Here is a 57,671-nt window from a genome sequence, read left to right on the forward strand (position 1 = left end):
TCACCCTTGGCAACACATGGGGCAAATCGGATATCTCCCTGGTCCTCCAGGGGTCCACATCGCAACAACTGGCAACAATTGGAGAAGCTATGAAGGCCGATCTTGAGGCTCAAGGCAACGGCCTCGTGGACATCACCACGGACCTGCGAATGAACAAGCCCCGGATCAACCTGGAGATCAACCGTAACCTGGCCGACGATCTGGGTATCAGCACCCGTGAGTTGGCAACGGAGATCAAATCGTATTTCGGCGGAGTCAACGCCGGAAGCTTCAAAGAGGGCGGATATCGATACGACATCCGGCTTCGGGCAGATCAGGCCGACCGGGACACCCCCGAGAAGGTTTCGGACATCTCCGTCCGTGGCGGCGATGGAAAGCTGATCCGACTTCCAGGGCTGATCACCCCTCAGATAGACCTGGCACCCAACGTGATAAAACGATACAATCGCCAGCGCTCCCTGACTATCGGAGCCAACACGTTGGGTATCGCACCAGGGGACGGGATCCATCGGATGGAGAATATTTTCAAAAAGCACGCTCCAGCTGACGGATCGGTCACGGTCTCCCCTGCAGGGGACTCGGAGATGATGCGGGAGAGTTTCGCATCCCTCTCGGAAGCGCTGATCTTTGCCATCCTCCTTGTCTACATGGTCATGGCTATCCAGTTTGAGTCGTTCCTTCACCCTTTGATTATCATGTTCTCCCTGCCCCTCATGACTGCCGGGGCTTTCGGACTGCATCTCCTTGCTGGGCTTCGGTTCAGCGTCATGAGCTTTATGGGTATCATTCTCCTGGTTGGAATCGTGGTGAATAACGCTATCCTTCTGGTGGATTTTATCAACCAACGGCGAGACCAAGGGTTGGACAAAATTTCTGCTGTCCTGGAGGCCGGCCCGCTCCGACTTCGGCCGATTCTTATGACGACCTGCTCCACGATGATCGGCATGCTGCCCATCGCCCTGGGCTTCAGCGAGGGGGGCGAGATCCGTCAGCCCATGTCGGTGGCCGTTATCGGAGGTCTGTTCACGTCTACCCTTCTCACCCTGGTCGTGATCCCCGTGGTCTATCTGATTCTGGACGACCTGGCTGACAAGGTGAAGAAGCTCTTCTCCCGAGTCACCATCATCAGACGAGGTCGTCGGATAACGACAGCAAAGAAGAAAACCGCCCGAATCGAGGCGGCATCATAGGAAAGGAGGGCTCTCTCACCATGACCTGTATCCGTTTCGCCAAGACGTCCATCGTAGCGATGGCCTTTTTAGGGGCAACGGCAGCCCTGGCAGCTCCTATCTCCCTGAAGGACGCCGTTCAAATCGCCGTTCAGCAGGATATTGACGTCCTCAAGAGCCTGGAGGATCGGCACAAGAGCGACGCCGGAGCCATGATTGCCCGTTCGGCCCTGTTTCCCTCTCTCAACCTGAGAGCCCACTACACGGTTCGGGACGAGCGCCATGCCCTGGCGGGCGACGGAACGGCCGGAGGTATCTCGCTGGTGGCGGTCCAGCCTCTGTACACCGGCGGTCGGGCGACAGCTCTTCTCCGTCAGTCCGAGGCGTACGACCGATCCACTCAGGCGGCAGTGACGAACTCCAGGGAGCAGGTCGCGCTCGTCGTCGTGAGTCAATTCTCCCGGGTTCTTCAACTCAGGGAGAACGTGGCGGCCGGGCTGGACTCAGTCACCTTTGCAAAGAGCCATTTAAAAGAAACCATCAAAAAAGAGGCTCTGGGCGTAGCCAACCACTTTGAGGTCACCCGAGCCAGACAACAGCTCAGCGTCTACGAAACTCAACTCATCACCGCAAAAAACGATCTGGAGGCGGCGGCTATCGCCCTCAGAACAACTCTGCGTCTTCCTCCCAACGAGCCCACGGAGATCCAGGGCGACCTGGAGTTTCGTCCGTATACAGGAGACAAGGACGGCTCTTTGGAGAGGGCTCTGACTTCTCGGGGAGACCTGACCTCGGCGACTGCGAGGGTGGAGATGCAAAAAGAACAGATCCAGATAGTAGCTTCGGGGCTTCGTCCGCAGGTGAATCTCAAAGGCGTCTATTCCTGGGATGACCCTAAGGATGGAGACGGCAGTGCCGACGATGATTGGCAAGTGATCCTGAACGCCGAGGTACCCATCTTCGACCGCAACATCACCAAAGGAGAGGTCCAGGCCGAGCAGGCGACACTCCGCCAGCAAGAACTGGAGCTTGCCCGCCTCGTTGAACGCATTAAAAGCGATGTCTCCCAGGCCTGGCTCGATCTGGAAACGGCCAGACAGACAGTGGAGGCTACGTCAACCGATCTGGGGCTTTCCTCGGAGGCCCTTCGCCTGGCCCAGGTGGGCTACCGGGAAGGAGTAAGTCCTCAGATAGACGTTCTGGACGCTCAGGCATCCTACGCCCGATCCCGTAAGGACCGTGCTGCCGCTGTACGCTCCTATATGGTTCAGGTTGCTACCATCCAACGCATGGAGGGCCACCTGGTGGCCCATATCCTGAACGACGAGGGGGGATCTTTATGAATCGTTTCCGACCGATACTGCTGGCTCTCCTGATGTTTCTGACGTCCTCCGCATGGGGACAAAACGCCCGGGTGGAGGTGATAACAGTCTCCATCGACCCGGTCGTCTATCGGGGATTCTCCGAAAACAGCACCCTGGAAGCGGTGGATGAGGTGACACTCAACTCGGTAGTCACCGCTCGATTGACGGCCATGTTGGTGAAGCAGGGTGACCAGGTCACCCTAGGCACTCCCGTGGCTGAGCTGGACCACCGACAGGTGGACGCCAGAATCGCCCAAGCTCAGGCCCAAATCGCTGTGGCTCAGGCCCAACTAGCTCAGACCACGGCTCAGCTGGACAATGCCAAGCTGGAACGAGACCGATACCGACGACTCGTGCAGGAGGGCTTCTCCACCCAACAGCAGCTCGACGCCAAAGAGACGGCCTACCGAACAGCCGCTGCCGCAGTCGAACTGAATCGAGCTCAGGTGCGCCAAAGCAGGGCCAACCTTCAGGCCCTCCAGGTGGACCTCTCAGAGTACACCATCAAAGCGTCCATCCCCGGGACGGTGGTCAACGACTACTCCCGGACCCCGGGTGAGATGATCACCGCTCAAACCCCTCTGGTCCAGATCGCCGATACCACCAGGCTCAAAGCGGTGATCCAGGCTCCAGAAAGTCAGACGAGCACCATCGCCATGGGGATGGCAGCTTTCGTCATCGTGGGAGACCGAAAACTGACCGGTCACGTGTATCGGATCCGCCCGTTCGTGGATCCGGCTACCAGGACCACCCAGGTGGAGGTGACCGTGGACGACCCAGACCCCCTCAAACCAGGGATGTTCGCCCGGGTGTTCATCGTCCAGGAAGCCCTTGAGAACGCCGTGATGATCCCAACCGCCTCGGTTCGCCGGGAGGAGGGCGCTGACTTCGTCATGGTGGCCCGTGACGGCAAGGCGAACAGGCGTTCCGTTCAACTTGGCGCCACAGTGGGCGACCGTGTCCAGATTCTGGAGGGGTTGGCCCCTGGCGAGACCCTCATCGTTTCGGGTGGCCGTACCCTGACCGACGGAGAGGCCGTAGACATTAAAGAGGAAACAGTATGACCGCCCCTCTTGAGGAGACCTCACTACGCCAGTCTCAGAGGACCGTCAGACGACGAGAGTGGGCTTTTTTGCTTAGGGAGCTCCGATACTGGCAGGAAAATCGGTTGATGGACGATACCCAGGCTCAGGCTATTCAGCAGCTATACCGACCGAAACCCTTTCGGCTTTTTCACATCTTGACGGGATTGGGAGGATGCCTGATCGGTTTGGGAATCCTGAGCGCCATCGCAGCCAACTGGTTTGAGACACCCCGGTGGGTACGGCTTCTCATGGTTCTGGGAACCTACACCGGGAGCGTCTTAGCTGCATGGCGCTTTGAGGAGTCCCGTCCCATCCTGTCTCGGCTGTGTCTGCTTCTGGGAAGCTTCATCTACGGTGGCGGCATTTTCCTCGTGGGACAGATGTATCATCACGGAGGCCATTGGACCTCGGCCATGGCCTGGTGGATCGTCGGGCTTCTGCCGACGATCGCCCTGCTCAGGGATCAATGGCAGATGCTTCTCGTTCAGGTTCTGACGTTGGTGTTCATCAGTGGGGCCTTCTTCGATTCCCCGTCGTTCCCACAGTCTCCAGGGCTGATGGCTTTTCTCCTTCCTCCCTGGCCGTGGCTCTTTCTGGGTGCCACGTGGTGGCTCGGGCGAACCTACTGGCGAGAGACCCCCAGTGTACATTCCCTCACGGCCATCACTGCCGTTATCACCCTGGGGATACGCTTTTTTCAGGCTACGGAGGACCCTGCGATAACCTTGCTCCTCCTGGGTGCCATAGGCCTGATCACGGCCCTGTATCGGCCTCAGAAGGCCCTCCATCTTCATGGGGGAATTCTCCTCTTCGGCCTCTGTGGACTTGCCCTGAGCGTCCCGGATGTCTGGAGCACCCCCTTCTTCCTGGATGCCGACACGATGTACAGGATTCGAGATGGTCTGGCCCTGGTATCAGGTATAGGTACCGCCGTGGTCGGTCTGGGCTTCCTCATCCGGGGACACAGGATCGGCACCACTATTTTTGCCGTCATGGTGCTTCGATACTATTTCGGCAGCGTGTATAGTTTTCTCTCAAAAGCCGCCTTCTTTACCACCGGGGGAATCATCCTGGTGCTCATGGGATGGTTTCTGGAACGGCTCCGCCGACGGGCCCTCGAAAAGGACAGGGAGGAGGGCCTATCATGACCCGACGAGTCCGATATCTGCTGACCATAGTCCTGCCTTTTGCTATTCTCCTGGTGGCTCCGACCATCCCCGGGATGGTACTTCTGTTGGGGCAGGAAATCAGGATGAGGACAGAACCGGTCGATCCTCGGGATCCTTTTCGGGGCGAGTATCTCACGCTCCGGTTCGCTGCCGAGACCCTGCCTCTCTCCCTCCTGAAGGACAAGAGCCTTTCCGGGAGTGCCACCGACCAGGAAAGAAAGGACCTGCTCATGAATCGTGACAAGTGGTTCGTGTCCCTTCAGGAAACGGATGGTTTTTGGGGACCTGTAGCATTGGAGAGCGAACCTCCAGAAAAAGGTGTCTATCTTCGGGTGCATCGGGTAGGCTACAATCAGTTAAAAAACGTTGTATTTCTCTCCTACGGCCCGGCTATGGAGCGATTTTATCTGAAGGAGAGGACCGGCCGAGCCCTGGAAAAGGCGGCCCGTCAGGGCAAGCTGGAGGCGATCGTCAAGGTTTGGAGAGGACGGCCTGTCCTGGTCTCCCTGGACCTGATCCCGTGAAAACAAGGAGAGCACCCGGTTCTTTCGGGTGCTCTCCTGTGCTATGCTCGCTTCCTCAACGCCTCCATCAGGGCATCTCGCAGCTCATCCCAGGATGGAATTCCCCGAAAACATCGCCGGCCATCGATAACCCACGTGGGCTCACCACCTCGAACGGAAAACCGCATCACGTCCCAGAACCACAGAGGACATCGAGGATCGTATACGTCAATCCGAACCCGGGAATCGAAAGTTTCCCGAACCTCACGCAAAAGCGTCCCGGCGAGCATCCTGCCCCGGGCAGCCGAGAAGGAATCAAGTTCCTCCGGGCCAAAGGGAACGGCGCATCACCCCATGCCGCTCACGGGACGCTCCAAAAAGAGTTTGAGACGAACCGACGAGACTTTCACAGAACGCTACCCCTGGAGGTCATCATCCACAGGCACCAACCCTTCGGCTTCTTTAGGGGCGTCTTTTTCCACCTTAAAAACCCGAACAAAGCCCACCAGGTCCTCAGCTTGGGTTGACATAGTCTGAGCCTCACTCGCAACACCTCCCGCTGCCCGAACAGTATCGTCAGTGGCCCCCCGAACGGTATCCATGTTCAGCGAAACGTCGATGACACTCTCCAAAGCCATGGAGACATCCTCTTGTTCCACAAGGACGCGCTCCTGATAAAAAGATTCTAGCTTTTCATAAACAGATATCGCCTGATCAGCCTTGAGTATCGCCTTGGCAAACAAACTTCTCAACCGTGAGCGAGGGGACAAGCCAGCACGAAGAAGCTTCTCCTTCTCGTCGAGCAGCTTCTTGATGCCTGCGCCTCCCTTCAGGAGTCTAAGATGCTGACGGTTAATCTGAACAAAAAGATCGGAGACCGTCGGATTCTCGGCCTGAAAGTTCTTTAAAAGTTGACCTGCATCGCTTTGAGAAGCGATCGGTGATACCACTGAACTTGAAGCAGGTTACGATGGCCTCGCTGAGCTTGACGCCCCAGCTCGTCCAGGCTCCGACAGGGTTCCAGCAACTCGTTCACCGAGGCCTTCCAGGTCGTCCACGTTTCAAGAAAGTTCTGCCATACCTCGTCTAAGCCGATGACCGAGGAATCAGCGAGAAATCAGCTATCTCCTGATCCACCCGAGAAAACTTTGCCTGAATGTATGACCTCAAGCTAACTAACTATCATTTTATCTTGGCGTTCACAGCTTTCAACAGCGAATCGAAGGCCTCCTGGAAGGCCGCGACACCCGCTGACCTCAAGCGATTTCCTATGTCATCCAGATTGATGCCCAGATCGGCCAGCGACTTTCGGCGCGTCACAGCCCCATCCAGGTCATGTTCGATTCGATTCGCAACCCTTCCATGCTCCAGAAAAGCCTTCAAAGTTCCTGGGGGAACGGTGTTTACCGTCTCAGGACCTATAAGTTCCTCCACGTACAGAGTATCCCGGTAGGCGGGATTTTTGGTTCCGGTACTGGCCCAGAGCATCCGCTGAGGGCTCGCTCCTGCTGCAGACAGTTTATCCCACTCAGGACCTGAGAAGATCTCCCGCCAGCAGCGATAGCTCAGTCGAGCGTTGTCCACACCAGCAGTTCCCAAAAGATCGGGGACTCGGCCCTCCACGAGAGGATCCACCGCACCATCCAGACGACTCACAAACAAAGACGCTACGGATCGCACACCGTTCAGGCTGTGACCATCTTTGATCCGCCGCTCCAGCCCCCGTATATAGGCCCGATTCACCGCTTCGCTATGGGCAAGGGAGAAGATTAATGTTGCGTTGACGCAGATACCTTCGGCCGTGGCATCTTCTATGGCGGTTATCCCAACCTCTGTAGCGGGTATCTTGATCATACAATTGGGGCGGTCCAAAAGCGTCCACAAACGTCGAGCTTCCCGCAGAGTTTCCTGACCATCATCAGCTAACCGAGGGTCGAGCTCTAAACTCACGAATCCGTCGTCTCCCCCTGAACAATCATACAGTTCTCGAAATTCATCGGCAGCTGCTCGGATGTCCTCCAAGACGAGGCGTTCGTAGATATCCAGGTCCGAGACACCGTCTCGTGCCAGTTCGGCAATGGGAGTATCGTACTCCCCTTCCGATGATATGGCTTTGTTGAAGATCGCCGGGTTGGAAGTGACGCCTCTGATTCCCTGTTGAATTAACCTCCTCAAACCTCCCGAGCTCAAAAGTCCTCGGCTGATATAATCGTTCCATACGCTCTGGCCCAGCTTGGCCGCTTCATGTACAGTTGTCATACGTTTTCTCCCTCACATAGATACTCTACCAGGACATTGCATAAAAAACGGAAGCCCCTCAAAGAAAAGGGGCTTCCCACAAAGACAAGCAATTACTCCTGATGAAAAAGCGCACACTCCTAATGCTGTCGTTCACTCTTTGAAGACTTCTGGTACGCTGAATACCTGCAAACATCCCACATGCGTTCTTAATACTATCACGGGTCATGAACAGAAGGAACTCCTTTCCAGCCCATCTGCATCGCCATCCCATCCCGACAGATTTGACTCGGCAAAGGGCATGTAATTTGACTCTCAAGTACATAATTTTTGACGACATGTAGTCTAAAAAAACAACGCTCAAATGTCAATCGCACTAGATCATCACAAGCGATGTTTCAGAAAGCACTTTGACGAACAAAACGCTTCTAAACTCCGAATGGGGATTCGTACACGTTCTTCCCGCAGACGACGAACGTTTCGTCAATAATTGCTCTTGACGTCCTGCCCGTTCTCCAGCATATCCTTCAAAAAAGGCGGCAAGGCAAAAGACGCCCGGTGAATCTCCGACGTGTAGTACTTTAGCCCCTCGGGGGCCTCTCGCAAAGGCGTTCTGGGATCGTGGTACTTGGACGCTGCGGCGTAAACCCACATTCCCGAGGGATAGGTAGGCATGAAGCCCAGGTATGGATAGACCGCAGGGAAGACCTCTTTCATAGCTCGATATGCCGGGATCATGATAGCAGCATCCGTAAAGGGCGATTCGATGTGAGCCACCATGAACCCCTCATCGCTGAGGGCATCGAAGACATCCCTGTAGAAAGGCGACTTAAAAAGCCCTGCGGCCATGTCCACCGGGTCCGTAGCGTCTACGATGATCACGTCGAATTCCCTTTGATGTTCTTTCATGTACACAAGGGCGTCCATGGGGCGAAGTTCCGCCTTAGGATCGTCCATCGCACAGCTCAAAGTGGGAAAGAATTCTCGGGACGCCGCCATGACCTCCTCGTCGATATCCACCAGGACGGCTTTCTCCACTGATGAATGGCGCACTGCCTCCCTCAGGGAACCGCCATCACCGCCACCGACGATGAGCACTCGCTTGGGATCGGGATGGGCACACAGAGCCACATGGGCCATCATCTCGTGATAACAAAACTCATCCTTCTCGGTCACCTGAATAGCCCCGTCGAGAACCAACATACGACCATACTCGGCAGTCTCAAGTGCCAGCAGGGACTGATAGGGGGTCTCCTTTCGAGTCAGTTCACGAGTAATCCTTAAAGACAGCCTCAGGTGTTTAGTAGATTCCTCGGTAAACCAAGTCTCATTATGTCGCTTCTCTCTGGACGTCATAGCCGTTCCCCTTTCGCAAAAGACAAGACGTGGCCAGCGACCACTGTACAATCAAGCAGTACAACACGCACAGGACAAAAACTGAAGTAAACGAGAGTCAGCGCCTCTCTCGGAACATCGCAACCTGATCCTCGTAATATTGACGGATCTTGGCACGATAGGCCGGAACCGATTTTCCCCGATACCTATCCAACGCCCGATCCACATCGCCGAAGGAACGTCTCATTGCATCCCGGAGAATGTGGCAACCGACCATGATGTTGGGCTTTGAGTGAAGCAGCTTGGCCGGTGAGCTGATCGACGGATAGACCTTGCGAATCCATTTTCTGTTCGCTTTCCAGTTGACCTGCATAAGACCATAAGCCCGACGGCTTTTTGCCTTGACCCGAACGGTGGATTCCTTCACGATGATGGACGAAACGAGGAAGGGGTCCAGGTCGTATCGCCGGCCGATTCGGTCCACGAGCTTTGCGTATTTTCGAGCCGACTTGGCACTCAGCTTGGGATTTTTCGTCTGAAAATATCGCGAGATGACGGCCATCCGAGCCTTGGCGTATTTCTTCGACCGATGACGGACCATGTAGGTCCAAGCCTTGCTGTGGACGAAGCGCCTCGACGAAGCTAGGCTCGGCCCCGGTATCGACGTATCCCAGACACACAAAAAAGACAGACACAGCAGAAGACGGCACAGAGATCGCCCGAGAACACCCCGAAAAAAACTCACAATCACCGTTCCTCCCTCTTTTTCTGGTAAGGACTAGGGACGTTCCTCCGCAAGTTCCATCAGTCGCTTCAGGGGAATGGCAACCTCCAAAACGTACGAGCCGTCTTTGCAGTACTCGGTAACGGAGGTTTCCCGAAAAAACCCCCTAGGAATCGCCTCATTTCCAGGAGAAGAACACCCTGTGAGCTCGCAGAATAGGCCGCTCACCCTTTCCCAGAGGGAGATTCGAGCCGCCCGCTTAGCTCGAAGATGGTCGGCCGGGAGTGTGGAGTTGGGAACAGGACAACTTCCAGAGACGAGAGCGACCTCCTCTGCCCAGTCCACCACTCCCTGTTCGAATTTTTGGCGCCCAACCACGTCACCGTGACGAAGATGGAGAGCTTCAGCTGAGAGCCCCCCAGCCCAGACGACGCTCCCCATAAGGCTCACGATACAGAGAGCCGTTCCCATGATTTTCATGGCTTCAGCCTTGCGCCAACTGTGGCAGCAGAGAGGTCGAGTACCTCGAAGCCTTGGCCGTCCAGAAAGACAGCCACATCCTCGGCACTTCCCTCCGTTGAGACATCCAGCTCAAGACGACCGTTTCGAAACGATCGGCGATAGACACCGACGACACCCTGAGCTCCCTGGAGGCCCTGCTCCAACGCTCTCATGCTTCCAAAGTCCAGCCCATCCACCGTCACCCGAACCGATCTCCCAGGGACACCAGACCCACCGCCAGTCAGCGCATACGCCACCTCGTTGACTAAGGAGACCGACGCGTGAGATGCTGCCTTTTTAAGCCCTTTGACCGCACCATCCTGCTCGCTCATTCCCTTGGTCTTGATTTCGGGAACCTCGATCCCCAGACTTTGACCAGTCTGTGCGATAACAGCCTTCAGGCTCATAAGTGTTCGAACCCCGTAGATGGTCTGACCAGAAACCTTCTGTCTCGCAAAGGCGGAGGAGAGTCCCTTACCGTACAGGATCACGTCGGCATTCACCTCTCGAGCCAGATCGGTCAGGGCCGCCTCATCTCCAGAAAGCCTGGCAGCCTCCATTTTTTTTGCCGCCAAGGCGTCCAACTGCCCTTTGTCCATCATGAGGAAGCCAGCTTTGTGGAATGCGGCCTCGACCATACCCTCGGCCGACGACAGGAAAGGACGTTTTTTCCCGATCATCTCGTCAACGACAACCACGACGCGAGGGTTTCCCAGAGCATCGATCACGGCCGGACCGAGCACCCCGTCCAACGCTTCCTGCTCAACGCGACAGCGACCACTCAGACGCAGGATGCCCTCGCTCTCCGATTCCTTGATAATCTCCAGATCTTGCACCAAACCCCGGGCCTTGGAAAAGACCTTGTCCCGAACGACCTGAAAATCCTTCATCTCCGTGATGCCCTCAACACGAGCTCCGATAGCTTGCTCAATCGCATTCCGATAGAGTTGTTTTTTCGCCATCTCTCGCGCAGAGGGAATGTTGCCATCGATAATAGCAGCCTCCCCCTCGACCATAACGACCTCACCCCACACGGGATACACTCCACCAAGGCACAGCAGAGCAATCGACAGAAAGAGGAAAACGGCTTTCATGTCCTTCTTTTTCAACAACGTACATACCCCCTGTCGTAGTTTGAACGTTCAAAATAAAACTTTCCGCTTATAGCTTATATACTACGGTCTCCCATCTTCCCCGTCAACGAGAAGCCTCCCCAGCGGCTGGAGCACGACCACATCCGATCGCATCGTTTCTTTCACCAGCCCCTGTTCGTGAGGTTCTTCCCTTGGTTTATTGCAGAGCCTATCGCTAGTTTATCAAATGCCGTGAACCACTGCCTATTCAGGCCATAAACTGTATTTTTCTCTATCAGCTCTCCCAGAGATGTCAAGTGCGTCTCTCACCCCATAGACGGCAGTGAGGCATCTTGTCTGTCTTTGATCCCAACGTACCCTCTGGACTATTTTTCTGGGACACTATACCTAGCACACATTATTCAGAAAAAGTTTTTGACATTGAGGTCAAAAAAGACGGGATTTTATGCTATCATTTTCTTTACAGGTTACGCTCGCAAAAAGGGGCACAAATCTTTGGCGTTTATCTGCCGGACAGCAAAAGGAGATGGGATAATGTACGAAGACGATAAGACCATGAAAAACCAGGCAGCGGAGAACGACGAGATGAACATCGAGAACGAGAGCGTCATTGAGGACGAGTTTGACGAGGACTTTGACGACGATTGCTGTTGTTCCGATTACGAGTCCGGCGGAGGTGAGAGCAAGCTCAAGAAATATGGCCTTTTGATCTTCGTCGTCGTTGTTTTCCTCGGGTTGTTCTCCGGAATCATGCTTCGCCTCGACCGGTTGGAGAACCAGATGGCCGATGCTCGAAAGGACGCTGTCGCCACGGAAACCTCCGTTATGGAGGCCACCAAGGCTATCGACGCTCAGATCGCCGAGATCAAGTCCTCCTTTCAAGCCATGGGAGAGCGCCTTGACATCATAGCAAAGGCCAACACCGGTGCTGTAGAAGCCGTCGAAGAGATGAAAAAGCTCTACGCTGACACGGACAAGGTCCTGAGAGAAACTTTGGTGGCTCGCGATCAGCTAATTCGGGAGATCATCAATAATCTTCGGCTTCCCTAAAAACGCATGTCTTTCTTCGCCTCCGATTTTTCCTGCAGGGAGTCGGTTAGACTGAAGAGTTTGCAAAAAAGAGACGGCGCAGAGCCTTAAGAAGGCTTTGCGCCGTCTCTTTTTTACGATATGCCTACGTTGCTTACCTGTTCTCGAAGGCTTTCTAAAACGATCCGATTCAAAAGGTCAGAAAAGGCGATCCCCTCCGCTTGCGCTGCCTTGGGCACCAAGCTGCAATCGGTCATCCCAGGAGCGGTGTTAACCTCCAGGATCCATGGCCTGCTCTCTTCATCCAATCGCATATCCACCCGGGAGTACACCCCGCACCCCGCGGCCCTGTGAGCCTCCTCGGCACTTCTGGCCACCCATTGGGCCACCGGAGTCGCCAGCTCGGCCGGAGCGCGGTATCGGCTCTTTCCGTCGTACTTGGCGCTATAGTCGTACAGCCCACCTGGGGGAAGAATTTCCACGGCGGGCAAGGCCCGAGGAATCCCTGACTCCTCCAAAATAGCTACTGATATCTCTCGACCGGGAATATAGCTCTCAACCAGAGCGCACGGTTCGTGACGCCACGCAAGGTTCAGCGCCAAGGCAAGCTCATCCCGACGAGATACTACTGTAACTCCAACCGAACTTCCCCCGCAACAGGGTTTGACAATCACGGAGCCCCAGCGCTCCACCTGATCCCCCACGTCATCGATCTCATCACCGGCTCGAAGCCGAAGCCCCCAAGGGACCTCTAGCCCCGCAGCGGCAAAAATCTTTTTGGAGAGCCATTTATCCATCGCCACAGCACATCCCGCCGGCCTTGACCCCGTGTAGGGGACACCGGACATATCCAGGACCGATTGAAGACGGCCATCCTCCCCCCATTCTCCATGGAGAGCGACAAAGTACAGATCCGGCTTGGGCTCTGACAAGACCCCAAAGATGTCCGAACTCGTCTCAAGATCCCGAACCGAGACGTGATGTCCGGCCTCAGTCAGTCCTCGTCCAACCGAAGCTCCACTGGCCAGGGAGACCTCCCGCTCAGGAGAATCGCCCCCGCACAGGACATGAATGCGAAGGCTCATCGAGCCCCCCGAATCTGACCACTCCCCAGAATACGGTATTTGACCGTCGTCAGTTGTTCGATGCCCATAGGACCTCGAGCGTGAAGTTTTTGAGTGCTGATACCCATCTCGGCCCCAAAGCCGAAGACCCCGCCATCGGTGAAGCGAGTCGATGCGTTGACGTATACCGCTGCAGCGTCCACCATATCGAGAAACCGTTGGGCCATGAAGTAATCTGAGGTAACGATGGCCTCACTGTGTCCCGAACCGTGACGATGGATGTGCTCCACAGCCTCATCCAGGGAGTCCACCATCTTGACGGACAGGGTCAAAGCCAGGTATTCGGTATCCCAGTCCGCATCGGTAGCAGGAGCCATGGGGGCCAAAGAACGCATCCGTCCGTCGCCCCGAAGCTCTACTCCAGCCTCGGTCATCGCTTGAGCCATAATCGGAACGAAGTCCGGTGCCACTGCACAATGAACCAAAAGGGTCTCCACGCTGTTACACACCGACGGTCTCTGGGCCTTAGCGTTAACGACAATCTTAACCGCCATGTCAATGTCGGCCGAAGCGTCCACGTACAGGTGGCACAATCCCATACCTGTCATGATGACCGGCACTGTCGCGTGACGACGAACAGCTTCTTTCAGCCCCTTCCCACCTCGAGGAATGAGCACATCCAAGGCATCAAGCCCCATGAGAGCATGAGTTACCTCCCGTCCGGGCTCATCCAGAAGCTGGACGGCATCTTTGGGGAAGTCAATCGACGAGAGCCCCTCCCTCAGAGATCGCGCGATGGCCCGGTTGGATTCGACAGCCTCCCGTCCCCCCCGAAGGATGACGGCATTCCCCGACTTGAGGCATAAACCGGCGCCGTCGGCGGTCACGTTGGGGCGGGATTCGTAGACCATAGCCACCACCCCCAGGGGAACCCGGACTCGGGATATCTCCAGCCCGTCCTCGTTGATCCAACTTCCCAGACCAGTTCCCACCGGATCGGGAAGCACCGCCACCTCCTCAAGGCCCCGAGCCATCGCCTCGACTCGATCATCATTCAGAGTGAGGCGCTCCAAAAGAGGCTCGGAGAGCCCCGCATCACGCCCTACCCTCAGATCGACGGCGTTGGCCTGAACGATCTGGTCAGATCGTTTTCTCAAAAAATTCGCCATGGCCTCAAGAGCCCGGTCCTTCTCAGATCGGGATGCCAGAGCCAGAAACCGGGCAGCCGATTTAGCCGCCTCACCCATGGCATTCAGATGTTCGTTCATCGCACAGACCTCCTCAAAGCACGGCCAGATTGTCCCTATGGACCACCTCGTCGAAGTCCCGCTCCCCCAGTATGGGCTCGATTTCATGACTGTGACGGCCCATAATTTTCTTAACCTCGGAACTATTGTAATTCACAAATCCTCGTGCCACCTCGGTTCCGTGGCTATCCTGAATCGAGACGATCTGTCCCCTGGGAAAGTCGCCTCGCACCGCCGTGATGCCCGATGGAAGGAGGCTCCCGCCTCCCTTGAGGAGAGCCTTGACGGCTCCATTGTCCACAACGATCACCCCTTGAGGCTGAGTCCCGGCAGCGATCCACTGCTTTCTGGCGTGCCGACCGTTTTTGGCAGGAAGGAACAAAGTTCCCACTTCCTCACCATCAAGGATTCGCCGGACAACATCCGCCTCGGCTCCGTTGCCGATGAGCATAGGAATCCCCGCCGGAATGACGATGTCCCCAGCGGCCAGCTTAGTGAACATTCCTCCACTGGCGAAGGTTGAACCCCGGCCGGTGGAGTTGCGACGTATCTCATCGGATATTCGCTCAACCGTTGAGAGCCTAACAGCATCGGGAAACTCCGCCGGATTTTTATCGTAGAGACCATCGATGTCCGAAAGGATCACGAGGACATCCGCTTGGATTGCCACGGCAACGAGAGCCGACAGGGTATCGTTATCACCGAACTTTATTTCTTCTACAGCTACCGTGTCGTTCTCGTTAATGATCGGTATAACACCGAGCCTAAGCAGCCCACACAGGGTGTTTCGGATGTTCAAGTAGCGATATCGATCGCTGAATCCGTCCCGGGTCACCAGGACCTGGCCGACAGTCAGACCATACTCGCCAAAGAATTTCTCATACATCTGCATCAGGGACGCCTGTCCCACCGCCGCGACGGCCTGTTTCATGGGGAGGGTCGTAGGGCGCTCCATGAGCCCAAGCCGACCGACGCCAGCACCCACCGAGCCCGAGCTGATGAGCACCACGTCACGTCCCTGGTTGTGAAGATCGGCCAATTCGCGAACCAGCCGCTCCAGTCTCATCAGGTTCAACATGCCCGTCGGGTGGGTCACCGTGCTGGTACCCACTTTGACCACGACCCGTCGACAGTCCTTTAATTTAGTTCGATCCATATCAACTCACCTCAAGAAAGGGACATCAGCAACAGGACCCCCAAGACGATGGAAAACTCGCGCTTAGTTGTTCTGATCTCCCAAAATACCTTGAAGAATTTTGCCCGCTTCCTCCTGGACAGCGTCCTTGATCTTTTCCTTGGCCTGTTCCTTAATCTGCTCCTTGACCTGCTGCGGCGTTCCGGTGGAGATCACACCAGGGATGGCCGGTTTAGCCTCCGGAACCTCCTGGCTCTCAGGAAGCTTGGAGGGACCGATCTTGAGGTCTTTCACAGAGGGAGATTCGGTTGTCCCCACCACCCTCAGAGAGATATCACGAAAATCATCTTTGGAGAAGCCCTGCTGGGCACCTCCCAAAGCGCCGCCCACCACCGCCGCCAGAGTTCCTACTCCGCCACCAAGGACGCCGCCAACACCTGCCCCCACGAGAGCCTGAAGGAGCTTCATATTGACCTCGCCGGTACAGGCCAGGTTGAGTTTTTTCTCGGGACCGATGGAGCCCGTGGCCGTCATTTGATGGTAGATGGGATCCCCGTCGTGGGCCGTGACGAGCGTGCCCTTATCCAAAATCAGGGCCGAGTCGATCACCCGAAAAGCGGAATGAGCCGAACGATACCGAATGCCCTGAGCACCGTACAGCGAGGCGGCCACGTCAGCGAGGGGGAACCCAATCATTTGACCACCACCAAGGTCCGCTGTGCCGACTCCCTTGAAAGCAAAGGGAGCCAGGGTTCCACTCCCTGAGAACTGGGCCTTTGCCGTACCTGAGATCGACCCCTTGATGCCAGCAAAATCCCGAATAAGAGGGGCCACATCGGTTCCTGAGACAGAGACGGTCTTGGAAAATTTATTGGCAGAGAAATCAACCCATCCCGAGCCTTTGAGCGCACCACCGTACAGCTGAGCGGAAGCCGCCGGACACTTGAGGACCGATCCCTTAAGCTCTAAGGGATACGATACGTCTTTCAACAGGACGTTCATCACCCTCAGAGACGGCGACGAGATGGACCCCGTTCCCGTTCCTTTACCTCCCTCAAAAGTCCCGGAGAAAACCAGAGAGACCACTCCGCCCACGCCGTACTCCTGAGCGTTCATGATACCCTTGGTGGCCTTGGAGAGATCCAAGCCATCGCCCGACAGGGAGAAACTCCCCTTGGGTCTCCCAGCGACATCCACAGTTCCCTTGAGCGACAGCGGACTTCCACCTATGGACCCTTTGGCCTCCTTGAGGAAGAAAGTCGTTCCCTCGCCACTCATGGCTGCCGAGATATCGTCCACCTCAAGCCCCCAGGCGACCACCTTGGGACTCGAGATCGCCCCCTCCAGGTCAGGAGCCGAGGCAGACCCCTTGACGGTAAGGGTACCTGACAGCAGACCGGTTACAGGCACAGGGACCAGAGTTCCGGCCTGAACTTTTGCCGCTGAGACGGCGAGGTCCAAAACGGGAGCTCTCTCCAGCCCCACGGTACCAGACGCACTCAGGCGACCGCCGCCCAAGAGAGCCGAGCCCCTGGTGACGGTGAAGTTCTTGGGGGTACCCTCGACTGCCAAATCGATCTGGGTGACGGGAATTCCCGAGAAAATCAGCTTGGGGGACGACGCCGCAAAGACAATGGCAGGATTGGTCATGACTCCCTGAAATCGTGCGGAGATATCTACGGCCCCGGTTACGATTCCCGAGGGGGCACCGAAACCAGAGGCAACGACTGCTGTATTCAACCCTTTCATGTCGGCTGTAAAAGAACCCGTCACCGGCTCTTTACCAAAAGCCACATGGCCCGAAACCGACAAAGGCGCTCCAAACCACTGGGCCTGAGCCGAAGGGATCTCCACGGCAGATTTTTTCAGGACAAAACGGACCGAGGCCTTCTCCAGCTTTTGACCGAACCCAGCCAGAGACGGAGCGCTGACGGTCCCAGCAACGGCCGGATCGTTCAGACTCCCTTTTACCGTCACGTCCAAGTCCAGATCCCCTTTGAGGGGAATTTCCTGCTGCGCCAGGGCGGAGACTAAGGCAATGGGTACCTGACGAGCCTTGAGCAGCAAATCTGCCTCGGGCGTTTTTCCGGTAAGAGCAACGGATCCTCCCAGATAGGCGGGCTGCTTACGCACTAAGGTCTTGGCCGAGATCTTCGCTACACCCTTGGGCGACAAGCTCACCGACAGCCAATTCTTGGTCAGAGGCTGCCCCCATACGGACAGAGACTGAGCCCGTGCCTTGACGGTCCCCTTGAGGGCATCGACCGGCCCCTCCAAGACCAGGGCAACGGACTCGACCACCCCAGAGATCTCCTTCGGAATCTGGGGATAGGTCGTTCGAAGTTTTCCAAGATCGGCGTTGGCAGCATTCATTTTCAGATCAATCCGAGGCTTGTCTCGACCGAACTGAGCGTTTAATCTCCCACTCAGGGGAACACCGGTCACAACAGCCTTGAGGGAGGGCACGTCCATAGCCATATTTTCATATTGCCATTGTCCCTCCAGACCGACGACCGACATTCCCGCCAGGGCTCCGTCGAAAGCCGTCGTCCCGGAGAGGACGGGAGTCGTGAGAGTCCCTCCAGCAGAGACTGTCCCAGACGCCAGGCCACTCACTCCGACGGAGGCTATCTGTGGCCAGAGGGCCGCCAACTCAGCCAGGTCGAGTTTGGAGAGGTCCACCTCGGCTGAGAGATCAGGCAGCAGATCTCCGTGAGCGGTAACCCGCCCCGATCCTACCGATAAATCCAACCTATCGACCTTGGCAACGGAGTTACCGTATGCTCCCACAAGCTGCCCAATCACGGTAAGTCCCCGATACCGTACATCCAGATCCAAATCGACTTCCAACATATCCTTCTGGGAGAGCCCCGCCGAGATATGGGCAATCTGAAGAGTCCCTTCAGGAAGTTTCAGAGCCGACCGACGAACCTCCACGGTCTTCACGGGCAAAGAGGGCCTCTCCCCCCCTTCGGAAAGCGGCAGATTGTCGATCAGGGCTTGAATCTGATCGACAGTCGTTGAGACCCCCAGCAGGGTAATCCGATCCACGACAGCCCCCTTGCCCAACAAACCTAAAAGGTTGGGCTTAACCTGGATGAGAGGGACCGCCAGGGAATAGGCTCCATCCTTGATCAATTGCAGATCCTTGACGTTGTATCCCTTAATCGGATTTCCCGAAACATCACCCAGGGACACTCGAGCGTCCATCGCTTTAGAGAGAGCTTTTATAGCTTGGGATCGAACCAGCCCCGTCCCCAGATCCGTGACGGCCAGCACTCCTACGAGCACCGCCACGAACACGAAAAGACCGATACCGACAGTGGTTTTCTTCATGGAGTATCCCTCCTTGTTATGTGTTGTATTTCATTGCAAAGTATAGCACGAGAGTAGCTGAGATGAAGAAAACCGTTGACCCAGGGCACAGGCTGGTATAGGATTAAGTTGATACGAAGGGAGTGGACATCATGGCTGAGATAACCGAAAAAAAAGAACCGAAGAAAAAAGATGGAGATCCGAACTTTCAGAATGTCGCCGGAGCCACACGCTACTCTCCCGTAAGCTTCCAAGCTGACATCCGAGAAGCCAAGGAAAATGATCTCGTCCGAGAAGCTGAGGAAAAACTCTTCCTTCACAACATAGATATAGCGGACAAACACCACCGCCTGGCTCTGGACCTTTCTCTGGATGATTTCTTATCCCCTAAATCCTCGGAGGAGGAAAAATAAACAAGAGGAGAGCGACGCCTGGAGACTGGTTCTCCAGGCGTCGCTCTCCTCCGTTTTTTCAGGCCTCGGCCTCTATACTCCCTTTGGCGATCACCGCAGTCTCGCCGCCCAGGAGTACCCGTCCTGATCTATCCACCTCCACACGATTAATACCACCGGCGTTGTGAACGATTACCGGACTCGTCATCTCACAAAAACGCTCCAGTGCTGACAGAGCCGCCGCCACCGACCCGGTACCACAGGAATCGGTGAGGTCTTCCACCCCACGCTCGTAGGTGACGACCCTCAAGGAGCTATCCTCAATCCTCCAGGAAAAATTGACGTTCGCCCCTTGGGGACCGAAGCGCTCATCGTACCGCAGAGTTCGCCCCCAGCGCCTCATATCATCCCGATTCAGATTGTCGGGGTCACCTGCATAGATCACCACGTGAGGCACTCCGATCACCCGAAGATCAGCGGGGACTGTCCGTTCCGATACATCCACGCTCCCAGACCAAATGGGCCCCTCGCCGAATATCCCCATGTCGAGCCAGACAAAGGGACCTTCAACCCAGGCTGACACCACACCAGCACCAGTCTCAAAGGTCATCCGAGCATCGGCAAACCCCATTTCGGAGGCAAATCGAGCCATGCACCGAGCACCGTTGCCACACATCTCCGCCTCGGACCCATCCGCGTTGAAGATCCTCATTCTGAAATCGTGACGATGAGAGAAGGAGGCCACCAAAAGCCCATCGGCTCCAATGGAGCGACGACGACGACAAACTCTCTTGGCCATAATTGACAGATATTCGTCACTCAGCCCTTCCATGTCATGAATCACGACAAAATCGTTCCCGTTCCCGTTCATCTTCCAGAAATCCACGGACCTTTCCTCCCTTGCCATAACACAACATTCACTCTGACGAGGTTGGAGCAGAGGCCCCGACGGAGACCTCATCCAGGCAGTAGTCCTCCACTGGGCTGGACAACAGGCGGAATGCCACCAGGGTTACCGCCGAAGCCAGTAACAAACAGACCGGTGCCCCAAGGCCCATAACGACGCCCCCGTACCCCACACCGGCTCCAAGAGCCGCCAACATGGCGTAGGGAACCTGGGTGTTCACGTGATCGATGTGGTCCGAACCGCTAAACATAGAGGACATAATCGTGGTGTCCGAGATGGGGCTGCAGTGGTCTCCCCACACCGATCCGGCAAAAACAGCTCCGATGGTGGGGATCATATGTGTCATGGGATCAATCCCTGTCCGAGTTGCCGCAGCTGCCACTAGAGGCACCATGATAGGCATGAGAATCCCCATGGTACCATAAGAGGTTCCGGTACAAAAGGAGATCACGGCTCCGGCAAAGAAGGTGATCAGGGGCAGCCACTGAGGACTAAGAAAATCCCCGGTCACCGACACGATGAATCCAGCAGTTCCGACCGACTTGATGGCAGAGCCAATCCCCCAGGCAAAAACCAGGATGAGGGACCCTACGAAAATGGCCTGAGCGCCCTTCATGAAGCCCCTGAACATGCGCCCCAGAGGGGCTACCTGCTGAACCGAGTAGAGCAGGATAGTCAAAAAGGTACTTCCAAAAGCACCGTAAACCAGGGCCTTAGAGCTGCTCCCCTCCCCAATAGCCTGGGCCAGACTGACCTCGGGCCAGCCCCCCGTGACGATCAACATAGAGAAGATCGTCCCCACCAAAAAGACAAGGGGCAAGAAAAAGTTTATTATCCGCCGGGGTGTCTCCTCGCCGGGGAACAAGTCGGGATCGTTGTCCGTAGAGCTCAGAGGCTGAGCCCCCTCTCGAAGGAGTTTTCCAGTTTCCCGGGCCCTACGCTCCGCCACCAACATGGGGCCAAAGTCCCGTCTCGATAGTACCACATAGGTCAGCAGCACCAAGGCCACGATGTTGTAGATCACAAAGGGGATAGACCGAAGGTACGTGAGATACGGCGACACCTGAATCCCAAGCTCGTTAAACTGCATGCCGATCTGCCCGACCATGTACGCCACCCATGACGAGATCCCGGCAATACAGGCGATCGGTGCCGCAGTGCTATCCACAATGTAGGACAGTTTTTCCTTCGAGATGTGATAGCGATCCGTCACGGGAGCCATCGTGGTTCCGACCACTGCGGTATTCACGTAATCCTCGAAAAAGATGACGAACCCGGCCAGCTCCGTGAAGAACATGGCTCGCCGACTGCTGTTTATTCGTCGAGAGATCCATCGTATAGCGGCATCCACACCACCGCCCACCTGCATGACCCCGACGAGTCCCCCCATGGTGAGACAGGTCAGGACAATCCGGGCCCCCCAGGGATCACCCAGGGAATTCCACAGAGATTCGACGGCGTTCCCAAAACCCAAAACCGGGTTCCATCCAGCTAACATGGTTCCAGCTACCCATGTCCCGACGAATAAGGACGGAATGACCTCCTTGGTGGCGATGCACAGCCCGATGGCGATAACTGGGGGCAACAGGGACAAAACGCCAAAGTCAGGCGTCACTTCCTGAGCCGCCGAAGCCACGTTTGCCCAGGCCATAACGGCGCTAACGCTCGTACAGAACACAACCACGGATCTCCTCATCTGTACAGACCTCCCTCTTGTTCACTCGTATTTTTGTCGTTCCACAGCTCCTCAGGCGAAACCTCACCCCGAAGAATATCGTCCAGACTCTGACGTGCTACCATAAGACGAGGCTCACCTTCTCTGGTTACAACCACCGCTGGTCTAGGCAGCCGATTATAGGCACTGGCCATAGAAAAATTGTATGCCCCGGTATTCAAAACAGCCAGCAGATCACCCCGCTTCAGGGGTGGAAGTTCGGCTCCTTCAACCAAAATATCGCCGGACTCACAACACCGCCCGGCCACCGTTACCGTCTGGTCGGCCGGATCCTCCATCCGATCGGCCGCCACACATTGATACCGGGCGCCATACAGAGAGGGGCGCGGATTGTCGGCCATTCCGCCATCAACGCTTACATAGGTTCGAACCCCGGGGATCACCTTGACACTCCCCACCCGATACAGAGTGATACCAGCAGGGCCAACGATCCACCGCCCCGGCTCAATGAGGAGCCTCGGCCTGGTGAGCCCCTTGCGATCGCACAGACCAAAAGCCCTCTCGGCGATACCACCCAGATATGATTCCAGATCTACCTCGACCTGGTCATCCGTCTGGGGGATGCCTATTCCGCCGCCGACATTGAGCTCCTGGACGAGGAACCCCCGCTCGCGTCTGAGATCCGCCATGAGATCCGTCACGATCTCCAAAGCCTGAAGACAGGCCCGGTTCTCCATAAGCTGCGACCCCACGTGAAAGTGAAAACCCCGAAGGTCCAAAGAGGGATGACCCATCGCCCATCCCACCGATAAGCTCAATTCCCCACCACCTATGGGAACACCAAATTTACAGTCCGTATGGGCCGTCTGAATATACCGGTGAGTTTTCCCTGTCACGCCGGGAGCCAACCGCAAGAGAACAGAGGCCCGCAGCCCCTCATCCTGAGCAAGACCGGCCAGAAGGAGCAGTTCGTCCCGACTGTCCACAACGTACCGTCCCACTCCGGACCTCAGAGCCATTCTCAGGTCCTCCTCAGTCTTATTGTTGCCATGAAAAAGCACCCGATCCATGGGAAACCCGGCCTTTACCGCCGTGTAGAGTTCGCCGGGAGAGACCACGTCCAGCCCAAGCCCCTCAGAGGCCACCAGGGAACACATAGCCATAGTCAAAAAAGCTTTTCCGGCATAGAGAACCTCGACATCGTCGTATCGGTCGATCCATGCCGAACGTATCCGTCCGATCCGACGCCGAACCTCCGTCTCGGACAGGACGTACAGAGGCGTCCCAAACCTCTCGGCCAGATCGACAACGTCGCACCCGTCAAATATCATATGTCCCTTTTCTGCCACACACTCCACCCTCTTTCGAGATAGAAAAAACCGAGATGATATGCCGCCCCCCTCAGGGACGAGCCACCATCTCGGTCAGCACGCGGTACCACCCTGCTTGGACGCCACGACCAAACAGAGACAGAGACCCCGGAAAAAGAAAACGGCCCGCCCCATATGAAGGGACGGGCCAACATGCCCGCGGTACCACCCTGCTTGGACGCTTCTGCGCCCCGCTCGAACCCTATAACGGAGGTCAACCGGGCGACGTACTCCAGCGACTCTGCCGCCTTTCCGCCCCAGCTCACCGGGCCTTATCCCTGAGAAGCCTGCGTCCAGAACCTCTTCCAGCCGATGGAGGTTCCTCTCTGGTCGTTCGCATAAAACGCATCTCAAGGCTTCCGGTTCATCGCTTTTAGCTGTATTGAACTTGAAAAGTATTATACAAACCTCCGCAAGGCTGTCAAGAACTTTTTGAGAAGTACGCGCAACATTTCTGTGTCATCTTGCTCAAAAAGGAAACTGTTTTTCTCCAGAGACGAGAAAAGTCATTCAGTGGAGTACCCACTTCTTCAATCCTTCTGGCGTGTTCCTCCAGCAAGTGAAGTCTCTCCTAGACTGTACGGTTTGTCTTCCCTCATCGACCAGCTAAAGACCGTACTAACTCCTCCACCAGCTCAGGAAGCACCGAGAAGGCGAAACGCGGCTCCAGGCGCTCGGTGGCTTTATGGATATCCATGCCAAAAGGTCCCAGATTACAGACCGGAGCGTGAACTGCGGCCATGGCCTCCAATGGGACAGAGTACAGCTCTCCCCAGCCAGCCATGTTCTCCGTCAGAATCGTTGCCTCATCGCTTCGCCCCAGATAGCTCAGGTCGGAGATCCCTTCAAAGATCGGCTCACGAAGGGGATCGACTCCCAGCTCCCTGGCCCGGACAAAGACGGTATCCAAAGCCTGGTCCAGAAAATCCTCAGCCTGATCGTCATCTCGTCGCCTCGGCGGATACCAGGGCGGCAGAAACCCCACCACCGCCAGGGGGCCTTCCAAAGCGGAGCGATCCAGCAGGTTCAGCACCAGGGAACAAGCCCGATCGACCACCGAGCAGCTACGAGCTGAGCAATCTGCCCCAACAGAACCATCAGGGACCATGTCCCGAAGCTCAGATAAGGACAGAACCTTCGGGGTATTCAGTTGAACAGATGCCCCCACAGCCCGAGCTGAGCGCTCGGTCATCTCCAGCGCCCGATTCAATCCCTCCTGAGCACCCGATCGCAGGATATCCAACAGCTCGGCTGGAGTTCGGTTCCAATACAGCAAGTTATATCGGGCCATAACCCGGTCATAGAGAGTGACCGAGTAGCCATCCCGCAGAGGCTCCAGGCCCAGGCAGGCGGCAGGAGGAAGGAATCGGTCACCGATCTGATCCGCCGAGTCAGGATGTCCCTCTATTGCCGCGTTGACCTGACCCGCGATCTGAACAGCACTGATTCCCTTGAAGAATTCACCCACATGGCATCCTACTCCAACAGAGAGGACAAAACCCATGGCTTTTCCGATGGAGCCCCGGTGAACCGGCCACTCTCGGCTTCTGGCCGCCACGTTGGGCTCGCCGTTCACCCAGGCTACCACGGACAATCCCCGGCTCTCAATCCATCGAGCAGCCTCGGAAAGGACGCCTCTCATTCCCAAGGACAAATTTTCCTCATCGGGAACTGCCACGAACAGGATGTTGCACGGAGGATTCGTCCCCCATCGCTCCATCAGAGCCATGTGTACCGCCAAGCCGCACTTCATGTCGGCGGTACCTCGACCGAAAAGCCAGCCAGCCTCCAGATCTCGTCGAACTGCTGGTGTCAGATTCCGATCAGACATAGCCGCAGCCAACCTCTCGGGGTCAAAGGCAAGGGGAGCCAGATCTCCGTAGATAGCCGTGCTGACAACGTCAAAATGTCCGGTCAAACCCACAGTGAGAGTCGTAGGATCCGACGCCCGAAGAAGAGCCATCACCGCCAAGCGCCCTCCGCAGTCCACTAAAGAGAGATTCTCAGGAGCATCGGCAAAAGCCGGCATAGCAGCCAGGATAGTGTGAATCCTCCGGGCCATCTCGTCCTCATGATCGGACTGGGACACGCTTGGGATCGAACAGAGATCCAGCAGGAGCTCTCGAATACGACGGTCTATCTCCACGGGGAGAAACCTCCTTCTCACAGGAATTCAGACATATCCCTGCATAGATCGATTATAACAGAGGGGACGCACCCTGCTACGGACACGTCCCCTCGTACGGTATGCTCAAAACTTACGTAGAAGCTGCCTACAGATCATCCCTCACGAGAGGCATACTCATGCAACGGGGACCACCCCGTCCTCGGGAGAGCTCTGCACTGGGAATGATGATCGTCTCGACCCCATTATCCTGAAGCAACCGGTTAGTCTTGACATTTCGATCATAGACGACCACCTGCCCAGGAGCGATAGCCAGGGTGTTGGAGCCATCGCTCCACTGCTCCCTCGGAGCATCAATAGGATCGCCACCGGCACAACGAATCAACGAAACCCGATCCAGATGGAGCGTTCGCTTGAGAACCTCCTCAAGGGTGGCACTCATCTCCTGGAACCTCAGATTATCGCCGTCTTTCTCTATGGAGACCACCTGAAGCGGCTCCTCAATCGCGGGATGGATGGTGAACACCTCCCTGTCAATCATGGTGAAGACCGTATCCAAATGCATAAACGCCCGTTTTTTAGGGATATCAAAGGCCAGAATCCTGTTAAACGTCTGTTCGCCGCCGAGAACATTACGAGCCAGGGTCTCCACCGACTCAGCATCGGTTCTTTCGGAGATACCGACGGCCAAAACCTCAGGGCTCAGGATCAGCTCGTCCCCACCCTCCAGGGACGTATGCTCACTTCGGTCAAACCAGATCGGGATGGAACAATCGGCAAACCGAGGATGATGAGCGAAGATATACTTGGCGAACAGATTTTCCCTGTTGCGGGTGACGGTTCGCATGTGGTTCAGGGAGATGCCTGTCCCGATGGTGGCGAAAGGATCTCTGGTGAAATACAGATTCGGCATGGGATCGACCACAAAGGGGCTTTTCGACGCCAGATGGTCGGCCAACGAACGGCGGGTCCTCCTTGAAAGCTCGCTCCATCGGACACCGGACATCATGGAGTCAACCATGGAAGCTGGCTCTTTTGAGAGAAAAAAGTCGGACAGTTCATCTCGCGTCCCCTGCCCCAATACTCCTGTCTCTTTGAGAAAATCCTGAACAAAACACGTCCGTACCTGGGGATCCTCCAGAGCCTGGGTAGCCAGATCCGCAAGGTAGAGAACCTCCACCCCCCGATCCATCAGGACACGGGCAAAAGCATCGTGCTCTTTCTGAGCCACTTCCATGTAGGGTATCTCATCAAATAACAGCTGAACCATAAGGTCGGGAGTGAGATTTTCCAGCTCTCGACCAGGACGGTGAAGAAGCACCGTCCTAAGACGACCGATCTCGGATGTTACTCGCAGCGGTGAGGCTTTCATCGGGTAGACCTCCTGTTTTTTTCAATGTATGCATCGGGCGACATTCATTTCGTCGCTCTTCTTCCAAGTCTATTCTATAAACCATTTTTGTCAATAGGTTTATTTTATTTCTTTTCTCCTCTCAGCCAAACAACCTATAATGCACCGTGAAATAGCATCATGCCTCGCTTTTTGGATCAAAAAAGCGGACAAAAAATAAACTGACCTACACGTAAAAGGCAAAAAAACAAGTCTACCGTATCCCGGGCTTACAACGATCAGACATTACTCAAGGCGAGAGGGCACAGGAAGTATCCTTCGAGGCGACGGTACGGAGCACGAAGGTCAAAGATACGTTTGAGCGAGACAGGGCTCTGGCGAAACGACCTGAGGCTGAGAGACTCGGATGTAGGTTTTTAGAGGCATCCTACAGAAAAAATCCAAAAATGACGATGAGTAGTATATACACATGCCAAAGAGAGAGGAGAGACGACCTATGACCGATCGAATGAACAGCATCCGCCCCGTAGGCTCTATATCCCCCACCAAGCTTCGGCGGGTACAGCGACGTGAAAAAGACGGACGGAGTAGCAACCAAAACTGGCAGGAAACCCTGGAAAACGAGCTGAACAATCGACAAGACGACCAGGAACACGGTCCAAAAAGCGACGACAACACCCAAAAGGACGAGCTCTCCGAGGAGAAAAAAAACGACGCGCCGCCCCCGAGCCGCCCTATCCTGGTCCCGCCTAACCTGGACATCAAGGCGTGATACAATACTCTGCAGATAAAAGTTTTCACTACTTTCGAAGAAGGTGACCACTGTGCCCACGTCGAACAAACGAATCATCCTCTCGCCACCCCACATGAGTGGCGACGAACTGCGTTTCGTCCACCAGGCTTTCGAATCGGGTTGGATTGCTCCCCTGGGCCCTCAGGTAGATGCTTTTGAAGCCGAAACCGCCCAATACATCGGTCGTCCCTGCGCTCTGGCCCTCAGCTCGGGTACGGCAGCGCTTCACCTGGGCCTCCGACTGCTGGGCGTTAGTCCCGGCGACGTGGTACTCTGTTCCAGCCTCACCTTCGTCGCCTCAGTAACCCCAGTCATCTTTTTGGGCGCTGAGCCTCACTTTATCGACTCGGACGAGGAGACCTGGAACATGTCCCCCCAGGCCCTGGAACGGGCATTGGCAGACCTCGAACGCAAAGGACGACGCCCCAAAACCGCCATCGTCGCCGAGCTGTACGGTCAGTCACCCAGGTGGGACGAACTGACGTCTATCCTCGACCGCTATGAGGTGCCCGTCCTGGAAGACTCGGCCGAGGCCCTCGGCGCAAGCTACAAAGGCAAAAAATGCGGAACCTTCGGCAAACACGCCGTCCTCTCCTACAACGGGAACAAAATCATCACCACATCGGGCGGCGGCATGCTCCTGACCGATGACGAGACCTCCCGTGAAAAAGCATTCTTCTGGGCCACCCAGGCTCGTGACGCAGCTCCGTGGTATCAACACAGCGAGATCGGCTATAACTATCGCATGAGCAACGTCCTGGCCGCCATCGGTCGAGGCCAGATGCTTCACTTGGAGGAGCGGGTGGAGAAAAAACGCGACATCTATGACCGATACGTCCAGGCCCTGAATGTCATTCCGGGGCTGTCCTTCATGCCCGAAGCTCCTGGGGGACGCTCCACCATGTGGCTCACCGCCCTCACCGTTGATTCCGCCATCACAGGTACCTCAGCGATGGAGCTGCTCACAGCACTGGGAGAGGCCGACATCGAAAGCCGCCCGGTCTGGAAGCCCATGCACCTCCAGCCAGTCTTCGAAGGCTGTGGCTACACCGCCCACGACGAGGAGAACAGCGTCAGCGACCGCCTCTTCGCGCAAGGCCTCTGCCTTCCCTCAGGTACTGCCATGACCGACGCCCAGCAAAACCGGGTGATCGAGACCATCCTCAAGGCCCTCAATCACTCCCGATGAAGCCTCACCCGTCCGTCACCAGCCCTGTCAAACGAGGCACTGACATCGCCCTTTCGGGGCTCGCCATTCTCCTCCTGAGTCCCATAATGCTCCTCACCGCCTTGGCTGTGGCCCTGGCGTTAGGGCGCCCAGTGTTTTTTCGCCAAAGGCGTCCAGGACTCTCTGGCACGCCCTTCGAGATGCTCAAATTCCGCACCATGACCGACCGGAAAGACGTACAGGGGCGACTTTTACCCGACGTACAAAGGCTCACATCTTTCGGCCGATTCCTCCGTAGCTCGAGCCTGGACGAGCTCCCCGAGCTCATCAACGTCCTCAAAGGGGACATGAGCCTGGTGGGGCCCAGGCCCCTGCTTATGAACTACCTGCCCCTGTACAGCCCCGAACAGGCCAGACGTCACGACGTTCGCCCCGGCATCACCGGCTGGGCACAGATCAACGGCCGAAACAGCCTCACCTGGGAGGACAAATTCTCTTTAGACGTCTGGTACGTACGGCACTGGTCTCACAAGCTGGATCGGCACATCCTGGTCAAAACCCTGGGGGCCGTCCTCCGACGAGAGGGCATCAGCGCCGGGAATCACGCCACCATGCCTCCCTTTCAGGGGCCATCATGAGCTCGCTCTACGTCCTGGGTGCCGGCGGCCACGGCAAAGTCGTCGTGGCAACCCTTCAGGCCATGGGCCGAAAAATCACGGCCATCCTCGACGACGACCAGACCATCTGGGGAACCTCTCTGTGGGGCATCCCCATCTCGGGTCCCCTCCAATCCGTGGAGGATAAAAAAACCCCCGAGGCGATCATCGCCGTGGGGATTAACTCCATTCGAAGGGACATCGCCCAACGGATCACCAACGTTCGATGGATCGCGGCTATCCACCCATCGGCCACGGTACACCCGTCGGTCACCATCGGTGTCGGCTCGGTTATCTTTGCTGGAGCCGTCATCCAACCCGATACCGCCTTAGGCAAGCACGTCATCGTCAACACCGGTGTCACGATAGACCACGACTGCCGCCTGGGCAGCTTCGTTCACGTCGCTCCGGGAGCTCACCTCGCCGGTACGGTCAGCCTTGAAGACGGCGTCCTCATGGGTATCGGCAGCTCCGCCATCCCGGGCGTCTCCGTAGGAGCCTGGACCACCGTAGGCGCAGGGGCTGCTGTCGTCTCCGATCTGCCGAGGGAAACCGTAGCGGTCGGCGTTCCGGCAAAAATTTTAGATCAAACGAGGACATAAAACCATGAAAAAAGCCCTCATAGTCACCACCGTATCCGTCACCCTTGAAGCCTTCCTTCTCCCCCACGCCCGGGCGATGAAAACCAAGGGCTGGCAGGTGGACTGCCTGGCCAACGGCTCGGTCAAAAGTGAAAAATGCCAGGCGACCTTCGATCACTGTCACGACATAGCCTGGGGACGAAGCCCTTTGAACATACACAATTTCACGACGTATCCCCGGATGATCAGAAACCTGGTGAAAGAAAAGGGCTACAACGTGGTTCATGTCCATACCCCGGTGGCCTCCTTCGTCACCCGTATGGCCCTGCGGCATCTCCGCAAACGCACAGGCACCAAGGTGGTCTACACAGCTCACGGATTTCACTTCTACAAAGGCGGCAACCCCATCAAAAACGCCGTCTTCCTCTCCCTGGAAAAACTAGCGGCAGGTTGGACCGACCGCCTCGTCGTCATCAACAGCGAGGATTACGAAGCTGCCGTCCGCTATCTGCTGCCCAAGAAACAGGTGCTGTACAAAAAAAACGGCGTAGGCCTCGATCGTTCCTACTACAATGCCGAAGCCATCCCCGAAGAAGCGATACAAAAAGTCCGTCAAGCCATGGGCTTGACGGACTCCGACACACTCTTCACCATGATCGCCGAATTCAACAGAGGCAAACGGCACACCGACCTCATCCGGGCCTTTGCTCTCCTTGATGATCAAGACTCTCAGCTGGCATTGCTGGGAAAGGGCCGCCTCATGGAGCGATGCAAAAAACTGTGTAAGGATCTAAAAATCACAGATCGGGTACACTTCATGGGACACGTTCCCGATGTCAGGCCCTATATCCTGGCCTCACGAGCAACAGTCCTCCCCTCAGAACGGGAAGGACTGCCAAGAGCCGTCATGGAAAGCCTGGCCCTTGGCGTCCCCGTCATCGGTGCAGACGCCAGAGGCACGAGGGATCTGTTGAAAAACGGCGGAGGATGGATAGTGCCGGTGGGAGGAATTCAGGAGCTTGCAGCTCTTCTACACAAGCTCAGTTCCTGCTGACATATTTAAAGCATCTTTGTACCGACACAGCGTGACATCTCCCTGAAAAGACCGAAGAGCTTTTAAAATCTCCCGATACTCGGGTCTCGCTACAAAATCATAGGGATCAAAATACAGAGTACCAAGGAGCTTCTCCCTTACAACCTTCTCCAGCAACACCTCAAAATCCCTGGGCATACATCGCCCCTGCTCTGAAAAAGGTCGTTTTTTATTAAAATAGTTAAAACTATCAAAGGAGGCATACCCCATACCGGGAATAGTCGCTGTGGGGAACTCCAGCAACTCCACCCCTTTCACCTTTAAAGGACGACAAAAACCATAGTCACCCCCGCAGGTCGTCGACGACGAATAAGCATAGCCCAACCCCTTAAGCATATCATACAGGTGCCACCGATGCTGAGGTCCAAAATGCGGCATTCGAAAGCCTTTCGGCTCAACCTCACAGACGTCAGCAATCGCCTCGTGAGCCTCCCTGATCTCTCGCCGCTGTTCGTCGAGAGGCAAATCATTCCACCGACGGCGATCAAGCTCATCGTTATCGGGGTGCCTCATAGAATGATTAAAAATCTCATGTCCTTCACCTACAAGCATTTTATGCTCATTGGGATATTCTCCTACCCACGTTCCGATGCAGGCAAAAGAAGCGGGCACCCCAAATTGAGACAGCATAGAACACACCTGAGGTAACGCCGCTACATCCCGACGAAAATCAACGTCGAAAGACAGAACAAACGCGGGCTCCCTCCACGGACAGGACTCGTAAAACAAGGGAAACGAAAACCGCTTGCTCAGTCCTTTTGTGAGACGCACAGTGGCGCTGGAATTTAAAAAATCATATAGCATTCAAGACACCTATTCAACGACTGTCTTCAACAAAAACATGCACAACCATCATTAAATAAACCAAGATATCGCTTCAAACTACATAACACACCCCTCGATTTCATTTAAAGAAAGGCCCCACGCAATTGACTACCTTAGAACCTTGTTTTTTAAAAGCCCGCGATAGAGCTCCGCCTCTTTTCTCTCCATAACTTCTCCTCGAATGGGCCAATACCTGGCCCAAGCCCGTTCTCCCATGTTTCGACAAAGAGCAGGATCTTTAGCGAGTTTCCGAAAAGCCTTTTGAAAAGATTCGGGAGTGTCATCGACTAAAAGGCAATCCTTTCCGATAACCTCGGGAACCGTTTCCCACAAAGGACGGGCAAGAACCAAAGGTAGTTTGCATGCCATGGCCTCAAGCATAGGGATACTTACCCCTCCGTACAACATCGACATGGCAAAAACATGAGCCTTTTGATACCAGGAATAAATATCTCTATTCGGGACCGAAGGTATAAAATCCACCTGGCTCATAACCCGGTGTTTTTTTGCCAAAACCTGAGAGGCCTCGGTCAACGGACCTTGTCCTATCAAAATCAACCTGAATGAGGTTCCGCAAATAGCACGTATGAGATTGCGGGGATCCTTCCCCAGAATATGCCGTCCAACGCTTATTATCGTAAATTCTTTATTTTTAGACCCTTGTGTTTCACTCGGGGCATAAACGCGATTATAAATCACCTCGCGACGACGGTAGGGAAGGCCATGAAAGTATCGAAGGGGAAATTTATAGGCTCCAATCACGACATCCGCCTCAGAGTAACTCTGACGCTCAGTATATACGCGAAAAATAGCCGAATAGACCAAACTTTTGACGCAAGACCACCCCTCCACCTGAAACAAGCGCTTCCGTGAAAAATCCCCATGCAAAGAAATCACCGAGGGGACCCCTAATACCCTGGCGGAAAGCGTTGCAAAAAGACCCTCAAAACGAGGATTATAAGCTCGGATGACGTCAGGAGATAACGACTGGACAATATGAAGAACCCTGTTCACCTGTCGAGGTATTGTACAGAGCCTTTTTATAGTTTTCATACTCCCGATAGGTACGACACGCAATTCTGCATCACCGACAATCCCTTGGACTTCTTCGGGATCAATATCATGATCACAGGGAGTGCATATTGTCACCTTATCAAAACAACTTTCAGGGTTAAAATACCTCTCCTTTATCTCTCCCTTTGCAACATAGGCACTCAAGGGATCGTTTGAAAAAACAAGCAGATGAGACATTACATTCCCCTCCTCTACGCCCCTCGATGTCTTTACGATGTTTTCAGAGCCTCATCAAGTACGCATTTCCACTGTGCTCCTACCGTTTCAGGACTGAAGACCTCAGGAGGCGTCGTTCTCCCTGAAAACGAGAACTCGCCTCGGGCAATCTTTTTAAGGACATTTTGAATTTGGCCGTCATCGTCGGTATCGATCAAACACACGTGATCCAAGCCCTCCAAAGCATCCCAACTTGCCCCTCCTCTTGGGGTAAGGGCAAGAATAGGTTTGCCTAACGCCAAATAATCCACCAGCTTGGAGGGCAAGAACATACTCTCCGCCAAGGGTGCATCGATTAAAAGCAGCATGTCCGATTGACGAAGCAAAGCCTGAGTTTCAGCATAACTTTTTTGGCCCAACACCGCCACCGACGAGTCCAGGCTCTCGGCCTCAGCCCGCCATTGAGCAGGGAACTTCCCTATAAACTGAACACACAGGGCTGCACGAACCTGTGGAGAAAGAGCATTCAAAGCCCTTAATATGGGTTGAGGAGTTCGCTTACCGTAAAAGTTACCTCCATAGGTCAACGTCAAAGGTGAGTCAGGGGCTCGTGCCGTCTGATGAGCCTCACCTTCCAACCATGTATGGTCATACGAATGCGGAATGACGTGGATCTTCCCCTGGACGGCAGAACCATAGCGCTGGAGAAAATCGTTCTTGACGCTTTTGGTATTGACGATCATCCGGTCCACCGTATGGACTACTTCTTGCTCCCATATCGTGCATTTCTGCGGCATGTGATCGACATAAGGATTTGCCACCCAGGGATCGCCAAAGTAGGCAACCCAGGGTATGCGGGAATATCGACGCTTGAGCGCACATCCTATGAGGTGACTGGAATGGGGCTGTCCCCAGGTGACAAAAACCTCAAATTTCTCTCGCTGCATGAGTTTTGCACCTCTGGAGATGCCAAAAGGCACCCAGCCCAGACGGGGATCCGGCATGAGACGCAACCGAGGAAAGAGTGCATACAGAGGAATCAGTCCATATTCTCCTGAAAGTGCATACTCTACTTGGGGAGGATGGGGTAAGGTCTCTAAAGCCAATGTCTTTCCGTAGTCCTTCGGCCCGTAGGAAAAGCGTGGACATACGGTCAGAAGATTCCATAAAACATCATGTACTCCAGTAGCATAGAGCATCCGTCGCATCAGCATGGACTCAGGGCTCAGAAGGGGGGGTGCCCAGTAGGCAATAAGAAGAGCTTTCAACGCAAGAAGGCCTCCTGTTCGGTCAAAATCCATCGATAGGTTTGGTTCAGGCCATCGTCAAGTGTTGTGGACGGTGTATAGCCCAGCAAAGAAGCCATTTTTTTAACGTTGGCCCGACGATGGGGTATCCCATCCCAGCCCCTGCGAGGTTTATATTCTATTCCCGCAGAGTTTTTTGTTAATGCGTTTATTTTCTGCGCAAGGGTCAGGATCTCCGTCGGCCTGCCTCCGCCGATATTCAGGACTTCGCCAGGATCAAGGGGCTGTACGCCTGCCCGGATCGTCGCTTCGACAGTGTCGCTCACATAGGTAAAATCTCTGGTTTCCTCTCCGGTTCCAGTGATGACGAGTGCTTGCCCCCGAAGAGCTCGAGCAAAGAAGTTGGGAATTACGTTTCTATACGGACCGGGGAGATCTCCAGGACCATAGCTATTGAAATAGCGAAGGCTTACCGTCCCCAGTCCATAATGATGCCCAAAAAAACGAACGTACCGTTCTCCTGCCATTTTACTGATGGCATACGGTGTATCCAGCTCCATGCCGATGACATCTTCCGTCATCTCAGCAGCAGAACCATAAACACAGGACGACGAAGCGTAGACAAAACGTTGTACACCACTTTTCAGGGCTCTTTCCAGAAGCATCAAGGTCCCCCTGGTGTTCGTATCCAGGTCAGCCAGGGGATGCTCCACCGAATTCTGGTTGGCAAAATGAGCCGCCAAGTGGAAAATCACCTGCGGCTTTTGATCGAAAATCTCGTCTAACAGGGCTTCGTCCGTGATAGATCCCTTCCAGAAGAAAGGTATTCCCGAGGGCAGGTTCTCTCGTCGCCCGGAAGAGAGGTCATCAACAACCAAAACGTCCCAACCGTCACGTACAAGCCGCGCTACAAGAGTTCCTCCAATAGCGCCGGCACCACCGGTGACAAGGGCTTTTCTAAGATGTGTCACACCACACCCACACAGTCAAAGACAGTTTTATTTCCAGGGATTTGAAGCCCTTGAAACTCTTTATGCCCTACAAGAACAAGCAAAAAATCACTTCGCTCTACAACGTCCTCCAAAGAAAGAAGGGAAAGCCCCTCCACTTCGCTGAGGTTCGGCTCACAACAATGTACGACAAACCCCTTTTGTACTAACGTCTGAGCAATCTCCAAAGCTGGAGACTCCCTCGTGTCCTCCACATTGGGCTTATACGTGAGACCAAGACACCCTATCGAACGAGGTTTGGGCAGCCATTGGCAAATTCGATCCACAACCCAGCTTGCCTTAGCCTCATTCACCTCTCTGGCCGTTCGAATGAGGGGCGTCATAGCCGGATCTTTAGCCACAAGAAACCAAGGATCCACCGCAATACAATGCCCCCCAACCCCAGGACCAGGCGAGAGAATATTGACTCTGGGATGGCGGTTAGCATGCCGAATCAACTCCCGCTCGTCCACACCATGGCGATGACAAAGCATAGAAATTTCATTGGCAAAGGCTATATTTACATCTCGATAAGCGTTTTCGACAAGTTTACACATCTCAGCCGTTCGACAGTCCGTAAGCACCAGCTCTCCCTGAACAAAGGTGCCATAGAGTTCGGCCGCTTTCTGAGCGCTGACCTCGTTGATACCCCCTAAAACCCGGTCGTTGGAGACTAACTCTTGCACAATCCGCCCCGGAAGCACCCGCTCAGGGCAGTAGGCAAGGTAAAAGTCCTCCCCGGGAACCAAGCCTGTCTCCCTGTGCAGGATAGCCCCTACAACATCCTCCGTCGTCCCCACAGGAGAGGTCGATTCGAGAATAACCAGATTTCCCTTTCGAAGGCAGGGAGCCATGGCCTCAAGAGCCTTTTCGACATAGGATAAATCTGGCTCCTTGTTCTCCTTAAAAGGAGTGGGAACCGCGATCATAAAAACGTCGGCCTCCCTCGGAGCACTTCCGGCGACCAAATTTCCCGAAGCTACTGCACCTTTGATAAGAGTGCTCAGATCGGGCTCGTTAAGATAGCCCTCCCCACTGTTGACAGAATCGATTACAAAACGATTTACTTCCACTCCATGAACCAAATTTCCCACTGTGGCAAGCAGGCTCGCTGTCGGTAAACCAATATACCCCAACCCTGTAATACACACAGAAAAAGATTTTTTATTCTTCAAATTAAATCACATCCTCTAAAAATCTTCCATTAAGAACTCCCACCACATTTAATATACAACCTACACAACCTCCATGCCCCTGACAACACCAATGATCGCCTACCAAAACAACATTCTTCTGCAGACCCTGGATAGAATATCCTCTGGGCTCCATCCTGTGGGAATTTCCGTCCGAAGTGCAAAAAAACGGTATAAAACATAACCTGAGAGAAAAAGCACGACCACCGTGATACAGGCTGCAACCGAAGAGGAGAGAGGCAGACTTTGGCGAACCACCCAGCCGACACTTCCTGTCGCCCAACTCCACACCAATAGTTTATAGACATACCCTCCAACTCGTCGAAGAGACCAGGAAAATCGCCACCTGACGTACATATACGCCAGAACAGCCCCCACATACGTAGCCACCGTCGTGGCAAACAAAAGGCCGTTCAACCCCCACCCCTCCACGAGAAGCCAATCAAGCAGGCCGTTCAGAGTCAGCGTACACGCTGAAAAAATCATACTTACATGAGACGCACCAGAGGCAAGGATCATGTGACTTAAAATACTCCCCAAACAAATAGCCGGTGCCTGAAAAGCGAGTATTCGGGCTCCTTGATATGTTCGCACCGCATCGTGAAAAGTAAATTGACCATGCACAAAGACGAGCCCAACGACATCGGGCAAAAGAACAACGAAGCCGACGGTAAAGGTGACAAAAAGCCAAAGCGTCGCTCGAATCGCTTTCTCCATATCCGATTGCAAAGCTACCATATCATCCTTGGCATAGTGAACGGAAAAACGGGTCAAAAGCGGTGCGAGGGGTTCATTCAAAAGGGCCGTAAGGCCCCAAAGAACAGTGGCATAGTTCATACAGGCCAGAGAGCCAACCGACAACAACGAGGCAAAATAACGATCAACGATCTGATAAATGACGGATTGCCCACACATAAGCACGCCAGGAGTACCACGGACTGCAAAAGAACGCCATACAGCAAAGCCTTCAAACAACCCTTTACGTACAACTGGACGACGTTCTGGAGAAAGGACGAAAAAAGCCACCGATGCAAGTAAAAGAAAGGTTACCAACTGCCCAAGGGAAAGACCTAAAGGCCATGCTAAAAGGCCCATCCACGAAGCCCCCAGCAAAAGCACACAGACAAGCACAAAAGTTTGAAGAGCCCATCCAACTCGGGCTAACAGCTGCAGATCAAGCGCCTGAAAATAAGATTCAAGAACAAAAGAAAGAATCCGAAAAGCACCGAAGCCCCATAAAAACCCCATAAGCCCTAAAGCCACCTCAAGAGCTTCAGAAGAGGCTCCGGGGAAAAAAATCGAGATGAAAAAAGTTTTTTTAAACAGAACAAGAGCAGGAATACACAGGGCCCCTAAAACCCCTAAAAGCAAAAGTCTTCCCACAAAGTTACTTAACGCCGCCTCTCCTTTTTTGCTACAAAACCCCACCAAAAAAGGGACAGAATACGACAAAAACCCCTGCACCCAAATCGTACAAAGATGCATGATTGTAAACGACATAATATATCCATCGACCAGAACACTAGCCCCCCAAAGATGGGAGACTATAACTTCCTTTAAAAAGCCAAGCCCTTTTGAAAAAAAAGCCAGAAAAATCAACGCAAACGACGTAAAAAACGGAGTATGTTTCGTGACAAAGAACGAAAGCCACCTCACGAAAAGAGATCCTTTCGCATCACATATTTTGACATCTCCCAAAGAGAATGCACATAAAAACCGCACTTTTTATACAACTCGAGAGCTGGCAAATTGTCCTTATGAACCAAAAGCTGAATAAAAGGCTCCTTTCGAGAGCAAGCTTCATAAACACCAGCCTGAATCAAGCTTTTGCCATACCCTCTTCCCCTCCATTGAGGCAAAATAATTATGTTGGAAACCTCGTATGAAGACAAGAGACGCAAAAAACGAAAACCCCTCACAAGCCAATGCGGAACAGGCCCCCACTTTCGCCCTATTTTTCCTAGAAAAATATTCAGATAAAACGGTCGAAAATACGAACAACAAATATGTCCTACGATCCTACCATTCTTCATCTTTACACAAAAATTCCCTTGAGCATCACGCGAAAAAAACACATCGGCCAAGATAGGATCAAACCCAAGCTCTTTATACAGAACCCGGAGACGAGGCAGATCTCTTCGGGTAACTCTGCGCAGAAACACGTTTTATCCTCTTTCGGACAACAACGAGAAATGAACGTGAGCATCTTCACAAAAAGAGAGGGGTCTTTTATTAAAAAATCTGCCAAAGGCTCTCGATAAACCGGTCAATTCGTTATAGAAGTGCCGAAATAAAAAAACGCTTTCTACAACCACATAAGCACTATCCACGCACTTTTTTCCTCCAATCCGCAACAAACTTGGCCACTCTGCCCAAACCAGTGAAAGTATTCAAAATCCGATAACGTATCAACTCCCCTCCAAATTTCATTTTAAATCCTCTGATATTTTTATCCTTCTCCATTTCTGGAAAGGGATTAACTCCAGCAAGATCAAAAAGAGCGATTTTTCTCTGTATCAACCATTCAAGCATATAGATTTTCAAGCGGTACCCCGCGTAGGGATCATGACGAGAAGATTTTTTAATAATAGCAGCCTCTTTAGCTAAAGACTCAGAACAAAAAATTGTAGATGACGCTATGAGCTCATTTTTGCTTTTTATACCAAAAACGTACATAGCATTGTGTTTTCGCCCTTCAGACAGAATCTTTTGCCAATCCAGCCCTGAGTAGGCATCATACCCCTTTTCTTTTCTAAAGAAATCTACATATTCCTTAACACCTAAAGAATCTTCCGGATCTACACAGAAACACTCATAGCCATTTTCTCGCAAGGATCTCCTAACATCTCTCCTGCCATTCTTCGGCATCTCGCTTATTACATCATCTATACTCTTATCAAGCAGATGTATACATACAGTCTCCCAACATTTACCAGGAGAACCCATATCACAAGAAAGTCGAGCTCTTGGATCAAGATAATTTGGAACTCCGTGAAGAAGATATACGTTTTTCCAGGGCAGATTGCCAACAAGAAAACTTAATATAGAATCATAGCTTAGACCAAGCGTCTCTTTTGGAACACATGGAGAATCTAAAAGTGAAACGCGATTAATTGAAAAAATTTTTTTACACATAAAAACAGCCAAACCCAACGGGTAGGACTTTTTTCTTATTTCAACGAGACAAAGAGAGCCTCCTTGTGCAATAGCAATTTTTTCCCAAAAAAGAAGCTGCTGTGCACCCCCTAAAATAATATTCGGAGCGACAAACGAGTCACCATGGTACGTTTTTAAAAAATAGGGGATATCAACAAATCGCAAAGAGAGATCGTTGTTCACAGTAAAACACCTTCATCTAGAAAAAGTTCGTATAAAATCAAGGGCTTAGGGGACACTCTCTTAACCTTTTTAAATACCCTTCAGGCGCAGCAGTAATTAATATCTTGCTTTCAATATTCGTGTCAACCTCAAAATGCAAAGGTTTTCCATCCCGAGCTCTTCGCCCTTCCCCTTCACAGAGACGAAGATATTCACGAACCGCTGTTTTTGGGTTATTACCAACACCCCAGGGACGATCAGGAAATGTCGAATCAGGCAGGTCTTCTATGAGAGTATCAAATACAACGCAATAGCTTCCCTGCGAAACCAAAGGTGCGTACGCTTCCAGCTCAGCCAAAACATGGTCATGGGTATGGTTTGAATCCAACAGTACAAGGATTTTCTCATACCCCTGCACTCGATCATAGATCTGGCTTATAATCTCATCATCAATACTGTTGCCCTCTACCATATCAAGCTTATGAAACAAAGGATGAGCTTCAAGAGCGGCTTTGTTGTGAGGACGAATTTCAATATCAAGCCCAACAACTTTTCGACGACTCTTTTGGACGTCAAAATCCTCCCCCGCATCAGCCGCATCGCAGTAATCCAATAAAGCGAGCATAGCGGCACTCATGATAAGAGAGCCACCATGAGCTATCCCGGTCTCTACGATGCAATCAGGCCGAATTGACCAGATGAGTTCCTGTACAGCAATCATATCCTGAGGATATTGGATAATGGGGCGGCCTAGAGAGAAGAAGTTATACGAATACTTTGCGCAGATCGACTCCTCAAGAAAGCACTTCGCCCGACTGCGGAGCTTATCGTTGTCTCTGCTTTCACCAATTCGCTGGGCAACCTCTGTATTGAAATCATGATGATTGTTCATGATCATCCACCTTCCATAATCTGCATCCTGATGCCGCCCGACCAAGGGAGGCTACAATCTCATCTACATAGTTAGAATTCATCACAAATAAATTAAAAAAACCATCAAGCAATGGCAGAACAGCACCCGGGGATTCTATTTTTATGCCTGTTCCAGGGACAAACATACCCTGTTTCGATGGGTTGATATCAATAAGGTGGTCTATTTTTGCTCCCATACGTTCCATTAAAAGAGAGAATATGACACCCTTGCTGGCCCCCCCCCCAAACAACTGAAGGGTTGCACCGCCCCCTCTTAATCAATTCTCCAAAAAAATTTATGTTTTTCGTAAAGTTCTTGGGCATACAAACAGGCTCCCACACAAAAGGTTGCTGTTTCAGTGACCCTAAATCCGCTACAACATATAGATACTGGCCCTCAAAAAATGTCCCCATCTCGTAGATCCTGTCAAAGGCATTTGAGAAGTCAGAAAGCCTGAAGTAATTCACGTGTTCATAGAAAATATCAAACCAGGCCCGATGCTCACAGATCCAATCAAAACACGGCACTTCTATGTAAATCTTCATCTCTACACCTGGACTCGACAAAGATGCCAAGAAATCAAAGGGGTGGTGCAGGTGCTCCAAGACATGCCTGAGAATTAGGCTATCCCCAAAAGAGTCAAAACATGGCTCGTAATATTCTTTACGAATAGAGGGATTTTCTCCCTCATAGGCTGGATCAAAACCTACCGCCCGCCCGGTGGTAGATTTTTGCAACATCTCAAAAAAGAAACCTTTGCCACAACCGATCTCAACGATTCTCTTTTTGCTGTCAAAATGCCGTTTGACAATGCCAAGCACGCTTTCAAGATGAGCCAAAAACTTTTGCGAGTGGCCTTGCTCGTTCTGGTAAGAACTATCGTACACAACACGTCCGGGATCAAACAGTACATTTGTAACAACCCCCGTATCCGTATCCTGAGCGAGGGCGATCTCCCCCTTGGGGCAGTGGATCGCAGCGTCACGAGTCGCGTACATTTTATTTTGAAAGACAGGGAACTGTTCAGCTCTATACAAAATCCTATCTTCATCTATCATTATATATCCTCCTCGTAACGCCGTAACTTGGTAACATCCCCCCAAAAGGCCATAGGTTCGTAATCCGGGTATGGGTAATAGCCTAAATTCAGGTTTATAGCCCAACCATTCTCCTGTATCCACCTCTCCACAAGAGAACGGATGGAAACAGGCATACCGGAGGCAAGGTTGACAACACCGAGAGACGCTCTGTGGAGAGCAAAGGAAACAAGATACGACGCTACATCCTGAACCGACAAATAGTCTCTAAGCTGTTCCCCGGCAGACATGTTAAAAACTCGGTCGCCATCTTGAGTGGCTTGCCTCAGCTGAGAATAGAGTGTTTTCGAAGGCTGCCCCTCTCCAAAGAGGTAAAAAAGCCGCGCCCAAGTGAATCCAAAAGCCCGCTCTGCCTGCAGAAACTCAAGCTGCTTCCGCAAAGCGTCCTTTGCGTAGCCATAGGGCGTATGGGGTCTCGTGTCCAGATCCTCACGTAAAGGCCCTGATACGAGGCCATACTCAAAACACGTCCCGACAACCACAAGAGACGAAAGCCCTCCTTCAACCATCCCCTTCAAGAAAGCATACTGATGTGGCAGCTCATGTTCAATATGATGCAAAGACTTGTAGTTTGGCAAGCCTCCCCAAGCCAAATGCAACAAGACATCAGGCTCACCCAAAGCACAAAAAAGAGAGCCCGGCTCTGCATCATAGATATCCATAGCCCGTGCCGCAATATGTGGTCCCTCAGGCAAACGTCTTTTTTCATGGCCAACGGCGATGATATCGACATCATACCGCCCGAGCTCTAAGACCACATGACGCCCAATAAACCCCGATGCCCCAGTGACTGCAACTTTCATTGAAGAGGCTCAATTCTTTTCAACTCAGGCACAACAGTAACAAAACGCCCTCCCCATTCCCCAACGTAGCAATGCCTCTGCACGACTTCATCAACGATATTCCAAGGAAACACAATAACCGTCTGAGGTTTACGCTCTCGCAACTTCTCTGGAGACACAATAGGGATACGACTTCCAGGTAAAAACTTCCCCTGTTTTGAAGGAGCGCCGTCACAGACGTAGGGCAACAGATCCGAGCGAATACCAGAATAATTTAAAAGCGTATTGCCCTTTGCCGCAGCTCCGTATGCTGCCACGCTACGCTTGAGGCGTTTTTGCTCGATAAGATACATGACAAATTTATTTTTGATACTTTCCGCCTTTTCCTGGAAATTTTTATAGACATCAATCCCCCAAAGACCAAAGCGCTTTTCTTCCTCAAGCAACGCCTGTACTGAAGGAGATTCACGACGCCCGTCATTCTCGTGACAAGCGTATATTCGCAAACTGCCTCCATGTGTGGACAAGCTCTCCACGTGGAAAACCCTCAAGCCCGATTTTTCAAAGATACGGCGAACAGTCCCCAAAGAAAGATACGAAAAATGCTCGTGATAGATCGTGTCGAACTGCATGTGCCGGATCAGTTCAAGCAGGTGAGGGAACTCCATTGTGATGCTACCTGCGGGCTTGAGAACTACCTTAAGGCCCTTGACAAAATCATTGATGTCGGGCACGTGCGCCAGGACATTGTTACCCACCAAAAGATCCGCCATTCTCCCCTCAGCCGCCAATTCCTGCGCAAGCCCCGACCCGAAAAACTTCTGCACCACAGGGATACCGAGCCTCTCAGCCGCTCTCGCTGTGTCGGATGCGGGCTCGATACCAAGGCATGGAATCCCCCTCTCAACAAAATTTCTCAGTAGATATCCGTCGTTCGACGCAATCTCGATCACAAAGCTTGATCGGTCCAACGAAAGCTTCTTCGTGATATCTTCCGCATAGAGGGCTGCATGCCGAAGCCAGCTGCTCGAGACAGATGAAAAGTAGGCGTAGTCGGACCGGAAGAGCTGATTCGCCGCAGCAAAGTCCTCGGTTTGCACCAGCCAGCATTTATTACACACGAAAACTCTAAGAGGGAAATACACTTCAGGATTGTGAAGATCGTCTTTTTTAAGGTACGAGTTAGATGGCGGTGCACAACCAAGGTCTATAAACACATGTTTCAAAACCCTTCCACAATGTCGACACTTCATAGCAGAATCCCATTATAATTAAAATCTAAAAAAGACAGCTCTTTATCGCGGTCTGACCTGTCTGAAAGTTCCAAAGGCCATGTGATACCGATTATCTTATCCATCACATTTACCCCTCCTTCACTGTCGGGGCAATAGGGCGCCGTGTGAAGATAAAATAACTCACTTTCTGGTTCTAAAACCTGAAAACCATGAGCACACCCCTCAGGGATGACCAGCATTTTTTTAGACTCAGGCGCTAGCTCCTCCCCGTACCACTGTAAAAACGTAGGCGATCCCTGACGAAGATCGACAGCGACATCAAAGACACGCCCCCTCAGGCAGCGAACGAATTTCATCTCCCCATGAGGGGGATACTGAAAATGCATCCCACGGACAGCCCCAACCTGATCGGTACGGGAGTGATTGATCTGAACAATGTGCTTCTCGCCAAGTAGGGGAGCAAGCTCTTCTGCACAGAAAAAGCGAGCAAAGGCTCCCCGATGGTCTTCAAAGGATTGCGTCTCCACCACGAAAACACCAGCTATAGGCGTTTTGGAAATGTACATTTTTTTGTCCATGATAGTCTTGCAGCCGAGGCATCCGTGACATACGCCTTCAGGTGCTCGTCGCTACGAACGTCTCCCCTTTCCATAAAGCTTCTATACCATGTTGCAGTATAATACATCGATTTTTCGAGCCCCCATACAGGCTTCCATTCAAGCTCTTTCTGAGCCTTTTCGCTATTCAGGGAGAGAAAGGGGGCTTCATGTAGGTTTTTACGGTCAGACACATCACGCCACCGCAATTCGGGATAGTGCGATGCAAAAAGTTCGAGTATATGGGAAACCGTATTGCCACTTCCCTGGGCAGGCCCAAAATTCCAAGCTGTGGCATATTGCTCCCCCCGTTGGAGAAGTTTTTCTCCAAGAAGAAGATAGCCGCTTAGACAGTCAAGTACGTGCTGCCAGGGACGGGTAGCCTGGGGAGATCGAATTTCTAAAAGGTTCTTTTTTTCGATAGATCGCACCGCATCAGGTATGAGACGATCCTGAGACCAGTCTCCGCCACCTATAACATTTCCAGCCCGAGCAGAGGCAATGAAAGTTCTTTTTTCATGAGCAAAGAAAGATTTTCGATAGCTGTCTACAGCAATTTCACAGGCCGCTTTGGATGCGCTGTAGGGGTCATGCCCCCCAAGGGAATCGGCTTCATCATACCCGATAGGTCTTTCCTGCTCTCGGTAAACCTTATCAGTGGTGATGACAAGGACTGCTCGTAGGGATTCACAGAAGCGACAAGCCTCCAAAAGGTTGAGAGTACCCATGAGGTTGCTGTTCCATGTCCCCATGGGGTCCAGATAGGAAGCCCTGACAAGGGGCTGCGCCGCCAGATGAAATATCATCTCCGGTTGTTCTTTCTTCAGGATCTCTGTGATAGATTGCAAGTCGCATATATTCAGACGATATTCCCTAATGCTGTTATGGAGGAGATCCCAATGGTTTGGTTCCGTGGAAGGGTCCAAAGCTAATCCAGCCACATTTCCACCGAGACGTATAAGCCAGTGTACGAGCCAGCTTCCTTTAAAGCCCGTGTGTCCGGTGACAAGAATCTTAGTGTTATCGTAAACCTCACCAAAGAGACGCCTCACTTCCAGAGCCTCCACGGGGCTTTGCCGGAAATCCAGAGTTCTTCAAGCTGATTTTTTTCCCTCAGGGTATCCATGGGTTGCCAAAAACCGGAGTGACAGTAGGCCATAAGCTGATTATCCCGAGCTAGGTGCTCCAGAGGCTCCCGTTCAAGGCTGGTGCCATCCCCTTCAAGATAGTCGAAAACCTCCGGTTCCATAACGAAGAACCCCCCATTGATCCATGTACCGTCTCCTTTGGGCTTCTCCAAGAAGCTACGAACAGAACCACTTTTTTGCAGATCAAGGGAACCGAATCTCCCCGGAGCCTGAACAGCTGTTACGGTAGCAAGTTTGCCGTGATTTTCGTGGAATTTGACCAGAGCACCGATATCAATGTCCGCTACGCCATCTCCGTAGGTGAGGAGAAACGTTGCATTACCAACGAACTCCCGAACCCGCTTCACTCGGCCTCCGGTAAGTGTATGTTCTCCTGTGTCCACCAAGGTTACGCGCCAAGGTTCCGCCGAATTAGAGTGGAACTCCACCTTGTTTCTGCAGAGATCCACGGTGATGTTAGACATGTGCATACAATAGTTTACGAAGTATTCCTTGATGATATATCCTTTATATCCAAGACATATGACAAAGTCATTGAAGCCAAAAAAAGAGTAGAGTTTCATGATGTGCCAGAGGATGGGCGAACCTCCGATTTCAACCATAGGTTTGGGTTTGAGCACAGTTTCTTCACTTAGCCGGGTGCCAAGGCCTCCGGCAAGAATGATAGTTTTCATGGATCCTCCCTCTTATTCGTATCCGATAAAAGCTAAACCTATCCCCAAAGAGCTCGTACTACGGGCAACACGTCAACGCCAAAGACAGAATGTTTTTTAGATAGCATGCCATATTTTAGAAGTTTTGCATAAGGCAAAAACTTTTTGCCAAGTATCTTTTTTACCAGACTCCGCTGATGATACCGAGCGTTGCATCGGAGAAAAGAGTCCAACATGTTGCTAAAAAGATCTTCCCCGTATTCTCGAAAAATCAATTCTTTCGCCCGGGAAAAGTCTTGTTGTATCAAAGGGTCTTCCATATTTTCCCACGGAATAACGCGCTTTAATTTTTCACCATAGCTCCAAGAGGGTTTCCATAGAAACTCCCGAACATTCCACAAAAAGTCGAGAAAGGCCATCTTCCCCTCTGCAGCCATAACAGTGCCAAAAAAAAGCTCGTACCATTGATAATTCGAAAATTCTACTTCTGCCATAAGACTGTAAAATTTTTTAAGTTTTTGTGATGGATACATGGCGTAAAAGATATCTGCATAGTCACAGAAATAGCTTTGTACTCTCTCTCTCGATGTTGATGCTTCCACCTTTCTAACGACATTGTTGTTAAATGTGTCAAAAAAACGCCCGGGTAATTCTTTGATAAAACAAAGGGACCTTCCCCTTACGGAAACAAAAGAGGGGTTTTTACGTAAGAAGCTTCTTGCTTTTTCTACCCCAGAAAACAATACAAAATCATCGTCAGCACATTGAACTACATAGTCAAAAGCATCCATTTCGTTGGAAATACTTAGCATTTTTTGGGCAAATTCAAGCCCTGGACGGTGAAAATACTTGATGTTAGGGCAAAGATTCTCAGCATTTTTATACTTTTCTCTTGTGGAGTCGACATAAAGTACAGGAATTCCTGTTTGAGCGAAGTACTGTGTCGAAACATCAAGATTTGCATGTCGATTATGCGTAGGAACCAGGACTACACAATCACTAAGGGATTGCTGAGCATGCGGTAACTCGGATTCCATTTTTCACCACTCCTTTTGTTTATCAAATCAAGCACAACGCTCCTAGTTCTCCTGATGAATCATGTGAAGTGTAATACGCTCGTTCCAATATCACTATCGTTTTTCGCCCCTCTCTGGCAGTCACAAAACCATAAGATTGGACAGTACTATTGAGCATCCTCGGCAGATCTTTGTACAAAACATAATGTCCACCACCGTAGACACTTTTGGGATCGTAATTGACCAGTTCTGCATCGTTGTCCATAGGATGGGGTGTGTCAAAAGACCACTGCTCCACTTTGTTCATAGCGACACCGCCGATTTTAGCCGTACCTTTATCGCCCATAATGGTGATGCTACCCTCCAGGTTGTGAGGGTAGGTGAGCACGGAGACGTTGATGTTGCCCACGGCACCATTTCGAAATTTGAGGCCCACGGTGATGGTATCTTCCGCCTCAATACGTCGTCCCAGTGTGGATGAGAAGGCGTGGACGTCCTCAACAGCACCCCCCATCCACTGAACCATATCCACGTAGTGAGCTGCCTGGTTGGCGAGGCAGCCGCCGTCGAATTCCCACGTTCCCCGCCAAGGGGCCATGTCGTAGTATTCCTGTGGTCTGGTCCAGAAAACGTTGGAGGTTATCATGTGAATTCGACCAAATCGGCCTGCCTCCAGAGCTTTACGGAGCAGTACTATGGTGGGGTTGAGGCGGTTTTGCTTGACTTCCATGTAGAGCACCCCAGCATGGTCACATGCGGCGATGGCTTTGTCCACCTCTTTAAGGCTCGTACCCAATGGTTTTTCGGAGAGAACATTCACGCCAGATTCGGCAGCAACTACAGCATGAGCCGGATGAAGCCCCGAGGGAGTGCACAGAGCAACGAGGTCGATTTTTTCGTTTTGCAACATAGTTGAGTAGTCGGTATAAGCGGTACATCCGGCGTCATTAGCCGTCTTTTCGGTCCGCTCTCTGAGGATGTCACAACAGGCGACGAGTTTGAGGTCTTCCACTTTTTTGATAGCGGCCACGTGGCTGGCACTGATCCGGCCGCAACCGAGAATGGCGATGGTGTACATTGAGAGTCTCCTTTATAACTTTAAATATAAAAAGATCACTACGCATTTCCTCTGTTTTGTGCCAAAGAGAGCATTTTATCCAACAGTTTTTGCAGGCTTGGGCACTTTTTATATGCAAAATCGGGATCCAGGCGTTTGAAAAGTTCCCCACCGTTCACGACTTTTTTATAGGAACGTTTCACATATTTTTGGTACAAACGATCCAAAAGCTTCGCTGGAGGCTCGTTAAAATTTATCATCTCTGGATTTGCAATTTTAGAGGGAAATTTGATATTCTCAGGAAAAATGTCTGGCTGGCTCAAAAGCCAGGCTTCTATCTCATGAACGGCAAAAAAGTGAAAGAACCTCTCTTCGTTCACATCCCTCTCAATCTTATTCTTTCCCCATGCATAGCGCTCGTCGCTTTGCGTCTTGTCCTCAGGATAGAAGGTCGGCCCGTAAAGATCCAAAAGAGAGATGACGGCGATAATGTTATTTTGCGACGAACCATTCAAGTACATCCTCGCTTTTTGTGTAACGTCACTCAAAAGCTCCGACCAGCCATTAAAGCGTACCGGTTGAATTCCGACAGGTGACCTCAACTTGGGATCAAGCCATTTCTTCAGGAATTCAGGCAACGCTTTTGCTTCTGTGTAGCCTTCGACAAATAGGACAAATTTCATGACATTTGCTCCAGTTCGCCGGATTGGAAAAGGCTGCCAAGAGAGTAGCTTTTCAACCAATAGTCCAATTCGTCTCCATCAAGCGTTCGCAAAACTGTTTCTCCATCGTTCCACGCAGAAACTGTGGTAACCGGTTTTGTCTCCCCGAAAGCGTCCAGCAGCTGCGTCGAATGCGTTGTCAGAATAACCTGAGAGCGAGAGGCCGCATCAATAGCATACTCAGCAACAAGCGGTAACATTGATGGATGAAGCCCTGTTTCGGGCTCGTCTATGGCAATAACCGGCGAGGGAGAGGGAGTTGCAAGCACTGCCAGCAAAAAGAGGAATCGAAGTGTTCCATCAGACATTTCCGCTGCCGACTGCTCCCGTTGCAGCGACTTCCAGCGAATCCGCATCTGCACCCTTTGGTCGGAGGCAGGAGGGAAGATGAGCTCTTCAAAGTCATTTCCAAAAGCACTCCTCATAGCGGAATTGATGTCTCTCTTGAATTCCCGATCACTTGTGTAGAGTGTGTGCAATACCGAGACGAGATTCTGTCCGTCTGGATCGACGTGCTTTTCCATTCGGGAAACGACAGGACTTCGTAAAGAGGCGTCCCTGTTGGTATGAATGTCATGATAAATAGATATTGAAGCCAACCATTTCTGAAAGGGGGGAATCCGCGGATTATGTGTGAACGGACCGGATGTCAGAGAAAGAAGTGTCTCCTCATCCGAGACGAACTCTTCAGGGGTGGTGAAACGGCTTTGAGATGCGTCGAAAATGACAGCAGCCTTCCCCGTCCGATCAAGAAATATGAATGGCTCATCTTGAGAACCAGAGCGTACCTCACGATAATTGGTCAATCGTTCGCTTCCGATTCTGTATGCGCTCCCACCGCCCAAGCCCAACATTTCAAGCTCGTATTGCTCAGGAAGACGATTATCATTTAGAGACGTTGTCTTTAGAACACATTTAATTGAGCTGGCTTTTCCGTCCCAAACTATAGGATCCATTCCCCCAAGTGACTGTACATGCTTCCCCAGCCTGCCCTGCGCAGACAGAGAGAGTAGCTCTAAAAAGCGCAACAGGTTGGACTTGCCGCTTCCGTTAGGGCCAATGATAACGTTGAGGTCACCCGGATGCCAGCTTGTTTTTCGAAAAGAACGGAAACCTTCGATGTCGAGTTGTTTTATTTTCATAACACAGACTCCTTTTATAGCAGGTGAACGTTAGTTAGAGCCGAACGGCCTTCACTCAAAGCTGGAGCCAGAACATTTTTAGTATCGAAGATTATTTCTGCATTTTGGATGAGCATGTTGTAATCCACGTTATGCCTGTGGGCAGTCGTTATCACCACGGCATCGAAGGTTTTCAAACTCTCAGCCTTGAGAGGCACCGATCTTTGCTCCTTGCCGTTTCTCCAGACGCTGGGGCAATATGGATCATGATAGAGAACCTGCGCTCCCTTAAACTCCAGAATATCCCAGACTTTGAGAGCCGGGGACTCTCGAAGATCGTCGATGTCGCCCTTGTATGCAACCCCCATCAGGAGAATCCTGCTTCCGTTGAGAGGTTTTTGTCGATCATTGAGGAGATCCATGAGTCGTTCCACTACATGGCCCGGCATGGCGTCGTTGATTTCACCGGCGAGTTCGATAAGCCGAGTGTGATAGTCGTATTCCCTGGCCTTGTAGGTGAGGTAGAAAGGATCCAGGGGAATGCAGTGCCCACCGATGCCAGGACCTGGATAGAAGGGCACAAAGCCAAAGGGCTTGGTGGCTGCCGCCTGGATGACCTCCCAAACGTTGATACCCATCCGATGACACAGTACGGCCATTTCGTTGGCCAGGGCGCAGTTGACGATACGGAAGGTGTTTTCCAGAATTTTTGTTGCCTCGGCCTCTTTTGGGCTGGAGACCACGAAGACGGGAGCGTCCAGAACGGATTCATACAGGGTTTTGGCGATCTGCGCACAACGTTCCGTGCAGCCGCCGACGACTTTTGGGGTGTTGCTGGTTTTGTACGTTGCGTTGCCAGGATCGACTCGTTCGGGGCTGAATGCGAGGTAGATGTCCTGCCCCACGACAAGGCCCGAACTCTCAAGCAATGGCTTGAGAATTTCCTCCGTGGTGCCGGGGAACGTCGTGGACTCCAGCACCACGAGCATGTCTTTATGGATGCGGCGAGCGATCTCAGCAGTGGAGTTTTCCACATAGGAGAGATTGGGCTGCTTGAATTTGTCAAGAGGCGTGGGGACACAGATGGCAAGCACGTCACAATTTTCAAGTCGATCAAAATCGGTGGTGGCGGATATCCGTCCGCATTGCACTAACGAGACAAGCTCCTCGGGGACGACATCGCCGATGTAGTTTTCGCCCCGGTTGACTTTGTCGCATTTTTCCTGTTGGACGTCAAACCCGACCACGGTGAAGCCAGCCTTGGCTTTTTCAACCGCCAGGGGAAGACCGACGTAGCCCAGGCCGATGACGCCGATCCTGGCCGTTTTATCCTTTATTCTGTCCATCAATGCCATGTTCGGGTCGATCTCCTTTATCCTTCATAGAATGTCTGATTTTCTATGAGCTGTTCTTCTGGAACCGGTTTCATCTCTTTTGCCGGACATCCAATAACGACGGTCCGTGCCGGGACATCCCTTGTGACCACAGCACCAGCCGCCACGAGGGCATCCGGGCCAATCTCCACGCCTGGGAGGAGGGTGGCGTTGACACCTATACGAGCGCCGCGACGAAGGATTGGGCCGGCGAAGTGTTTTTTTCGTTCCTCGGTGCGCCCCAGGTAGTTGTCGTTTGAGAAGGCAGCGCAGGGCGCGACAAAACAGTAGTCCTCAACAAGGCTCACGGCGGTAATATAAGCGTTGCTTTCTATTTTACATCGTTTTCCAATGGTCGTTTTGTTCTCCACGGTGACTCCTCGGCCGATGATAGTGAGCTCGCCGATAGAGACATTCTCCCGGACCGTCGCTAAATCACCGAAGAAGACCCGATCCCCCACCTCAACTCCGCGGTAGATCACGCAGTAGGCCCCTACCGTGACCGATTTTCCCAGCACCAGAAGAGGAAGTTCTCGAGACTCGCCTGTGGTGACAGAGAGTCCTGCCTTGACAGGAGATTTGCCCAGGATGGCTCCATCCAAAATTATGGAGCCAGCGCCTATCCGAACACCGGACCTTATAAGCACGTTATGGCCGATCTGAACGTTTTCGCCGATCTGGACGTTCTTCTCTACCACCACATTTTCCCCAATAGTTACGCTTTCGGGGCAGGGGCTGCTTATCATATGGTAACTCCTTTCAAAAGCGATTGAAAAGCTCGTTTACCTTCAAAGAGGGGCAACGGTGTCCAGCCAGAGACAAATAGCGGAGCTCTTTCGAGTAAAAATACTACTTACAAAAGTAGCTGTCACATGTCAATTAAAAGCAACCTCACCGCCCCACGCGCATGGAGTTGAGGATAACCGAGATGGAACTGAAGGTCATGGAGATCTCCGCCACAGCGGGGTGCAGGAGCCCTGACATAGCGAGGGGAAGGGCTAACAGGTTGTATCCAAAGGCCCAGTAGAGGTTTTGACGGATGACAGTGAAAGTCGTTCGGGAAATGCGCACGCCCTGGGCGATTCGGTCCACTCCGCCGGAGACGATGACTATGTCGGCGCTGTCGATGGCAAGGTCGGCGCCTGAACCCACGGCGACGCCTACATCGGCACCCTTAAGGGCTGCGGCATCGTTCATACCGTCGCCGACCATGAGGACTTTACCCCCCCTGCTCTGTTCGGATCGGACGATGTCCAGTTTATCCTCGGGCCGGATTTCGGCGTGTACGTCCTCCTCAGGAATGCCCACGGCTCGAGCCACAAGACGAGCGGCTCCCCAGTTGTCACCGGTGGCCATAACGGGCCGGATGCCCAGTTTTTTCAGTTCCTGTATGGCGTCATAGGCTTCAGGACGGATGGGGTCTTCTAAAGCCAGGAAGCCTTTGATCTCATCGTCGCATCGAACTTCCACCACGGTGCGTCCCAAGTCGACCTGTTCTTTGTATGCATCTATGGAGAGAGGGCGACCGAGAATCCAGGTCTGCCCTTCAAGTACGGTCCTCAGGCCTTGGCCGGCCTCTTCGTTTATCTGGTCCAGCTCCAGAGCGGGAGCGTCCAGCCCTGCTATAGCTTTAGCAAGAGGATGGTTTGACTGGGATTCCATGGCAACGGCAACGGCGAGGGACTGATCGTCCAACTCTTTGTGGGTGACCACCGGGTGTCCCTCGGTGAGGGTTCCTGTCTTGTCCAATATCACGACCTGAACGTCGCCAGCCGTCTGGATGGCCTCGGCGTTGCCTATTACGAGACCCTTGCGGGACGCTGCACCGGTGCCGGTGATGAGAGCCATGGGAGTTGCAAGCCCCAGCGCACAGGGGCAGGCTATAACGATAGTCGTTACAAATGCGAAAAGCCCTACGGACAAAGGATCACGGGCCTCAACGACCCAGGGCAGGTACGTTCCCGCTTTATCCAGGAGCCAGCCAAAGTGGTCCACGCCAAAGAACCAAAAGACCCCCGAGGCCAGAGCCAAGAGAGCCACCACAGGGACAAAAGCCCCAGTAAGTCGATCAGCAAATGCCTGAATGGGGATTTTGGCCCCCTGGGCTTCTTCGATGAGGGCGATCATTCGGGAGAGAAAGGTGTCTTCACCGGTTCGGGTGACCGATATTTCCAGATTTCCCGTGACGTTGACCGATCCTCCGGTGACGTCGTCTCCCTCGCCCTTGGTGACCGGGATGGGCTCACCGGTGATCATGGATTCGTCAACTGCGGATGTCCCTTTGGCGATGAGGCCGTCGGCTGGGATACGCTCTCCTGGGTGTACGGACAGAGTCATTCCCTGAGTTACGGCTTCGATGGGCAGGGTGACGGCTTCGCCGTCCTTCAATATCCGGGCCTCTCTGGCCTGGATGCCCACCAATGCCCGTATTTCCTTGGCAGCCCGATCTCGCAGATGAGATTCGATGTATCGGCCTGTGACGTGAAGGGCAACGATCATGGCCCCCACGGCTCCAAAGGACGTAACCTGAATCCCCACAAGGCCCAAAAGAGCTGTGGACCAGGCAGCCAGAGCTCCCAGACACACGAGAACGTCCATGTTGCCGTGAGCGTGGGTGACGGCGATCCAGGCACCTTTCATGGAGGAACGACCAGCACCGAAGAGAACCAGCGCACCGCCAAAAATCTCAAACCAGCGGTACCCCGGGATATGATACCCCATCATATGAGGGATCATGAGACCCATGAGAGGAGCGGCGACAACCCATGCAAGAATGAGGTTCCGCCGGGCCAGGGCGTATCGTCGGGCCTCCAGGTCCTGGGGACGCTCCCGGGAGACGGCATAGCCCGCTTTGACGACAGCGTCCTCCAAGATCTCCAGTGGAACGGGCTCATCCAAAACGACAAAGGCAGTCTCGGTGGCCAGGTTGACCGCTGCGAAGACGACGCCTTCGACCTTGGAAAGTCGTTTTTCGACGATCCGGGAACAGGAAGCACAGGTCATACCGGTGACCGTGAGGGAGACTGTCTCCCTCCGGTCACCGGGTGCAGAACGGCTCACGATCGGATTGGTGGGGACCAATCAGGCCCCCACCTCCCGAGCCTCATATCCACCATCGTCCAGGGCAGTGAGCACAGCAGCCAGAGATTCAGCCTTCACTGTGACAGTCCTGGCCTGAAGGTCCACTGAGAAGTCAGGCACTCCCAAATCCTGAAGTATTCTGGTGATGCGGGCCTCGCAGTGGCTGCACGACATGTCGGGCACGGACAGAGTGTACGTCATCATGCTTTTTTCCTCCTTATAATTATGAAATAATTATAAATGGACTACGAAAACGGTTCCCCGGGATCTACATGGCCCCGGGGGCACTCGTTCTACGAATCGTTTCCTCCATATCTCGCTTGAGCTCCTCGGGGAGGCCGATGATATCCAGAGAGAGGAAGCCCTTGATGATGAGGGACCGAGCGTCATCCTCCGGTATGCCTCGAGCCATAAGGTATTCGATTTCCTCTTGGTCGATCTTGCCAACGGCCGCCTCGTGAGACATCTCCAAGTCGCTGCATCGGGCTTCAAGCTCAGGAACAGCGTGGATAAGCCCTTTGTCAGAAAGGAGGAGACCATCGCACTCCAGGTGAGCTTTAACTTGGGGGACCTCACCGATCAGATGTCCCCGAGCGTAGATGGTACCGCCGGTGGACACCGCCCGGGAAACGACCTCCGCCCTGGTCTCGGGCGCTCGAAGGACAACCCGTGAACCTGAGTCAATCATAGAACCCGGAGCTGCTAAAAAGACGCTGTTGAAGGTAGCCACAGCCCCTCGCCCCTGGAGGATAGCCGTCGGATACATGGTCAGATCCCTGGCGGGCTTGAGACAGATATAATTGGAGATGAAGGTGCCCCCCTCTTCAACCACGATGGTGCTTCGGGGCCGAACGGCCATCTCCTCGGCCCAGTTATGGACCATGGTGAAGGATAAGGTGGCGCCCTTTTTGACGTAAATCTCCGAGACTCCGACATGAAGCCCTGAGCGGACGTCGTCGGAGGTAGCGCAGCCGCTCAGAATATGCAGGGATGAGTTTTCCTCTGCAATGACTACGTTATGGACATCCTGAGCCATACGGTCCTGAGCCAGGTAGAGGCATGTCTGAACTGGTTCCAGCACGTGAGATCCAGGACGAGATCGGATGAAATACCCACCCTCCACATGAACATCGGCTTGATGGGTAAACTGGTCCTTGTCTCGATCCACACCCCGCCACCAATAGTCTTTCAGACCATCATAAAGCTCCAGAGCTGTCAAAATAGGGAGCATTTCCACATCAGGACTTGAGGCGGCACAGTGGACCGTCGAGCGATCGGTGAGCATAAAGCTGCCCGCCACATTGGCCTCTGGGTCTATCCCACTTTTAAGGAGCGTTCGCCGATCTTTTTCCGGGAGGTCGGCCAGCCGCTTGACCAACGGACGCTGCGGAGCCTCCTCCCGATAGGCTTTCAAATCGATGTCCATCATACACGACCTCCTTCGCTCATCATGCAGCGAAAACACTCAGAGTAGCCATTTTTCCGGATGTCCTCAAGGATATCCCGGGCATTACCGGAGCAAGCGATCCGGCCGTCCATCATGACGTGCCCCCGATCCACGTTGACGTAGTCCATGATGTTCCCCGTATGGGTGATCAGAAGCCCCGCCTTGTGACGACGTTCTCTGAGCTCTTTCACGGAGAGATCTCTTCGACAACCGTTCCGATCAGCACACCCGGAGCCGCAGAGACACCCCAAAGGCGCCTCCCGACCTAAAAGAGAGGCCGAGGCCCGGCCGATGAGGGCCATATTCTCGAGGTCAACTCCTGACTCAGGCTCGTCCAGAAAGACGAGTTCTGGCTTTTGAAGAAGAAGTTGAAGCATCTCCACCCGTTTCAGCTCACCACCGGAGAGGCCAGCGTTGACCTCTCGATCCAGAAAAGGAGCCACGTGGAGTGTCTCAGCCAGGGAATCGATCTCGGCAACATCACCTTTGTCGCATATTTCCAGAAGGGACCGAAGCCGAACTCCATGAATGGTGGGTGGCCGCTGAAAAGACATGCCCACGCCCAGCCTGGCCCGTTCGTCAACCGAGAGATCGGTGATATCCTGTCCTCGAAAAAGAATAGCTCCCTGAGTCACCGTGTATTTACCCAGCCCCATAACGCTGGCCAGCAGGGTCGTCTTGCCCGATCCGTTGGGCCCAAAGACAGCGTGAACCTCCGACTCACCGATCTCCAGGGAGACCCCTTTAAGCACTTTCTGTCCGTCCACCTCCACGTGGAGGTCACAAACCTCAAGCAGTGCCGTCGATTTCACGTTCATTCCTCCCATGTTTTTCTTGGTTTTAGTGTACAAAAGATGATGCACATATGGCTGAGTTTCCCCACATACATCATAAAAGATCATACATATATGCAAATTATACCAAGAGAAGAAGAACCCGTCAGGGCATTTTTACGGAAACAGGGCCTTCACAAAGAGAGGAATGCCGTGTATAATCTCAAAGGTCAATATATGTCAAAGGGGGTCTGTCCCATGTCAGTACAGTACAAAGATTATTACGATATTCTTGGGGTCCCCCGAAGCGCCGACGCATCGGAGATCAAGAGAGCCTACCGAAAGCTTGCAAAATGCTATCACCCCGACGTCACCACCTCGAAGGAGGGGGAAACCCGGTACAAAGAGATAAACGAGGCATACGAGGTTCTCAAGGACCCGGAAAAGCGAAAACTCTACGACCAGTTGGGTCCTAACTGGCAGGGGGGCCAGGGTTTCACGCCTCCTGGCGGAGGGGTGCACGTGGATTTTGGCGGCGATATGGGGGGATTCAGCGACTTTTTCCGAACCATCTTCGGCGGCATGGGGATGTCTATGAACGACGACATGCTCTTTCATCCCTCGGGACCACGTCGAGGACAAGACCAGGCGGTGACCCTGGAGCTCTCCGTTCGAGACGCCGCCACCGCTCCGATCCGGCGAACCGTGACCCTCCAAGGGCCAAGAGGTCAGAGAAACCTTGAGATCAACCTGCCTCGAGGCATAACCGACG

At 53.1% G+C, this 57,671-nt stretch carries 54 protein-coding genes and 1 pseudogene (2 of these 55 running past the window's edge); 13 read left to right on the forward strand and 42 right to left on the reverse strand.

Annotated features, from left to right (window positions below; translation table 11 throughout):
• The 5 genes in view from CSA35_02145 to CSA35_02165 are tightly spaced (at most 20 nt apart) and all read left to right on the forward strand, a layout consistent with a single transcriptional unit that may run on beyond the window.
• Positions 1-1,190, forward strand: partial view of an acriflavin resistance protein gene (locus tag CSA35_02145; GenBank protein PIE55256.1) — the 3' portion only. 1,924 nt of this gene lie to the left of the window's left edge; the window shows 1,190 of its 3,114 coding nt (coding positions 1,925-3,114); its start codon lies beyond the left edge, outside the window; its stop codon occupies positions 1,188-1,190.
• A 20-nt stretch (positions 1,191-1,210) separates the two neighbouring features.
• The gene (locus tag CSA35_02150) at positions 1,211-2,512 is read left to right on the forward strand and encodes a hypothetical protein (GenBank protein ID PIE55257.1); all 1,302 of its coding nucleotides are present in this window, start codon (positions 1,211-1,213) and stop codon (positions 2,510-2,512) included.
• Positions 2,509-3,597: a hypothetical protein gene (locus tag CSA35_02155; GenBank protein PIE55258.1), complete on the forward strand. Its 1,089-nt coding sequence runs from the start codon at positions 2,509-2,511 to the stop codon at positions 3,595-3,597. The genes CSA35_02150 and CSA35_02155 overlap by 4 nt, the downstream gene beginning before the upstream one ends.
• Entirely contained in the window at positions 3,594-4,766 is a 1,173-nt protein-coding gene (locus CSA35_02160; protein PIE55259.1) for a hypothetical protein, read from the forward strand. The genes CSA35_02155 and CSA35_02160 overlap by 4 nt, the downstream gene beginning before the upstream one ends.
• Positions 4,703-5,311: a hypothetical protein gene (locus tag CSA35_02165; GenBank protein PIE55260.1), complete on the forward strand. Its 609-nt coding sequence runs from the start codon at positions 4,703-4,705 to the stop codon at positions 5,309-5,311. Before CSA35_02160 ends, CSA35_02165 begins: the two co-directional genes overlap by 64 nt.
• 41 nt (positions 5,312-5,352) lie before the next feature.
• Here CSA35_02165 and CSA35_02170 read toward each other — a convergent pair whose 3' ends face one another.
• The 7 genes from CSA35_02170 to CSA35_02200 form a co-directional block, all read right to left on the reverse strand.
• The gene (locus tag CSA35_02170) at positions 5,353-5,580 is read right to left on the reverse strand and encodes a hypothetical protein (GenBank protein ID PIE55261.1); all 228 of its coding nucleotides are present in this window, start codon (positions 5,578-5,580) and stop codon (positions 5,353-5,355) included.
• 126 nt (positions 5,581-5,706) lie between these two features.
• Entirely contained in the window at positions 5,707-6,240 is a 534-nt protein-coding gene (locus CSA35_02175) for a hypothetical protein (protein ID PIE55262.1), read from the reverse strand.
• Positions 6,241-6,472: 232 nt separating this feature from the next.
• The gene (gene tal / locus CSA35_02180) at positions 6,473-7,549 is read right to left on the reverse strand and encodes a transaldolase (protein PIE55263.1); all 1,077 of its coding nucleotides are present in this window, start codon (positions 7,547-7,549) and stop codon (positions 6,473-6,475) included.
• Positions 7,550-8,011: 462 nt separating this feature from the next.
• Positions 8,012-8,884, reverse strand: a complete 873-nt coding sequence (locus CSA35_02185) for a spermidine synthase (GenBank protein ID PIE55264.1) — start codon at positions 8,882-8,884, stop codon at positions 8,012-8,014.
• 97 nt (positions 8,885-8,981) lie between these two features.
• Positions 8,982-9,614 carry a hypothetical protein gene (locus tag CSA35_02190; protein PIE55265.1) on the reverse strand — a complete coding sequence of 211 codons (633 nt, stop codon included), beginning with the start codon at positions 9,612-9,614 and terminating at the stop codon, positions 8,982-8,984.
• A gap of 27 nt (positions 9,615-9,641) precedes the next feature.
• Entirely contained in the window at positions 9,642-10,067 is a 426-nt protein-coding gene (locus CSA35_02195) for a hypothetical protein (GenBank protein PIE55266.1), read from the reverse strand.
• Positions 10,064-11,200, reverse strand: a complete 1,137-nt coding sequence (locus tag CSA35_02200; GenBank protein ID PIE55267.1) for a hypothetical protein — start codon at positions 11,198-11,200, stop codon at positions 10,064-10,066. The genes CSA35_02195 and CSA35_02200 overlap by 4 nt, the downstream gene beginning before the upstream one ends.
• A gap of 516 nt (positions 11,201-11,716) precedes the next feature.
• On the opposite strand from CSA35_02200, the gene CSA35_02205 reads away from it, so the two are divergent.
• Positions 11,717-12,232, forward strand: coding sequence for a hypothetical protein (locus tag CSA35_02205; GenBank protein ID PIE55268.1), 516 nt, complete (start codon positions 11,717-11,719; stop codon positions 12,230-12,232).
• Positions 12,233-12,345: 113 nt separating this feature from the next.
• Here the strand turns inward: CSA35_02205 and CSA35_02210 are convergent, their stop codons facing one another.
• The 4 genes from CSA35_02210 to CSA35_02225 form a co-directional block, all read right to left on the reverse strand.
• Positions 12,346-13,296 (reverse strand): D-alanine--D-alanine ligase, encoded by a 951-nt coding sequence (locus CSA35_02210; protein ID PIE55269.1) that lies wholly within the window; start codon positions 13,294-13,296, stop codon positions 12,346-12,348.
• Positions 13,293-14,543: a glutamate-5-semialdehyde dehydrogenase gene (locus CSA35_02215; GenBank protein PIE55270.1), complete on the reverse strand. Its 1,251-nt coding sequence runs from the start codon at positions 14,541-14,543 to the stop codon at positions 13,293-13,295. The genes CSA35_02210 and CSA35_02215 overlap by 4 nt, the downstream gene beginning before the upstream one ends.
• Before the next feature lie 13 nt (positions 14,544-14,556).
• On the reverse strand, positions 14,557-15,678 hold the full coding sequence (gene proB, locus CSA35_02220) for a glutamate 5-kinase (GenBank protein ID PIE55271.1): 1,122 nt from the start codon (positions 15,676-15,678) through the stop codon (positions 14,557-14,559).
• A 63-nt stretch (positions 15,679-15,741) separates the two neighbouring features.
• Positions 15,742-18,993 carry a hypothetical protein gene (locus tag CSA35_02225; GenBank protein PIE55272.1) on the reverse strand — a complete coding sequence of 1,084 codons (3,252 nt, stop codon included), beginning with the start codon at positions 18,991-18,993 and terminating at the stop codon, positions 15,742-15,744.
• 131 nt (positions 18,994-19,124) lie between these two features.
• Between CSA35_02225 and CSA35_02230 the strand changes: the two genes are divergently transcribed.
• Positions 19,125-19,385, forward strand: a complete 261-nt coding sequence (locus CSA35_02230; protein PIE55273.1) for a hypothetical protein — start codon at positions 19,125-19,127, stop codon at positions 19,383-19,385.
• Between the two features lie 58 nt (positions 19,386-19,443).
• On the opposite strand, the gene CSA35_02235 is transcribed toward CSA35_02230, so the two are convergent.
• The 6 genes from CSA35_02235 to arcA form a co-directional block, all read right to left on the reverse strand.
• Positions 19,444-20,250, reverse strand: coding sequence for a diaminopimelate epimerase (locus CSA35_02235; GenBank protein ID PIE55274.1), 807 nt, complete (start codon positions 20,248-20,250; stop codon positions 19,444-19,446).
• A gap of 31 nt (positions 20,251-20,281) precedes the next feature.
• Positions 20,282-21,967: a sodium:proton antiporter gene (locus tag CSA35_02240; protein PIE55275.1), complete on the reverse strand. Its 1,686-nt coding sequence runs from the start codon at positions 21,965-21,967 to the stop codon at positions 20,282-20,284.
• Positions 21,964-23,277, reverse strand: a complete 1,314-nt coding sequence (gene lysA, locus CSA35_02245) for a diaminopimelate decarboxylase (GenBank protein ID PIE55344.1) — start codon at positions 23,275-23,277, stop codon at positions 21,964-21,966. Before lysA ends, CSA35_02240 begins: the two co-directional genes overlap by 4 nt.
• Complete coding sequence (locus tag CSA35_02250; GenBank protein PIE55276.1) at positions 23,274-23,582, reverse strand: hypothetical protein; 309 nt, start codon at positions 23,580-23,582, stop codon at positions 23,274-23,276. The genes lysA and CSA35_02250 overlap by 4 nt, the downstream gene beginning before the upstream one ends.
• Before the next feature lie 329 nt (positions 23,583-23,911).
• Positions 23,912-25,462, reverse strand: a complete 1,551-nt coding sequence (locus CSA35_02255) for a hypothetical protein (protein PIE55277.1) — start codon at positions 25,460-25,462, stop codon at positions 23,912-23,914.
• A gap of 127 nt (positions 25,463-25,589) precedes the next feature.
• Complete coding sequence (arcA, locus tag CSA35_02260; protein PIE55278.1) at positions 25,590-26,813, reverse strand: arginine deiminase; 1,224 nt, start codon at positions 26,811-26,813, stop codon at positions 25,590-25,592.
• A gap of 475 nt (positions 26,814-27,288) precedes the next feature.
• Between arcA and CSA35_02265 the strand changes: the two genes are divergently transcribed.
• The 5 genes from CSA35_02265 (at position 27,289) to CSA35_02285 (ending at position 31,044) form a co-directional block, all read left to right on the forward strand.
• A complete protein-coding gene (locus CSA35_02265) occupies positions 27,289-27,564 on the forward strand; it encodes a hypothetical protein (protein PIE55279.1) in 276 nt (91 codons plus the stop codon).
• 94 nt (positions 27,565-27,658) lie between these two features.
• Positions 27,659-28,774, forward strand: a complete 1,116-nt coding sequence (locus CSA35_02270; protein PIE55345.1) for a pyridoxal phosphate-dependent aminotransferase — start codon at positions 27,659-27,661, stop codon at positions 28,772-28,774.
• Complete coding sequence (locus CSA35_02275; protein PIE55280.1) at positions 28,771-29,391, forward strand: UDP-galactose phosphate transferase; 621 nt, start codon at positions 28,771-28,773, stop codon at positions 29,389-29,391. Before CSA35_02270 ends, CSA35_02275 begins: the two co-directional genes overlap by 4 nt.
• Positions 29,388-30,011, forward strand: a complete 624-nt coding sequence (locus CSA35_02280; GenBank protein ID PIE55281.1) for a transferase — start codon at positions 29,388-29,390, stop codon at positions 30,009-30,011. Before CSA35_02275 ends, CSA35_02280 begins: the two co-directional genes overlap by 4 nt.
• Before the next feature lie 4 nt (positions 30,012-30,015).
• Positions 30,016-31,044, forward strand: a complete 1,029-nt coding sequence (locus CSA35_02285) for a glycosyltransferase family 1 protein (GenBank protein ID PIE55282.1) — start codon at positions 30,016-30,018, stop codon at positions 31,042-31,044.
• On the opposite strand, the gene CSA35_02290 is transcribed toward CSA35_02285, so the two are convergent.
• The 25 genes and pseudogenes from CSA35_02290 to CSA35_02410 form a co-directional block, all read right to left on the reverse strand.
• Positions 31,021-31,887 (reverse strand): polysaccharide deacetylase, encoded by an 867-nt coding sequence (locus CSA35_02290; GenBank protein ID PIE55283.1) that lies wholly within the window; start codon positions 31,885-31,887, stop codon positions 31,021-31,023. The genes CSA35_02285 and CSA35_02290 overlap by 24 nt on opposite strands.
• 129 nt (positions 31,888-32,016) lie before the next feature.
• On the reverse strand, positions 32,017-33,159 hold the full coding sequence (locus CSA35_02295) for a hypothetical protein (protein PIE55284.1): 1,143 nt from the start codon (positions 33,157-33,159) through the stop codon (positions 32,017-32,019).
• Between the two features lie 32 nt (positions 33,160-33,191).
• Complete coding sequence (locus CSA35_02300) at positions 33,192-34,439, reverse strand: hypothetical protein (GenBank protein ID PIE55285.1); 1,248 nt, start codon at positions 34,437-34,439, stop codon at positions 33,192-33,194.
• Positions 34,403-35,371, reverse strand: a complete 969-nt coding sequence (locus CSA35_02305; GenBank protein PIE55286.1) for a nucleotide sugar epimerase — start codon at positions 35,369-35,371, stop codon at positions 34,403-34,405. The genes CSA35_02300 and CSA35_02305 overlap by 37 nt, the downstream gene beginning before the upstream one ends.
• Positions 35,353-36,549, reverse strand: a complete 1,197-nt coding sequence (locus tag CSA35_02310) for a UDP-N-acetyl-D-mannosamine dehydrogenase (protein ID PIE55287.1) — start codon at positions 36,547-36,549, stop codon at positions 35,353-35,355. Before CSA35_02310 ends, CSA35_02305 begins: the two co-directional genes overlap by 19 nt.
• A gap of 99 nt (positions 36,550-36,648) precedes the next feature.
• Complete coding sequence (locus tag CSA35_02315) at positions 36,649-38,223, reverse strand: hypothetical protein (GenBank protein PIE55288.1); 1,575 nt, start codon at positions 38,221-38,223, stop codon at positions 36,649-36,651.
• Positions 38,220-38,729, reverse strand: coding sequence for a hypothetical protein (locus CSA35_02320; GenBank protein ID PIE55289.1), 510 nt, complete (start codon positions 38,727-38,729; stop codon positions 38,220-38,222). Before CSA35_02320 ends, CSA35_02315 begins: the two co-directional genes overlap by 4 nt.
• 160 nt (positions 38,730-38,889) lie before the next feature.
• Complete coding sequence (locus CSA35_02325; protein PIE55290.1) at positions 38,890-39,906, reverse strand: hypothetical protein; 1,017 nt, start codon at positions 39,904-39,906, stop codon at positions 38,890-38,892.
• A 37-nt stretch (positions 39,907-39,943) separates the two neighbouring features.
• Positions 39,944-40,777 (reverse strand): cephalosporin hydroxylase, encoded by an 834-nt coding sequence (locus tag CSA35_02330; protein ID PIE55291.1) that lies wholly within the window; start codon positions 40,775-40,777, stop codon positions 39,944-39,946.
• A gap of 55 nt (positions 40,778-40,832) precedes the next feature.
• Positions 40,833-41,856: pseudogene (locus CSA35_02335) on the reverse strand (methyltransferase).
• Positions 41,856-42,698: an epimerase gene (locus tag CSA35_02340; GenBank protein PIE55292.1), complete on the reverse strand. Its 843-nt coding sequence runs from the start codon at positions 42,696-42,698 to the stop codon at positions 41,856-41,858. Before CSA35_02340 ends, CSA35_02335 begins: the two are co-directional and overlap by 1 nt.
• Positions 42,695-43,930, reverse strand: coding sequence for an SAM-dependent methyltransferase (locus tag CSA35_02345; GenBank protein ID PIE55293.1), 1,236 nt, complete (start codon positions 43,928-43,930; stop codon positions 42,695-42,697). The genes CSA35_02340 and CSA35_02345 overlap by 4 nt, the downstream gene beginning before the upstream one ends.
• Entirely contained in the window at positions 43,927-44,478 is a 552-nt protein-coding gene (locus tag CSA35_02350; GenBank protein PIE55346.1) for a dTDP-4-dehydrorhamnose 3,5-epimerase, read from the reverse strand. Before CSA35_02350 ends, CSA35_02345 begins: the two co-directional genes overlap by 4 nt.
• On the reverse strand, positions 44,454-45,596 hold the full coding sequence (gene rfbG / locus CSA35_02355) for a CDP-glucose 4,6-dehydratase (GenBank protein ID PIE55294.1): 1,143 nt from the start codon (positions 45,594-45,596) through the stop codon (positions 44,454-44,456). The genes CSA35_02350 and rfbG overlap by 25 nt, the downstream gene beginning before the upstream one ends.
• Positions 45,557-46,330, reverse strand: a complete 774-nt coding sequence (rfbF, locus tag CSA35_02360) for a glucose-1-phosphate cytidylyltransferase (protein ID PIE55295.1) — start codon at positions 46,328-46,330, stop codon at positions 45,557-45,559. The genes rfbG and rfbF overlap by 40 nt, the downstream gene beginning before the upstream one ends.
• Positions 46,331-46,368: 38 nt before the next feature.
• The gene (locus CSA35_02365) at positions 46,369-47,346 is read right to left on the reverse strand and encodes a hypothetical protein (GenBank protein PIE55296.1); all 978 of its coding nucleotides are present in this window, start codon (positions 47,344-47,346) and stop codon (positions 46,369-46,371) included.
• A gap of 22 nt (positions 47,347-47,368) precedes the next feature.
• Complete coding sequence (locus tag CSA35_02370; GenBank protein PIE55297.1) at positions 47,369-48,403, reverse strand: oxidoreductase; 1,035 nt, start codon at positions 48,401-48,403, stop codon at positions 47,369-47,371.
• Between the two features lie 38 nt (positions 48,404-48,441).
• Positions 48,442-49,065 (reverse strand): hypothetical protein, encoded by a 624-nt coding sequence (locus CSA35_02375; protein ID PIE55298.1) that lies wholly within the window; start codon positions 49,063-49,065, stop codon positions 48,442-48,444.
• Entirely contained in the window at positions 49,062-50,246 is a 1,185-nt protein-coding gene (locus CSA35_02380; protein ID PIE55299.1) for a chromosome segregation protein SMC, read from the reverse strand. Before CSA35_02380 ends, CSA35_02375 begins: the two co-directional genes overlap by 4 nt.
• 14 nt (positions 50,247-50,260) lie before the next feature.
• A complete protein-coding gene (locus CSA35_02385) occupies positions 50,261-51,580 on the reverse strand; it encodes a UDP-N-acetyl-D-glucosamine dehydrogenase (GenBank protein PIE55300.1) in 1,320 nt (439 codons plus the stop codon).
• 17 nt (positions 51,581-51,597) lie between these two features.
• Positions 51,598-52,344: a UDP-3-O-(3-hydroxymyristoyl)glucosamine N-acyltransferase gene (locus tag CSA35_02390; GenBank protein ID PIE55301.1), complete on the reverse strand. Its 747-nt coding sequence runs from the start codon at positions 52,342-52,344 to the stop codon at positions 51,598-51,600.
• Positions 52,345-52,489: 145 nt separating this feature from the next.
• Entirely contained in the window at positions 52,490-54,601 is a 2,112-nt protein-coding gene (locus tag CSA35_02395; protein PIE55347.1) for a heavy metal translocating P-type ATPase, read from the reverse strand.
• Between the two features lie 78 nt (positions 54,602-54,679).
• The gene (locus CSA35_02400; protein ID PIE55302.1) at positions 54,680-54,883 is read right to left on the reverse strand and encodes a heavy metal transporter; all 204 of its coding nucleotides are present in this window, start codon (positions 54,881-54,883) and stop codon (positions 54,680-54,682) included.
• Positions 54,884-54,947: 64 nt separating this feature from the next.
• A complete protein-coding gene (locus CSA35_02405; protein PIE55349.1) occupies positions 54,948-56,105 on the reverse strand; it encodes a hypothetical protein in 1,158 nt (385 codons plus the stop codon).
• On the reverse strand, positions 56,105-56,923 hold the full coding sequence (locus CSA35_02410; protein ID PIE55348.1) for an ABC transporter ATP-binding protein: 819 nt from the start codon (positions 56,921-56,923) through the stop codon (positions 56,105-56,107). Before CSA35_02410 ends, CSA35_02405 begins: the two co-directional genes overlap by 1 nt.
• Positions 56,924-57,157: 234 nt before the next feature.
• On the opposite strand from CSA35_02410, the gene CSA35_02415 reads away from it, so the two are divergent.
• Positions 57,158-57,671, forward strand: partial view of a septum site-determining protein MinC gene (locus CSA35_02415; GenBank protein PIE55303.1) — the 5' portion only. It continues 392 nt past the right edge of the window; 514 of the gene's 906 nt are visible here — the first part of the coding sequence; its start codon is at positions 57,158-57,160; its stop codon lies beyond the right edge, outside the window.

This window comes from Dethiosulfovibrio peptidovorans (genome assembly GCA_002748665.1).
In the GTDB taxonomy this organism is placed as follows: domain Bacteria; phylum Synergistota; class Synergistia; order Synergistales; family Dethiosulfovibrionaceae; genus Dethiosulfovibrio; species Dethiosulfovibrio peptidovorans_A.

Coding starts and splice junctions, on each gene's coding strand:
- CSA35_02395 (PIE55347.1), bottom strand. CDS start 54,601: ATGACCTGTGCTTCCTGTTCCCGGATCGTCGAAAAACGACTTTCCAAG.
- CSA35_02285 (PIE55282.1), top strand. CDS start 30,016: ATGAAAAAAGCCCTCATAGTCACCACCGTATCCGTCACCCTTGAAGCC.
- CSA35_02195 (PIE55266.1), bottom strand. CDS start 10,067: ATGAAAATCATGGGAACGGCTCTCTGTATCGTGAGCCTTATGGGGAGC.
- CSA35_02170 (PIE55261.1), bottom strand. CDS start 5,580: ATGCTCGCCGGGACGCTTTTGCGTGAGGTTCGGGAAACTTTCGATTCC.
- CSA35_02290 (PIE55283.1), bottom strand. CDS start 31,887: ATGCTATATGATTTTTTAAATTCCAGCGCCACTGTGCGTCTCACAAAA.
- CSA35_02350 (PIE55346.1), bottom strand. CDS start 44,478: ATGTACATTTCCAAAACGCCTATAGCTGGTGTTTTCGTGGTGGAGACG.
- CSA35_02205 (PIE55268.1), top strand. CDS start 11,717: ATGTACGAAGACGATAAGACCATGAAAAACCAGGCAGCGGAGAACGAC.
- CSA35_02185 (PIE55264.1), bottom strand. CDS start 8,884: ATGACGTCCAGAGAGAAGCGACATAATGAGACTTGGTTTACCGAGGAA.
- CSA35_02345 (PIE55293.1), bottom strand. CDS start 43,930: ATGAAGTGTCGACATTGTGGAAGGGTTTTGAAACATGTGTTTATAGAC.
- CSA35_02405 (PIE55349.1), bottom strand. CDS start 56,105: ATGGACATCGATTTGAAAGCCTATCGGGAGGAGGCTCCGCAGCGTCCG.
- CSA35_02365 (PIE55296.1), bottom strand. CDS start 47,346: ATGGAATCCGAGTTACCGCATGCTCAGCAATCCCTTAGTGATTGTGTA.
- CSA35_02380 (PIE55299.1), bottom strand. CDS start 50,246: ATGAAAATAAAACAACTCGACATCGAAGGTTTCCGTTCTTTTCGAAAA.
- arcA (PIE55278.1), bottom strand. CDS start 26,813: ATGAAAGCCTCACCGCTGCGAGTAACATCCGAGATCGGTCGTCTTAGG.
- CSA35_02165 (PIE55260.1), top strand. CDS start 4,703: ATGGTTTCTGGAACGGCTCCGCCGACGGGCCCTCGAAAAGGACAGGGA.
- CSA35_02240 (PIE55275.1), bottom strand. CDS start 21,967: ATGAGGAGATCCGTGGTTGTGTTCTGTACGAGCGTTAGCGCCGTTATG.
- CSA35_02215 (PIE55270.1), bottom strand. CDS start 14,543: ATGAACGAACATCTGAATGCCATGGGTGAGGCGGCTAAATCGGCTGCC.
- CSA35_02280 (PIE55281.1), top strand. CDS start 29,388: ATGAGCTCGCTCTACGTCCTGGGTGCCGGCGGCCACGGCAAAGTCGTC.
- CSA35_02230 (PIE55273.1), top strand. CDS start 19,125: ATGGCTGAGATAACCGAAAAAAAAGAACCGAAGAAAAAAGATGGAGAT.
- CSA35_02225 (PIE55272.1), bottom strand. CDS start 18,993: ATGAAGAAAACCACTGTCGGTATCGGTCTTTTCGTGTTCGTGGCGGTG.
- CSA35_02330 (PIE55291.1), bottom strand. CDS start 40,777: ATGAACAATCATCATGATTTCAATACAGAGGTTGCCCAGCGAATTGGT.
- CSA35_02300 (PIE55285.1), bottom strand. CDS start 34,439: ATGGATTTTGACCGAACAGGAGGCCTTCTTGCGTTGAAAGCTCTTCTT.
- CSA35_02265 (PIE55279.1), top strand. CDS start 27,289: ATGACCGATCGAATGAACAGCATCCGCCCCGTAGGCTCTATATCCCCC.
- CSA35_02400 (PIE55302.1), bottom strand. CDS start 54,883: ATGATGACGTACACTCTGTCCGTGCCCGACATGTCGTGCAGCCACTGC.
- CSA35_02275 (PIE55280.1), top strand. CDS start 28,771: ATGAAGCCTCACCCGTCCGTCACCAGCCCTGTCAAACGAGGCACTGAC.
- CSA35_02370 (PIE55297.1), bottom strand. CDS start 48,403: ATGTACACCATCGCCATTCTCGGTTGCGGCCGGATCAGTGCCAGCCAC.
- CSA35_02155 (PIE55258.1), top strand. CDS start 2,509: ATGAATCGTTTCCGACCGATACTGCTGGCTCTCCTGATGTTTCTGACG.
- CSA35_02385 (PIE55300.1), bottom strand. CDS start 51,580: ATGGCATTGATGGACAGAATAAAGGATAAAACGGCCAGGATCGGCGTC.
- CSA35_02210 (PIE55269.1), bottom strand. CDS start 13,296: ATGAGCCTTCGCATTCATGTCCTGTGCGGGGGCGATTCTCCTGAGCGG.
- CSA35_02340 (PIE55292.1), bottom strand. CDS start 42,698: ATGAAAGTTGCAGTCACTGGGGCATCGGGGTTTATTGGGCGTCATGTG.
- CSA35_02270 (PIE55345.1), top strand. CDS start 27,659: ATGAGTGGCGACGAACTGCGTTTCGTCCACCAGGCTTTCGAATCGGGT.
- CSA35_02375 (PIE55298.1), bottom strand. CDS start 49,065: ATGAAATTTGTCCTATTTGTCGAAGGCTACACAGAAGCAAAAGCGTTG.
- tal (PIE55263.1), bottom strand. CDS start 7,549: ATGACAACTGTACATGAAGCGGCCAAGCTGGGCCAGAGCGTATGGAAC.
- CSA35_02160 (PIE55259.1), top strand. CDS start 3,594: ATGACCGCCCCTCTTGAGGAGACCTCACTACGCCAGTCTCAGAGGACC.
- lysA (PIE55344.1), bottom strand. CDS start 23,277: ATGATATTTGACGGGTGCGACGTTGTCGATCTGGCCGAGAGGTTTGGG.
- CSA35_02150 (PIE55257.1), top strand. CDS start 1,211: ATGACCTGTATCCGTTTCGCCAAGACGTCCATCGTAGCGATGGCCTTT.
- CSA35_02295 (PIE55284.1), bottom strand. CDS start 33,159: ATGTCTCATCTGCTTGTTTTTTCAAACGATCCCTTGAGTGCCTATGTT.
- CSA35_02390 (PIE55301.1), bottom strand. CDS start 52,344: ATGATAAGCAGCCCCTGCCCCGAAAGCGTAACTATTGGGGAAAATGTG.
- proB (PIE55271.1), bottom strand. CDS start 15,678: ATGGATCGAACTAAATTAAAGGACTGTCGACGGGTCGTGGTCAAAGTG.
- rfbF (PIE55295.1), bottom strand. CDS start 46,330: ATGAAAACTATCATTCTTGCCGGAGGCCTTGGCACCCGGCTAAGTGAA.